Raw genomic sequence first — 57,671 nt, 5'->3', positions numbered from 1 at the left:
GAAATATGATATCGAAAAAAATTTGTCTTGTTGGTGATTTTGGTGTGGGAAAAACTAGCCTTATTCGTAAGTTTGTTGATCGACAATTTAGTGACCAATATCTTTCTACGGTAGGGGTAAAAATTTCTCGTAAAAAAGTTGATTTACCCAAAATAGAAGTAGAAAAAAATAATTTTTTGCAGCTATTAATTTGGGATTTAGAAGGTCATACTAAATTTAAGGCGATCGCTCCTAGTTATTTACAAGGAGCTAGTGGGGCAATAGTTGTAGCAGATGTCACTCGCCAAGAAACTATCGAAAATCTTTCGGAAAGATTAGATTTATTTTTATCAGTAAATCCTAAAAGTGTAGTTATATTGGCTTTAAATAAATCTGATTTAGTTGATGCAGAAATAATCAATAAACTATTATCAAAATTTGAGCATCAGGAAGACGAAAGAGTGATAGCGACATATTCTACATCAGCTAAAACTGGGGAAAATGTAGATGAAATATTCCAAAAATTATCATATAGAATGTTAGAAAAAATAGGATAAATAAAATTATCTATGTCAATATAAATAATGTAAAGTACCCATGATTAACCTATTGAAAAAACTTTTAGCATATCGTCAAATAGAGTATTTGATCATTAATTCAGAGTTAAAAATTTTAGAGGTATCTTATGGGTTAAACAGATTTGTCGCTCCTCCAAAATTAGCAGTTTTAGGTGAAGATATTCGCCATAGTTTTCCAGAATTAGCAGGAGTTGAAGAACTTCTGGAGGAAGTGACTAATGGGCAGAGAGAAAGTTTTGAATATGAAGGAGTTGCTAGGTCTTTAGAAAATAAATTTCCTCTGTATATCAATATATCTATATTTACAGATTTTAATGAAAATTTTCGAGAAAAAAACTTAATAGTATTAGTAGAAGATGTAACGGAAAAAATGGTAATACAGCAGCAGTTAGTTCAAAATTCAAATGAATCTAATCTTTTATTAAGTTCTTTAGCTGCTTCTGAGGATTATATCAATAAAATTATTACTTCTATGGCAGATGCTTTATTAGTAACAACAAATTCGGGGGTCATTAAAACTGTTAACCGTGCAGCAGAAATTTTGTTTGATTATACAAAAGAAGAATTGGTAGGTCAAAAGATTTCCATGGTTATTCCCAAGGAAGAATTACTACATAAAGCACGCCAAAAATATTTATTTTTAAAAGAACAAATTTCTCAAGATGTAGAATTAATTTGTCAGAATAAAACAGGAGATAAAATTATTGTTGAACTTTCTTGTTCAGTTATTCAAACAAATATAGAAGGAATACATAATTTTGTTTATATAGGTCGAGATATTACAGAACGCAAAAAAGAGGAAGAGGAAATACGTCAAGCTTTAGAACAAGAACGAGATTTAAGAGAACTAAGGGCTCGTTTTTTCTCCATGGTTGCTCACGAATTTGGTAATCCTCTAAATACAGTATTATTATCTACTCAATTACTAAGATCCTATAATGATGAAATTACTGAAGCTGAAAAAAATCAATACTTAGTATACATTGAAGAGTCTACACAAGAAATGCTTGAATTGCTAAATGATGTCCGATTTATTGGTAAAGCAGATGCTGGAAAATTGAAATATAAACCAGCACCTGTTGATTTGATTAAAGTCTGTTCTCATATTACTCAATCTATCAAAGTTACTGCTAGCGATAAACATATAATAAATTTCACAATTAACCAAAAATTTAAACAGAAATCTCAATCTAAGTCGAACAAGAATGATGCGATATTCTTCTTGATAGATGAGAAACTAATTCGGCATATCTTAAATAATTTATTATCAAATGCTATTAAGTATTCACCTACAGGAGGGAAGGTGAATTTTCAGTTAACTTTAAACGATCAAAAAGCTATTTTTCTGATTAAAGACGAAGGAATAGGTATTCCAGTTGAAAATCAAAAAAAATTGTTTGACTCTTTTTACAGAGCAAGTAATGTAGGTAAAATAGCAGGAACCGGATTAGGATTATCAATTGTTAAACAGTGTGTAGACCTTCATAGTGGAACAATAGATTTTGTCAGTGAAATAGGCAAAGGAACTACTTTTAGAGTAGAAATTCCATTGGAAAGAGTATCTTGAAGAAGGAGTCAGGAGACAGGAGACAGGAGTCAGGAGGAAGAGGGAAGGATGAAGGATGAAGGATGAAGGAAGAGGGAAGAAATAAGAAAGAAGAAATAAGAAAGAAGAAGGAAGAAAGAAGAAAGAAGGGGGAAGAAGGAAGAAGGAAGAAATAAGAAAGAAGAAGGAATAGCTTAGTACCTTAATTATCTCAAATATTTTTCGAGGAATAAGGAATCAGAAATAAAGAGATAAAATCTATAAATTACAGATAGAAAATATGATGGATATTGGTTTTTATCAAAAGAAATCTCTCGTAGATTTTTTGTGGCATTCATGGAGCAATAATTGGTATTAGAGATTTGTTGTAGTGAAAAAAATTTCAGTAGTTATCAAGATAACAATTGTCTAGTTTTGATTAAGTTGGTAAAAATATGGTATGGCAAGGAACCAGTTGGTGTTTGACTTATATTGATGATCAACCTTAGACAGAGAAATGCTTTTCCCACCTTTGTCTGTTGCCTGTTCCCTGCTATAGTTTTTCTTATCAAGAAAATTATACAGGAATAATTATGGCTTTAACCGCTTCTACAATGCTGACATTAGCAACTCCAGCTCCAAATTTTCAGTTGCTAGACGTAGTTTCCGAGCAAACCATTTCCCTATCAACATTTGAGGGAAAAAAAGCACTCTTAATCATGTTTATTTGTCGTCATTGTCCTTTTGTTAAGCACGTTCAATCAGAACTTGCTAAAATTGGAAAAGATTACCTTCCAAAAAATGTAGGAATTCTAGCTATTAGTTCCAATAATATTGAAGCTCACCCTGATGATGCTCCAGATAAACTAAAGGAAATGGCATTAGAATTAGGATTTAATTTTCCCTACTGTTTCGATGCAACTCAGGAAGTTGCAAAATCTTATACTGCTGCTTGTACTCCAGATTTTTTCCTCTTTGATGCTGATTTTAAATTAGTATATAGGGGACAATTAGATGATAGTCGTCCTAGTAATAATCAACCAGTTACAGGAAGTGATTTAAGAGCAGCTTTAGATGCAGTTTTAGCAGAAAAAGACATAGCCGAAGAACAAAAGCCAAGTATAGGTTGTAATATTAAATGGAAACTAGGTAATGAACCTTCTTATTTTGGTTAGAATTAAAAGGGATATTTGCAGATAGTTGAGTAGGTTGTTTTGTAGATTTTATGTACTAATATCAAATCTCAAAAGTCTTGCTACATCTTCTTGAGAGTAGGGACTAGGAGGTAAGGTTCTCAGGAATAAGATATCTTCGCTCTTGGTAGACGAATCGTTAAAAACATTGCCGTTCCTGACTTATTTATTAATAACTGAAGTCTTGAGCAAGGTCTTGCATTATTTTTGGAATTGGTAGTATAAGAACAACCCTAACAAAACTTGATATATAGTCATTCCAGTTAAGATTGAGACAAGGGTTCCTTGCCTTGAAAGAGTTTCAGCTGAAAAAGTGTTCCAGTCTTATTCAGAATGACTATATATTCCATTTACCATTAATTACTGGAGTTTAGACTAAATTTTGGAATCTTCAAATAATCTACCCAGAAGCAATGAAGACTTGGAACTCACAACCCAAGGTTAATATCAGGGATGCGAATGTTCTCGATACTCTTTATGATTTGTATTGTTGAGGGAGTTTGGGTCAGGAGTAGGTGATTCGCTCCTCTTCAAAAAGTCTTGCCATGGCACAATTAACCCATAGCACAAGCTCTGAAATCATTAACTTAAAAGTTGTTGCAATCCTGATAAAGAAATAGTTTCAGCCTAGGTTCGACTATCTGACTATTCTCCATCGGCAAGTTTTCGGCCCGCTGTAATTAGTCTAAACTCCAGTTAATTAAATATTATGAAAAAATATAAACTCGCAAACCATATATAGGAACCTTTATTTTTCAAACCTCAATCCTTGATATAATAAGATTTAGTCAATGTTTTAAAAAGGGTTTTTCAACACCGGATTTGGTATGATTAGCGGTCGTAAAATTCTTAGGTCGTAAGTGGTAGGTCGTAGGTGTAAATTCAAGATCGAAGGATGGAAACGGAGCATAAATTTGGCATATTGCTTCAAGATCGCTTTAATAGAACATTTTTATTATACTTAATCATCCGGATATGGTATTAGCTGCTCTAGAGAATTAGAGCAGTTTTATTTTTGTTAGACTAGAGTAGGGACTTTCCGTAAAATATCCCTACAAAAATTGTAATTATTATACTAAATCTGCCACTCAAATCCAGATTAATAATAGTTTGAAAAAAGAATGCTATCAACAGTGAATCTCGATCGGATATGCTTAAAAATCACTTCTCCAGTTAATTTTAGATGGTTATATTTATCGTTTTCCCCTTTTTTTTAATTTCTTCCTTCTTCCTTCTTGCTGATTCCTTCTTTCGTACGGACGTTGCATGCAACGTCTCTACTATTTGTAACAAACGTTGATAAAATTGGTATAACTCCATAGAAAAAAATTTAGCAAAATTTATCAATATTTGATTATGTCAAAAAAAAATCACGACTCCTCTCGTATTTTTGATGTAGGTTGCTTTGTAGAAATTCTAATCTTTTTGATGATTTTAGGAGTAAGTTATTAGTGGTTTATTGAGAGAAATAATATTAATTTTTCTCAAGTAAGATCCAATAATTCAGTAGTTTATTGACTCCACGATCGATTTCCTCATCTACCTATTCCCTTGTTAAAATCTGAGGAAAAATCAACAAAATTAACTCCAAATCAACCATTTAAACCAGAAATAATTAGGGTTTGCTGAAAAAGTCTTATGGGTGAGGGTAGGAGACAGGATGCAGGATACAGGAGACAACCCACCTCTAACCCCTCCCAGGAGGGGAAGACAAGAGAAATGGGAATGAGCGATGAGGTAGGAGCTAAGTTTTGTAAGAATGATTTTTCTACCCAACTATGCGCCTAAAATACACTCCTTTTTGAGCATGAATAGCTGAAAACTAGGCACTTTTGAAAGACCCCAAAAAGGCTAAAACCTTTATCTGTAAATACTTTTAGATTTAATCAGCAAGCCCTAATTAAAAATTTATCAAACTCTCTTCAAACAGAAAAACAATTATCAACTCCTTCTACAAAACAGACTTTCAATCCAGTTATACCTAATAATAATTTCCTCAAGGAAGAATCAGTCTTAACTCCTTGGGAAAAAAAGAAAATTAGAGGAATTTATTTAACTCGTTATCAAGTAACCAATAATGCCAAAGAAGAAACTATTCGCCAAAGAGTTGGTTACGATCAAATCAAGGATTTAATACCATAATTAATGGAGTTTTTGGCAATGAATGTACTATTTATAAAAGCGAAGTAATGCAAGAAATACTAGGAGCTAACAGTTGTCCTAATCAATTTAAAAAACAATGGTTAGTCTGGTTAATTTATGAAGCACATCAACAAGGAATGGAAGTTCATGCTGATTTTGAGAAAGGCATTAAAATCGATAAAAATAGTCCAATTTTTGATTTAGCGATCGCCAAAAAATGGAGAGTACCTGGAGTGGATAAAACCGGCAATGGAATTGAGCATTATGTCTTAGATTTAGAAGTGGAAGAAGTGGCTAATTTCTTTACCCAAATTTTAGTTGAATTTGTCAAAAAATACCCCAAAATTAATGTCCTTCAATGGGATGATTATCTGGAATATCATGCATAATTACCAGGAAAAGTAGACCGGACATCTAATTTAACAAATTTTACATCTTTTATACCAGTTAAAAAAAAGAATGCTACAAAAAGGTGAATCTGGAACAGGGATACTTAAAAAGAGCTTCTCCAATTTATTTTAGATATTTATATCTATATATTTTTACCTTTTTTTTCTTCCTTCTTCCTTACTTCTAGCATTTGTCACAAACATCGATCGCTCTTGGTATTAGCTTGTTAAAATTAAACTAAGAACTGCTGTTAAAAATTGAAGTGGGCCTCATTTCTAGGTCTTGTGACGTAAGCATTCAGCCGTCAGCCATCAGCTATCAGCTATTGCTTTTAGTTTAGGATCAAAGCTTTATTAATTGTCTTACTACAAAAGTTGCCTCTGTTACCCTTAAAGTCTTTTTTTAATTTAAACACTGTCCTACATTGAGATAGTCTTGTTGCTGAGAACTGACAGCTAATAGCTGTTTGCACAGCATTCCGTAGGAAATGCTTACCTTGTGACACATACATTGAAAAAAATAGTAGTTATTTCCATCCAACTTCATCCCACATTTATATATGAATTTAAGGCTCAATCAATCTAGGAAAATTACAATACAGCTAAATAACTTAATCATAGATTGATTATAAAAATCACCGAGAATAAGAGTTAAGATAGTAACAAGCTGAACATGATAAAATGAACAACTAAGAAAGTTTCTGAGGATAATAAAAATGGCTATAAAATTACAAAGACCAATATTAGCAGGAGGCATCGGATTATCTCTACTGTTATGGTTATTAGATAGTGTCCAGAATTCCGTAGCAGAGTTTGGCGGAGCTACCATGTTAGGAATTATGGTGGCGGGTTTAGGAGTTTTGTTGTTAAAAAAACCAAAGTCTAAAACACTCGATAAACCTACTATAATTGCACTACCAACAAAAGAAGCAGCAGAGAAAGCGATCGCTTTATCAGTTATTACTATAGATAATATTTTTCAGGAAATAAACAGCACTAACAAATCTGAAGAAATTAGTCAACTACGTCAACAAGCAACGACACTTACTAAGGAACTAGAAAGAAAAGAATTAAGTATAGTAGTGACTGGTTATCGAGGAGTAGGTAAAACTTCTGTAGCTGAAATCTTGAATTATCAATGGCTATCTACTAATTCTCAAAAGTTAGAAATTAGCGATTTAACATGGCAGGAAGAATGGATAACAACAGATGAAAATATTCAACTTAATCCTCTTTCACCTTACGACCTCATCTTATTTGTTATTACAGGTGACTTAACAGATTCAGAATATCAAGCATTATCAAAATTAACATCTCTCGGTCAAAGTTTTATCCTAGTTTGGAATAAACAAGACCAATATTTACCAGACCAAAAACCCCAGATATTACAGAAATTGAAAGAGACTTTATCTACTATTAACTCAGAAGAAAATTTAGTAGGAATTTCTGCTAAACCTAACTCTGTTAAAGTACGCAAACATCAGCAAGATGGGAGTATTCAAGAATCTACAGAACAACCATTACCAGAAATATCTGGATTGATAGAAAAATTGAATAAAACATTAGAAAAAGAAACAGAAAAATTAGTCTGGGCAACTACTAAAAGAAAAGCAGAAATAGTTACACTTGAAGCTAAAAGTATCTTAAATAAAGTCAGACGAGAACGTGCTATTCCGATAATTGAACAGTATCAATGGATCGCTGCAGCAACAGCATTTGCTAATCCAGTTCCAGCTTTAGATTTATTAGCAACAGCAGCGATCAATGCTCAATTAATAGTAGATTTAAGTGCTATATATGAGCAAAAATTTTCCCTCGAACAAGGCAAACAAGTAGCGGGAAATATCGCAGAGTTAATGCTAAAATTAGGCTTAGTAGAACTTTCGACAAAAACATTAACTACTATCCTGAAAAGTAATACTGTAACTTTTGTAGCAGGTGGTGCAGTTCAAGCTGTAAGTGCTGCTTATCTAACAAGAGTCGCAGGTATTAGTTTAGTAGAATATTTTCAAACTCAGACAAATAGTAATTCTCTGAATATAGAGAAATTAAGCAAAATTCTACAAAGTGTATTTAGCCAAACTCAACAAAATAATTTCTTAAAATCTTTTGTTCCTCAAGTAATAAATCATATTTTGCCACAACAGAAAAAAGTTGAACTTCTGCAAACTCAGACAGAATAAAGGAAGAAGTAAGAAGGAAGAAGTAAGAAGGAAGGAAGAAAAAGGAAAAAATGGGTGGAGAGTCAAACCACAACCAATTGTAAACACCATATAGACGGTGGGGTATTAAACCCAAAAGAAAAAGATCATCTAGCTTTCATAAATTTAGTAGTTTTCTTGAGTGTAAAATTATCTGTTGTAAGTTAAAAAGGCATAAAAAAGCTAAGTATATTCAACAATGAATAATGAATAATGAATAATGAATAATTACCTCTCTATGAATTGAAGAGGATTGACAAATTCATGAAAATTTTTCTTCACAGGAGTCGATTGGATATGGCGAGGAGACCTCGCCATCCCATCCTAACGGACTGCTCCGCAAACGACCGCTTATTATCCCCTTAAAAGGGGAGGCGCATACCCACAATTTTTCGGTAATTCTAAATGCTTTGTCAAAAAATGAAACTTTTTGCCCCCTTTCCCTTTTCCATAATTCCGAAATATTTTTTTCACAACTCAAATGGAATTGCTACATATAGCAGTCGCCATTAATGTATTTGACATATCAAAAGCTTATATGAAATACTAAAATTTTTGCTACAAATACTTAGGCTATTTCAAAGAATTAGGAGTCAGGAGTCAGGAGTCATTAGCAATAGTGGAACTTAAACAAAACAGAGTTATAAAATAGTCTCAAATATATATATACATAGGGTTTAACGTCAAAAAGGAATAAATTCTCAACTGTCAAGGGTTTTCCTAGGTCATGCTGCGCAAACAGCTATTTTTATTCCATCGACGTAATTCCCCTATATAGATTGAATTTAAGACATTTTTTCCACCATAAAATAATAGCCTATATCATTTATTAGAATAAAACTCTGTTTTTAGTCAAATTGACATTTCTAGGTAAAGTTTTTTAACCAGCTAAATTATTCCCAGCATTCTTGTTTATATTTTATATTAAAACTTAGACAATGCCATATTTTTCCTTCTCTCCTAGACAACTAAAGCTTTCTTCCTTCTTGTCTTTTCTGTCTTCCTTCTTCCTTCTGCCATATAATAAAAAGCCAAGTTACTCAAAAACCTGATTCCTTTCTTCCCTATTACTTTTTCCTTCTTCCTTCTGCTATATAAGTTACTCAAAAACCTGATTCCTTCCTGCCTTCTTCCTTCTTCCCTATTAAATCTAACCTTGACTAACTCAGATATTTACTCAGAAATAGTGACAGAATATTATCAATCCCCAGAAAATTACCAGAAACAAGGTCAACTACACTGGAAACGTGCTAGGGCAAGTTTACGAAAAGCTCTAAATAGATATTCTGGTTTGCAAAATACGGCACAAAAAACAACCGCTTCTGAATTTTCATCCTCCTTAAAAACTCAATTAGATTTATTAAAATCCAATATTGATAAGCTAGACCAAGGAGTAATTCAAATCGCAGTTTTTGGTCTTGTGAGTCGTGGTAAATCAGCAGTTTTAAATGCTTTATTAAGTGAAAAAATATTAGAAACAGGTCCTCTAAATGGCGTGACTCAATGGCCTCGTGCTATTAGATGGACACCTAATATTTTTATTAATTCTCATCAACAAGAGAAAGCAAAAATAGATTTAATAGATACTCCTGGATTAGATGAAGTAGCAGGTGAAGTTCGTGGAGAAATGGCTAAGGAAGTTACTAGGAAAGCAGATTTAATTCTATTTGTTGTTTCTGGGGATCTTACCCGCACTGAATATGATGCTTTGCGTGAATTAAGGAAGGCTAAAAAACCGCTAATTTTAGTATTTAATAAAATTGATTTATATCCAGAAACGGAACGAGAAGATATTTATCAAAATTTGCAAAATATTGTTGTGGATAAGTCAGAAGAATTAGAAGATATTTATTCTCCGACAGAAGTAGTAATGGTCTCAGCAGAACCAGCTCCTATACCTGTAAGAATTGAATGGCCTGATGGTAATGTTACTCACGAATGGGAAACTCCATCGCCTCAAATAGATTCTTTGAAACAAAAAATAATTACTATCTTAGAGCGGGAAGGGCGGTCGCTTTTAGCGTTAAATGCGTTAGTACAAGCAAGAGAAGCTGAGGTAACTATTGCTCATAAAACTGTTAAGATTAAACAAGATGAAGCTGATGATTTAATCTGGGATTTTGCTAAGTATAAGGCTTTAGCTGTTGCTATTAATCCTGTTGCTATTATTGATGTAATGGGAACTACTGTAATAGATTTAGCTTTAATTCGCTCTTTGTCTCGTCTCTATAATTTGCCAATGACTAGCTATGAAGCGGGTAAACTTTGGAAAGTAATTATATTCAGTGAAGGTGGTATGTTATTAGGGGAGTTGGGAAGTAGTTTATTATTAGGTTTAGGAAAGGTTGGTGTTACTTCTTATGCAGGAGTTGCTATTACTCAAGCTTCTATTGCAGCTTATGGAATTTATGCTATTGGTAGAGCTACTAAGGTTTATTTGGAAAAGGGTTGTACTTGGGGACCTTTGGGACAAGATATCGTTATTCAGGATATTTTAAATCAGGTTGAACAGGATACAATTATCTATCGTTTACAACAGGAATTATTTAATAAGGAAGGAAGAAGTTATTGAAGAAGGAAGAAGTAAGAAGTTATTGAAGAAGGAAGAAGGAAGAAGGAAGAAGTTAAGAAATTTTTATTAGTTATTTAATCAAGAGATAAGGAGCAAGAAGTAAGAAGGAATAGGTTAAGAAATTTTCTGGAGTTATTTAATCAGCAGGCAAGAAGGAAGAAGTAAAAAGGAAAAGGTTAAGAAATTTTCTGGATTTTCATTAGTATATTTATAGAGTTGATCGGGTTACTGGGTTACTGCTGTTTTTCTTCTTTTCTATTCCCTATTCCCTGTTCCCTGTTCCCTGTTCCCTGTTCCCTAACAATGACTAAACCATTCTTGAGAATTACGATAGTTTGATTAGTTATATTTTATATATTTTAAGTAAGCGATCGCCAATTTTTTTGAAGGAAGAGAAAAGGAAGAAGTAAGAAGGAAGAGGTTAATAAATTCTCTGGATTTTTTTTCATTAGTATATTTATAGAGTCGATCGGATTACTGAATTACAGCTGTTTTTCTTCTTTTCTATTCCCTGTTCCCTGTTACCTAAAAATTACTAATTTTGTACCTCACCATTTTTGGGAATAACTATAGTTAGATTTTGCATATTTTCGGTAAGCGATCGCCAATTTATTTTGAACGAAGATAAAAGGAATAAATTATACTAAGTTGATAAATTTTTCTACAAATACTTGGGTTATTTTTAGTAGTCAATATAAATAGCTATTATTACAGAAAATCCTATCTGGGTGAGGTATACTTATAGCGAGCAAGATGCTTGCACTACAAAAAATAGGTAGTTAATATCTGTACCTCATATATTTGGAATATCCTTTGTCATTTTTTTTGCCTGAACAATTCTATTCTCTTAAATTAAATAAATATAGTTTTTCTCAGGTTAATGGAGTTCACCTATCTTGATTTCTTTTCTATTCCCCGTTCCCTGTTCCTTATTCCCTAAAGCAAGAGATATTTATCAATCTACTTCTGATAAATTTTCCTCAGATTTATCTATTTCTGAAATAGCTTTATCGTAGCGATAGAACTCCGTTCCGCTGTCGCGATCGCGAAGTTCTGGAGATAAATCATCTGGTTCTATTATTGTCTCTTTAATTTTGGTTTTTTGTTGATTAGTTTCATAGTGAGGAGAACCAATTTTTGTCTTTGCTTCTCGCACAAATTTGATTTCTTCAGCTAAGTCAAAAGAGGAAACTTTTTGAGCTTCTCCTTCTCTCATCACTGCGCGACTTGCTGCTGCAATTACAACATTTAAAATATCACCTCCGGCAAGTTCTTCTGATTCATTTGCTAACCATTCTGGATTAACATCTTCTGTAATTGGTACTTCTTTTGGTAGTAGATATTCCCATAGTTTAATTCGACATTCTTTATCTGGTAATTCAAATTCAATATGTGCCAAAATTCGGCGCACAAATGCACCATCATAATTCTTAGCGAGGTTCGTGGCAAAAATTACAACTCCATCAAATTTGTCTAATTGAAGTAACATTACAGAGCGACTAACATTAACTCCATGGTCGGAACTTTGAGTGACATTAGTTAATCTTTTTCCCAAAATAGAGTCAGCTTCATCAAAGAATAAAACTGAGTCTGTTTCTTTCGCCTTGTTAAAAGCTGCCGTAATATTTTTTGGCGTTTCACCCACATATTTAGACTCAATTTCTGCATAGTTAACTTTGATAATTTTCTTGCCTAAAAAGTGAGCGATCGCTTCTGCACAAAAGGTTTTACCTGTACCTGGTAGTCCAAATAAGTTAATTGCGGTACGCTTACCACGGGGGTAGATACTTTTTAAGTTCCATTGGTGATATAAAGTATCGTGATATTTAATTCTATTCAGTGCTGTATTAATTCTATTTTTGACAGTTGAGGGAATTATTAGATTGTCTAAACTTTTCTGGGGTTCTTCTGGAATAAACATTTCCATTCTGTTTATTTCAGTTGTTTTGTCAGAGGAGTTATTAGTGGGAGTTTGTTCGGGAGGTTTGTTTGGAATTGTACTTTTTGTTTCTTCTCTATTTATTACTTTTTCCCATCCTGTAGGCATAAATTAATTCTCCTAAGTTAATCAAAAATATAAGTAGTAGATAGTTTCAAATAAAATGATGCAATAGAAAATTAGTTAGAGATTGCTTTCCGTTCCGGAATGCTTCGCAAACACTATCCTTCGCAACTACAATTATAGCAATTAGGAATCAGATGTGAGAATTGAGGTGTTCCTTTAAAGCATAAAATATAGCAGTTATCTTATTCTTATGTATTAGTTTCTCCCCTCCATACCTATTCCCTATTCCCTCCATACCTAAAACAAAAGTCTCCAATATCTCACAACTAAAATCATATTGCTATATAATACCAATTTGAAAAAAGAATGTTACGAATAGTAAGAGCAAGAAAAATACTTTATAGGAAATATCCCTTTGAAAAAAAAGATGATTTACACCCTAAAAAATGGTATTAAAGCAATTCATTCTGACTCCTGAGGACTGACTCCTGACTCCTAAGAAATATCCTAGCTATTTGTAGCAAATATTTATCAACTTGATATAACACACTAAATTAGTTGAAACAGTCCAGTAGGTGAATTTAATTAAGGTAAAATGTCATTGCGAGGAGGAACGACGAAGCAATCCTCATTACTTTACTAAATATGCTCTGCCAATTTTTATCTTCCCCGTTTTCTGTTACCTAAAACCTGGAAATTAATACCTGACTCTTTATGAGAATTGATACATAGGATTAATGAAATAATATTTATTGGTTATCCCAAGGAAAATACCACGGAAAACTCACAGTCTTACTATCACTTTTGATAAATTCAGATCTAATTGTTCCTGGTAATTCATCCCAGTTCCAGTTAGTAGCTACTGAGAAAGATTTACCATTAACGTAATCTACATTTAGACGAATCTCTACATCATCAATAGATTTTTCTCTTGTAAAAATTAACTTAGCAGAATCCATTATTTCACGAATTTTATCGGCAATTATCGGATTTGATGCACCTTGAAGTGTTACTAAAACTTCTTCAGTAGATTCGCCTAATTTTTCTGCTAATGAAATTGCCAATCTTTCCTCAAACCATCTATCAATATTGGCGCGAGTTTCTGTTTCATTCTGTTTGCTTAAAAAATAAAATGCTCCAGAACCTAAACCTATAATTCCAGAAATAGAAAGCAAAGCAATTTTTATATTATCCATTTCTTTTTACCAATAAACAGCCATAGTTTTTCCTCTGAAAAGTTCTACTTGACTAAGCAGATATATCCATTTCTTGACATCCTCCCGACGCTGCTATACGCGAGACAGCGCGGGATTCCCATCCATCACTCGAACAGACTAAGCTGGACGAACGACTCAGGGAGGGTTGACACCTCACTGGAAAATGCTGGCTTGCCAGTCTGACGCTTCCTCAGTGTCCGTTTAATTGTCTCCGAGTGCCCCTCGGCGACTTCATCAAAAAGTGATAGTTGAATTGGGTTTTCTGTTGTTTTAGTTTCAACCTTGGTTTTTGGTTGAAAGACTTCTAAAATATTAATGGCAGCATTTATATCACGATCGTGGAATGCACCACAATTCAAACAAGTCCATTGCCTAACATTGAGTTGCTTTTTACCACCTTTAAAACCACAATTAGAACATTTTTGATAAGTGGGTTCCCACCTAGAAATGACTCTAAATTCCCTACCATGTTTCTCGCATTTAGCCTCAGTTAAAGTCCTGAATTGCCTCCATCCTAAGTCGCTGATTGCTTTAGCTAACTTACGGTTTTTAACCATGGCAGAAACATTTAAGTCTTCTAAAACAATAGTGTCGTATTTTTGAACCAAATTAGTTGATAATTTGTGCAAGAAATCTGTTCTAATGTCTTGAATTTTGGCGTGAAGTTTAGCTATTTTTAGTCTACGTTTTTCACGGCGTTTACTACCTACTTCAGTTTGGGCAAATTTACGTTGAAACTTAGCTAATTTCTTGAGGTTGTTTTTGAGAGGTTTAGGAGCTTCAAACTTCTCACCATTACTCAAAGTTGCAAAAGTTGAAATACCTAGATCGATGCCTATTGAATTACCAAGCTTTGGTAAATGTTCTGGACAAGTTTCTACAACAAAACTAGCAAAATAACGATTTGCTGAATCTTTAATTATTGTCAAAGAAGTAGGCTCACTAGGCAACTCTCACGGGCGAAACTATTTTAATCTTGCCTACTTTTGGTAAGTAAATTTTATCTGGCCCAATCTTGTAGTTTTTTCCAACAAATCTTGCAGATTGCCTAGATTTTCTCAACTTGAATTTTGGTGGTTTAACTTTAATGCCTTTTCCTTTACCTTTGCAACTATCAAAGAAGTTTTTATATGCTTTGTCTAAATCTTTGAGAGATTGTTGTAATGGAGTAGATGCAACTTCCTTTAACCAAAGCAATTCCTGTTTAGCCTGAGTTATGAATTGTTTAGTTAAGTCCACATAACCAGGTTTTTTTTTGCCGTTAGAATATAGTTGGTTACAATGTGCTAATGTGCTATTCCAAACATATCTACAACAACCAAATAGTTGATTTAATTTGGTTATTTGGATATGATTTGGATAGATACGGTATTTGTATCTGGCTTTCAATTTTATCGATCTGTTACTAATATTAATTGCTATATTATAGCATGGGTTGGCATTCCCATCCCTCCGCTCCCCTACGGGAGAGCGCGGGTATAAATGCCAATATTAGATAAATTTCAGCCTTACTTTTCTCACGACGTCAAAACTTTGCACGGAAATCTGGAGGTATTTCATCTCAATCTACTTCTTTTTATGGGTAAACTTTTACCGGAACTTTTTGACCAGATTCAAAGATTTTGATTGCCGAAGATGTAATTTGCTTTATCCATCCACCTGATGATTGTATTTCTAGTTTTATTACTTGCTTTAGCAAATATTCATGCAACTTTTTATCCATTTTTTTCACCTCCAAATAGTCAGAATTTTTCCTCTGAAAAATTCTACTTAACTAAGCATACATTTCCATAATTTCCCGGTCGCGATACTCAGTTACATCAATTTCCGCCTTACTTTTCTCTCGTTTTAACCATTCTTCACGAACATCTTGAGGTATATCCTCCCAATCTACTACTTCTTCTATCTCCGTTTTTATCGTAACTTTTTTACCAGATTCAAGAATTTTAATTGTCCAAGATGTGACTTGCTTTATCCATTCACCTGATGATTGTCTTTCTAGTTTTATTACTTGCTTTAGCAAATATTCACGCAACTTTTTCCACGCTTTACGAATAATATTACGGGTAGTAACAACAACATTATCTACAGCACTAAATGCTTCTCTTACTTGAATTTCAATTGATGGAATATTAGTTTTAATCCAAGGAAAAAGACTCTCTTCTGCCCATTTTAGAATTTGCTTCCAAAATATTATTACTAAGGTTGCTCCAAGTGCCCCTAATCCTAATGCTATTGCTATACCTATTAGAAATGGTTCTGCCATAATTTTCTACTCTATTGGATAAAGTTTCAAAGTTGATATTTTTTGACCTTTAATTAAATAGCTTGAGCGGACATTACCAGGGAGTCTATCCCAATCTAATTCCTCTTCTACTTTTTTAACTGCTGGTTGATTTTTTTTCTGATAAAAAATTTCAGTTTTCCGGTTATATGTGAAATTTTTTAATAGCTCGTAATGCACTTTAATAGTCAAAATTAATTCTTTGGCATCCTCAGCAATTTTTTCTGCATCTCCAGTTTTTTCTCTTAATAATCTTGGGTCATCTTCTCCGCAAATAATATGGGTAGCATCCAGACATAAAGGTAGTTCTTCATTTAAGTTTTCTTGAAGAAATTTAGCAACTATTTCATAAACTTCTCGTTTGTTAATAAGTAAACTATCTACTTCAAGGTCTAAAAAATCAATACTTTCAACGACCTTTTTCAGTTCGGGAGGTAATTCATCATATTGTTGCTGTAAATATCTCAGAATCTCAGAAAAATTCTCTAGAATTAATTGAACTAGCTCTGATTCTTCAGTCATAAATCTAGTTACTTAATTTTTGCTATTCTTCAATTCCATCACAAATTTATTTTGTTGTCAGTAGGAAATAATCTGCAAAAGTAGGGAGTTTAATGATTGAAAAATCTTTCTTTCGTCATTAAATTTGATTAAAAAATTTATGGTGTAGGGTAATGTCGGACTAAAATACACAAAACTCTCCTACTTACCTTATCTATGGATATCCAAGAAATATTAAATTTAGCTGACCATCTCATATTTAACAAAACAGGAAAACATTTAGATGACCTACAACAAGTAATATTACGAGGTACTTTTCAAGGTAAAAAATATTCGGAAATTGCTCAAGAATTTCAATGCACTAATGGTCATGTTAGAGATGTCGCTTCAGAATTATGGAAAACTTTTTCAGAGACTTTCGGTGAACAAGTAAATAAGTCTAATCTACGCACTACATTTGATAGATGGCAGTTTTCTGTAGGTTCATCCACAAATATAGAAAAAGACTTTATAGGAATTAACAATATAAATTTTTGCCCTGAAACTTCCCCCTCCTCAGAAACTATAAACCCTGAAAATTTTCCCCAACCAAATATCAACAAACCCCAGACTATCCCTCGACCAAAAATAGACCTCTCAGACGCACCAGACTATAAAAAATTCTACGGTCGAACCCAGGAAATAAAAACCCTCAAAAAATGGATTCTCCAAGAACAAAAAAAAATAGTGATGCTCCACGGAATGAATGGCATTGGCAAAACAACATTAGCTCTTCAACTCATCAAAAATATTCAAAATAAATTCGACTATATAATTTGGCAAAGTCTGCGAGACTCCCCACTACTCAAAACAATTCAAACCCGCTTCATTCAATTTATCTCCAACCAAAATTCCACTCTCGAAACCTCCGAAAATTCCCATCTTTTAGAAAATTTGAGAAAGCACCGCTGCCTCATAATATTAGATGACATCCAAACAATATTTAGTAGTGGCAAACTAGCAAGTCATTACAGTCCAGAACATAAAAACTACAGCCAATTTTTCCAACTTATCGCCCAACTCTCCCATCAGAGTTCTTGCCTAATAATTAGTAGAGAAAAACTCAGAGAAATTAGTACAAGTAAAAATACATCCATTCGCTCATTACACCTCAAAGGTTTAGACGAAGAAGCAACTAAAAAAATTCTCAAAGACCAAGACTTACAAATAGACGAACAATGGCAAAAACTAATTGACTTTTATCAAGGCAACCCCACTTGGTTAAATATAATTGCCACAACCATTAATGACTTATTCAGTGGAAATATCTCAGAATTATTTCAATACGACCCTCTATTTTTAGACCCAGACATCAAAGAATTGTTGCATCAGCAACTTTCCCGTTTATCAGAAGTAGAAAAACAAGTAATCTCTCACCTAGCAACCACAACCCAACCAGTAACAATTTCAACCTTATTAGATAATTTACAAATACCAGCTTCAGACTTATTGAATATCATTAAATCATTGCAGCGACGCTCCCTAATAGAAAAACAAGAAAATAATTTTACCCTTTTACCCGTGCTGAAAAAGTATGTTGAAGTCAGAAGTTAGGAGTTAGGAGTTAGGAGTCAGGAGTCAGGAGTCAGGAGTCAGAATAATGGTAATTACCACCCAAATTTATTGTCTTAACCAAAAGACGTAGCGCTATAAATAAATAGGGTTTGCTGAATAAGTCTTTTAGTAGGTGTAGGAGACAGGAGACAGGAGACAGGAGACAGGAGAAATGGCTTGGGAGCGAGGAGGTAGAAGTAAGAATTGTAAGAATGATTTTTCTGCCCAACTATGCGCCTAAAATACTAACTTTTTGAGCATTTTAGACTGAAACAGGCGCACTTTTTAAAGGCCCTAAAAAACCTAAAGTCTTTATATGTTAATGCTTTTAGATTTAATCAGCAAGCCCTAAATTATAGATAAATAAAGAATATTCCATATTTATTGCCTCCTTATTACAGAAGGTACTGATAACTGATATAGCGTTTCTCAAATTAGTGAGATACAGTTATCTTTTTGTCTTTTTTATTCCCTTTCCCTGTTCCCTCAAACCTAAAATTTTGTACCTCACGCTTTTTGGGAATTGCTATAACTTAAATGGCACTCGCTGTTGCTAAAAATTCAATTTTAAAGAAGAAATAATGAATTAATTTTCCCTTTTGCGTCAATCCTATCCGTTTCCAAGGACAGGTAATTGTTAATAATTAATAATTAATAATTAATAATTAACAATTACCTAAAATCTCAACATTTAACTATCCTTAAACCTTCTCTGAAGTGAGCAACAGTCGTTACTACTGCTACTACAAAATAAAAAATTCTAATTACCCAAAAACACAAACTCATTGCCCACGAAACAACCCCTGGTGGAACCCCTATCAAACTCACAAACTTTGAATTAACACTCTTTTCCAACCTATCTAAATTATTCATCTGTACCTTTTTATCGGGGAGAATAGGAAACTGAGCAGTATATAAATAGAAACCATAGATACCATCATTACCTACCCTTTGATTTAAAAATGAATTAGCTAGTAATTCCGCTCCATCAAGAGATAAATTTTCATTATTTGCTACCTGTTCTACCCAAATATCATATCTTACCATTTGAGTCGTGATAAAAATTATTGGCACTAAAATTATTAATATAATTGCACTCACATAACGACCTAAATACTTAGGTAAAAAAATACTTGCTAAACCAAAACCCATTCCCACAACAGCAAAAGCAACAATATTAAAAAGTTCAACTATTTCTATCCCTCTTAAAAAATCGCCAAAGAGAATTAAACTATATAAAAATCGATCCGCTAATTTGACAGATATAATTTTGGCAGAAATTATTGTGCTAAAAATAAATGAAGTACAAAATATATAAATAGATAATTTAATCAAGAAAAGAAAAAATATACTAATTTTTCGGATGAACATGGCAATTTAATAGTTACAGCAAAAAAATCATCTATATCCTCAGATTATTGTGAGAGAATACTTTCAGGAGTAAGTAACTGTGGAAATTCTATATTTGAAGATTTAAAGTTAGGCGTTCGCCACCGATAACCTATATATTTAAAAATTTCTATGAAGAGGTACAGTTTAATACTAATTTATATTCCCTATTCACTAAACTCCAAAACTGTTGTAATACTTGAACTCTTTAAGGGGTGCATCTCAATTAAGCGATAAATAATTATACTTAAAAAGAGGGAATACTCAAACCACTTGGTAATTTACAGGTAAACTCAGACTATAGAGAATCCTGATTTTTGGGGTGCATCTCATATTTACAAAAATACTTTTTTTCTATTCCCTATTCCCTCAGAGCGATAAATTTTTGGCTTTCTTCAAAACTGAGATGCACCCTCTTTAAGATAAAAATAGAGCAAATATATGAGGATAAATTAATGAGTTATTAAAATGAAAGAGATTTTATTTTTTGCCAATTTAGCAGTTATAGTCATCACGGTTATTCACAACTCCAATACGCAAAGCAATGCGTTTATATTTAGTAGAATCGTAAGCTTTTCCAGTGTGCATAACTTGGGAGTTATCCCAAAATACAATATCTCCAGCTTGCCAAACATGACGATAAATAGGTGTAGAATTAAGAGCTTTCTCAAATAACTCTACCCAATATCGTTTTGCCAAATCAGGTTTATCCTCAAGTCCCTGTAGAATGGAAGTGTCTGAACCCAAATATAAACCTTTACATCCAGTTATTTGGTGAGTTGATACTAAAGGATGCAGTTTCCGGGGAAGCTCAACTCCTGGTTGTGGAGATACAGGAGAAAGATGATACATTGAAAGCTGTTCTAATTGCTGCTGATATTCAGATTCAAAGTTATCATAAGCTTTGATCATATCTAAAAAATCAGTAGTATGGGGCTGTCCATCAATGCCTTCTGAAGGGATAGTCACACCATATAGCATGACTACATAAGGAGTATTCATTCCTAACCCATCAGTTCTTGGGAGAAGGTCTTTGTCGTGATGCCATTGCCAGGCAATCTTATCTACCACATTATCAGATAATCCTTTAGGATTCCCTAAAATACCACACCCTGAACTTTGTAAGTATGCAGGAATTTCAGGGTCTAGGGGTTTTGGGGGGCGATGACCAAGACTTGAATCTCTAAAGGTCTGTCTGGCAAATTCTGTTAACTGAGATGCCGTAAGATTTTGGTTGCGGATGAAAATAACACCATTTTCCCAGAGATTTTCCTTCAATTCTTCTGCCTGTTTTGGACTTAAATTCACAAGATTACAGTCTGGAAAAATTTCTTTACCAAGCCGATAATTTTGATATTTTTCAATACTTATATTTTGCCTAATAGCATTCATAATTCATACAAATCACTTTTTTCATTTCACTGTAGCACTTATTTGAATTAAATACTATCCCCAGGATATTTGACTCTAGATATAAATTTTGTCTGAACCAGACTAAACAATAATTAACGGTTTATTTTTAATATTAAATAGTAAGAAGTGTGGCGATTTTAAAAGTTAAATTTTAATTACGAACTATGATTAAATTCTTGTTGAGCTAATTTTGTTACCTCAGCGATCGCTCTCAAATCTAGCGAAAGTTTACTCTCTATATTTAACCATAATAAATATTCTATATTACCAGCTGGACCTTGTATAGGAGACCAGGTTAAACCAGAATATCCCCATCCTAAATTCTGAGCGCTATTCCATACTTGAAAAATTGCTTCAGCTTGGTCAGTAGAAGAACGTACCACACCTTTTTTACCCACTCGTTTTTTCCCTACTTCAAACTGAGGTTTTACTAACAATATTGTCTCACGAGGTGGAATAAGTAATTGCCATAAAGCAGGTAAAACTTTAGTGACAGAAATAAAAGAAACATCAACTACCGCTAAATTAGGATATATTTCTGAATTTTCCTGTGCTTGAGAATTTAATATTAATTCCTCGCCATATAATTCTGTAGGAGTTAAATAACGTAGATTAGTTCTCTCTTTCAAAACAACTCTTTGGTCATTACGTAAACCCCAGTCAACTTGCCCATATCCCACATCAATACCGTAAACTAATTTAGCCCCTGCTTGTAATAAACAGTCTGTAAAACCACCTGTTGAAATACCTCCATCAAGACATATTCTGTCAGAAATAGGGATAGAAAAAGATTCTAATGCTTTGGCAAGTTTATAACCTCCCCTAGAAACATATAAAGATTTTTGCTTAACCTTTATATTCGCCTCATACTCTACTTCAGTTCCTGGTTTATCAATTATTTGCTGATTTACCATTACTTCTCCTGCTCTAATCAAAACTTGAGCTTTTTGTCGAGAAGTACATAAGTTTTGTTCTACTAATAAAATATCTAATCTTTGTTTAACCACAAATTTTAATGATTAACTAGCTATCAGCTTTTAGAATTTCCGTTTCGGAATGTTCCGCAAGTAGCTAGCATCTTGCAGAGGAACTTTGTTAACAGCTTTTTGAGTTGTAAAAATCCGCTTCGTTAATGTTAAAAAAAATCAAAATAATTAATTACTGAGTTCTGAAAAAAACTGTAGGGATTTGGAAACCAAATCCCATTTTTACGCTTGGTAATGAATAATTATTAAGTAAGTATTTCCTACGGAATGCTGCGCAAACAGCTATCAGCAATTAGTAATGAATAATTAGAGCTTGCTGATTAAAGATCAAAGTATTAACAGATAAAGGCTTTAACGTTTTTGGGTTAAAAAAAGTACCAGCTTTTCGGTGGCAAGAGCTGCATAAAGCTAGTATTTTGGAATTATTATGGCAGAAAAATTGAGGGACAATTTTTCCGACTACCTCCTCTAAATTCTCAGTTCTTCCTGTCTCCTGTCTACTGTCTACTGTCTACTACCCTTACTAAAAGACTTTTTCAGCAAACCTAATTACTTATAAGGTTTTTTCCAGGGACTGGCGGTAACTTTTTATTCTTTTTCAATTTCAAAGGTTGCTTTTACGCAAACCCAAAATTAATAGCTGATAGCTGACGGCTGAATACTTACATTATTAATTATTAATTATTCATTATTAATTAATTAAATGTCCTTTTCAGCTAACTCACTAATTAAATGGTCGAAGGGTGCTTCTAAGAAAGCACCAGTTTGAATACCTGCCGCTGCAACTTCAGATTTAACAAGTTCCTTAAGAATACCAATTCCAACCAAAGTAGGTCCAATAGGTACTTCTAGAGAATTGTAGGTTTCTCGAAGACCTTGTAAAACCCTTTCATCCAAAACATCCGTATTACCTGCAACCAAAGCATAAGTAGCATAGCGTAGATAATAATCCATATCCCGCAGACAAGCAGCATAACGACGGGTCGTATAAGCATTACCACCCGGACGAATTAATTCAGGTTGTTGTGCAAACAACGTAATCCCAGCTTGCTTGACCAAACTAGCAGCCATAGAATTAATTACAGTAGCAGCTTTTACTCGCGCAGTACCCGTTTCAAAATAAGACTTTAATTGATCGACAGCATCCCGGTCCAAATAACGACCTTTAGCGTCGTAATTATCTATTAAGCTAGTGATAGTGTCCCGCATATAATTATTCTCCCAAAAATTTCTTAAACTTTCTATCTTACCCTACTTTGACATCCTCCCGACGTTGCGCTTACGCGAAAACGTGGAATTCCCTAACATCACTGATAGGGATTTTCTGCTTCACAGCACCCGCCTCCAAGGTCTTCCCCTCTTTTTGGTCTTAAAGTCGTTCCACAGACTGACACTGCTAGCCCAGCAGCCTTATTCTAATTAAGAGTACTATGCTATGGCAAAAACCACAAGATTGATTGGTTTTTCCAGGGTCATGCTGCGCAAACATCCCGACGATCTGTTCCAGGAGAGTGCGGCTCTTCAACCAACGTTGAGTTAACGCGCGTCAGAAGTCAGAAGCGAGTGTGTAATTCTGAGGTTCCCTACGGGGCCTTTGAAGAAGGAGACAGGAGACAGGAGACAGGAGACAGGAGAAAAATTACATGGGGATTCTAACCCCAAGTAATGCGTGAACACCGTGTAGACGGTGGGGTATTAAACCCATAAAGAAAATGATAAGACTTTTTCAGCAAACTCTAGTTAGTTATTTCTGCCATCCTGCACTAGCAGAATTATTTGATTAAGGTCAGATTTTTTGTGTCTAAAGTTACAAAAACTCAAGGATTTTCATTCTTATTATCGGCTGGATGTATTCTGATTAGAACTTTGTTAAGAAAGCCAAAATTTAAGACTGATGTATTTATTCTTATTAAAGCTATTCTTCTTGTCAAAAAAGCCAAAATTTAAAACTTAGGAGCTAATATGGCACAAACAGCCCAAGATGTATTGAACTGGATTAACAATGATGACATTCAAGTGATTGATTTAAAATTCATTGACCTACCAGGTATTTGGCAACATTTAACAGTTCACAGAAGTCAAATTGATGAAAGTTCCTTTACAGATGGAGTTGCCTTCGACGGTTCTAGTATCCGTGGTTGGAAAAATATTAACGAGTCAGACATGATGATGGTACTCGATCCAACCACTGCTTGGATTGACCCTTTTATGGCTGAACCGACATTAAGCATTACTTGTAGTATTAAAGAGCCTCGAACTGGTGAATGGTATAGCCGTTGCCCCAGAGTAATATCTCAGAAAGCAGTTGACTATTTAAGATCGACAGGTATTGGGGATACTGCCTTCTTTGGTCCAGAAGCTGAATTTTTTGTATTTGAAGATGCTCGGTTTGACCAAACTGAAAATAAAGCTTATTACTATGTAGATAGTATAGAAGGTCGCTGGAATTCTGGTAGTGAAGAACCAGGTGGTAATAAAGCTTATAAACCAAACTATAAACAAGGTTACTTCCCTGTATCTCCCACCGATACAATGCAGGATTTGCGGACAGAAATGCTATTAACAATGGCCAAGTGTGGAGTTCCCATTGAAAAGCATCACCACGAAGTTGCTACAGGTGGTCAGAATGAATTGGGCTTTAAGTTTGGTACATTGGTTGAAGCTGCAGACAACTTGATGATTTATAAGTATGTCATCAAGAATGTGGGCAAAAAACATGGCAAAACTATTACTTTCATGCCTAAACCTATATTTAACGATAATGGTTCTGGTATGCACTGTCACCAGTCAATCTGGAAAGATGGACAACCTTTATTCTGGGGTGATGGTTATGCCAATTTGAGTAAGACAGCACTTAATTATATTGGTGGTATCCTCAAGCACGCTCCGGCAATCTTGGCATTCTCTAATCCTTCTACTAATTCTTATAAGCGATTAGTTCCTGGATTTGAAGCTCCGGTAAACTTAGCTTATTCTCAAGGTAACCGCTCTGCTTCTGTTCGGATTCCTTTAAGTGGTACAAATCCCAAGGCCAAACGATTAGAGTTTCGTTGTCCTGATGCTAGTTGTAATCCTTATCTGGCTTTTGCTGCAATGCTTTGTGCTGGTATTGATGGGATTAAGAATGAAATTGACCCTGGTGCATCTTTGGATGTAGATATTTATGACCTGAGTCCTGAAGAGTTAAGCAAGATTCCTTCTACTCCTGGGTCTTTAGAAGGTGCTTTGGAAGCTTTGGAAAAAGACCATGAGTTTTTGACTACTGGTGGGGTATTTACAGAGGATTTGATTCAAACTTGGATTGAGTACAAGTTGGATAATGAGGTGAACCCCATGCGTCTGCGTCCTCATCCTTATGAATTTTCTCTATACTACGATTGCTAAATCGATAAATTAAGTAGGTTTTGCTTATGGAAGTCTTTTGGTATAAATCAGGAGTCAGGAGTCAGAAGTCAGGAGGAATGGGAAATTTAGAGGAGGTCGTTGGATATTTTATCCGTTGATTTTTCTACAATTATTCTGCCTTTTATCCTAACTTTTTGGTCGCTCAAGCTTAAAAAGTTGTATTTTTTTGGCTGTAAAAAAGCTAAAATCTTTACCTGTTAATGCTTTTAGATTTTATCGGTAAGCCCTAAGTATAACTAAGGAGTTAGTAGGAAAGAAGTTTTTTTCAAAGCTTGAGGAATGAGTATTTTATTACTTAAGTAATTTAGACAGAGTAATGTTGTATATATTTAAGCTTTACTACTTCATAAAACAATAGCGACTTAGTTCTTATAGCCTCCTTTACTGGGGGCTATTTTTGTTTGAAGCAACAATATATATATTATGGTTTGCGTATGGAAAGTCTTTTAGTAGGGGGTAGGAGATAGGAGATAGGAGTTAGGGGAATGAGCGAGGAGGTAGGAGTAAGAATTGTAAGAATGATTTTTCTGCCCAACTATGCGCCTAAAATACTAACTTTTTGAGCGTTTTAGACGTGATACCAAGCACTTTTGAAATGCCCCAAAAAGGCAGTTGTCTTTATATGTCAATGCTTTTAGATTTAATCAGCAAGCCCTAGTTATAGCACTACGGATTAAGGTATTTTACATTCCTTTTTTTGCCTGTTGCTCTTTCATACCATAATGCTGCGCAAACAACTTATAAAATGCCAAATAGCTATAGCATTTTTATCTCGAATGTGGAAACAAAGTACTATTATAGCAGTTTTCATGTTTCATAAAATACAGAGATTTTTGCTTAAAGGCAGCGGGAGCTGAAGCAATGCAAGTCAACATGAGTGAAAACCGCTATAAATAAGGAATATTCAAGGATGGAAAACAGCTCTAAATATTAGCAAAAACCTGGATATTAGGTACTCAGAAAAAACCTCAATCTAGATTTACATCTCAAATCAAAATACTATCCTAAATCATTAGATATCTCAACCAAATGAGGGAGTAGGGACGTTGTATGCAACGTCCGTGCAGAGTAGACAGTAGGGGTAAAGAATTGATAATTTATTTGGGATAATTGATTTTATTTTTTATTCTTGGAGATGTCTATTTGTGATAATTTTATTGCTTCGGTGTTTCTCATTTCCTCCCAGATCCGGTGTTCCCTATTCCCTAAAATCTACAATATTTCACAAGTCAAATAAGATTGCTATATAGTCTTTTATTCAAAATAATAGCAACTGCCATTACTACTCTTGACTTATGGAATATCTAAAATAACAGAATATCAACTTTCTTCCTTCTTCCTTCTTCCTTCTTTTTTCTGCTATATGATAATTGCGTTACAATCCAGAACTAAAACTACAAAACTTGCAAAATCTATTTAGACTTATCATCATGTCAGATACTATTACAAAATTCACTCATCAAACATTTCAACAAGGTAAAATTTACTTTGCTTTAGCTCACAAACAAATTTCTACTAAACTGAGAAATTTTGTTTATCCAACTCTTAAGTTTAAAACTCAACCTTTGTCTCCTGCAATTATCCAAAAAATGCAGAAACGCATTGATAAAATTATGGAAAGAGATTTAGCAGATGGAGAAAATGGTATTTATCCAGTTAATATTATATTTGATAATCCCTGGTCGGATTTTTTCAGTTATTATCCTAATATTTGGCTAGATATGCCTACAGTTTGGAATAGAATTAAACAAAAGAAATATCAAGAATTTTCTCCACAAATAAATACTCAAAATTATCCTGCTTATTATTTACAAAATTTTCATTATCAAACAGATGGCTACTTAAGCGATACATCAGCTAATCTCTACGATTTGCAGGTAGAAATTTTATTTAATGGTACTGCCGATGCCATGCGACGACGAATTTTAGCTCCTTTAAAAATGGGATTAGAAAAGTTATTTTCTGGGAAAAATTTAGAGGCGATCGCTCCTAAAAATTTACGAGTTTTAGATATTGCTTGTGGTACTGGTAGAACTTTAAAGTTTATTCGCGCTACTTTACCAAAGGCTGCTCTTTATGGTGTTGATTTATCGTCGGCTTATTTAAAAAAAGCTCATCAATTATTATCTGAAGAGTTGGGAGATTTGCCTCAACTTTTACAAGGAAATGCTGAGGATTTACCTTTGAGAGATAATTTTTTTCAGGCAACAACTTGTGTTTTTATGTTCCATGAATTACCGCCGATGGTACGTCAAAAAGTAATAGAGGAAGCTTTTCGAGTTACTCAACCTGGGGGTGTTTTTGTGATTTGTGATTCGATTCAAGTTTCTGATGAACCTGATTTTTCGCCAATGTTAAAAAACTTCCCAGCAATGTTCCATGAACCTTATTATCAGAGTTATATTACAGATAATTTAGAGGAACGTTTGGAGAAAGTAGGTTTTATTAATATCGCCACTGAAGTTCATTTCGTTAGTAAGTATTGGGTGGGTTATAAACCTGTTGAATAGGAAATACTTACATTTTGACAATCAATTTTGTCGCATAATTAAGGTTTCAAGTCTCTCTTTTAAAGGAGAAAAAAGAAAAAAATTTCTTTTTAGTCAATCCTCTTCTTTTTTAGGAGAGGTAATTATTAATTAGGGCTTGCTGATTAAATCTCAAAGGATTGACATATAAAGACTTTAGCCTTTTTGGGGTCGAATTGCAGTGCCTGGTTTTCAGTCTAAAACGCTCAAAAAGTTAGTATTTTAGGTGCATAGTTGGGCACAAAAATCACTCTTACAATTTTTCCGAATACCTCCTCTAAATTCTCCTAACTCCTAACTCCTGTCTCCTGTCTCCTACTCCCACCAACCAATTTTTTCAGCAGACCCTAATTATTATTTGTTGAAAATAAATTTAGGATTGAGGAAGAATGCTTCAGAGCAAGGCTGTTTAATTCTCGGTTGAGGTTTTGAATCTTTGGTTTATTCTCCCGAATCTTCATTTCGTGAAGCACCAGAATTTGAGGTGTGTGATGAGCAAAAATATCTACTTCCCCTCTCTGTTGCGTATGTCGCAATAGCTATTTCATTTTGTGAAGCACCAGAATTTGAGATGTGTGATGGGAAAAATATCTACTCCTCCTCTCTGTTGCGGATGTCGCAATAGCTATTTCATTTTGTGAAGCACTAAAATTTGAGGTGTGTGATGAGCAAAAATATCTACTTCCCCTCTCTGTTGCGGATGTCGCAATAGCTATTTCATTTTGTGAAGCACTAAAAATTTGAGGTGTGTGATGAGCAAAAATATCTACTTCCCCTCTCTGTTGCGGATGTCGCAATAGTCATTTCATTTTGTGAAGCATCAGAATTTGAGGTGTGTGGTGGAGAAAATACCTACTTCCCCTCTCTGTTGCGGATGTCGCAATAGTCATTTCATTTTGTGAAGCATCAAAATTTGAGGTGTGTGATGAGCAAAAATATCTACTTCCCCTCTCTGTTGCGGATGTCGCAATAGTCATTTCATTTTGTGAAACACCAGAATTTGAGGTGTGTGGTGGAGAAAATACCTACTTCCCCTCTCTGTTGCGGATGTCGCAATAGTCATTTCATTTTCTTAAGCACACATCCAATAACAAAGAATGAGTTGGTTAAGACTTATGCTGATAATAAACCTGAGCTCGGGAAATATTTTTCCCACTGTTGCCTGTTGCCTGTTGCCTGTTGCCTGTTGCCTATTGCCTGTTGCCTATTGCCTGCTATCAGACCTCAATTGAAAATGGGAAAATTATTCCATGCTAGCTGACAAAATTAAATAACGTAGTAACCCCAACCGTTTGACATCCTCCCCGGCCTGAAGGCACGGGGATTCCTACCGAGCCGTAGCTCCTCGGCGAGTTGACGTTTCATTGACTGCTGCTGCCAGATGCGGTAGTCTTACGCTTGCCTCCACGTCCGTTTAGTGTCTCGGACTGCCCGCCCGCGACTAATATATTTATTGCTGCATTCTCGTCTCTATCATGTTTTGCACCACAGTTTAGGCACTCCCATTCTCGCACCTGAAGGTCTAGCTTCCCACCTTTAAAGCCACAATTTGAGCAAACTTGGGATGTTGGCTCAAGGGCGACTAATTATTCTGAAATCGCGACCATATTTTTCTGCTTTTCCTTCTAAAAAAGTCCTGAATGTTCTCCAACCTAAATCAGAAATTGTTCTGGATAATTTGCGATTTTTCATCATTCCAGAAACATTCAAATCTTCTAAAACTATTACTTGGTTTTCGTTAATAATTTCAGTAGATAATTTATGTAGAAAATCTGTTCTGGTATCTTTTAACTTGGCATGAAATTTAGCAACTCTCAATCTGGCTTTTTCATAACGATTTGTACCTGTAGTTTTCTTAGATAATGATTTGCTTAACTTTCGATACTTCTTAATTCGTTTTTTCAGTGGCTTAGGAGCATCAACCTTTGTACCGTCACTAAATGTAGCAAAGGTTTTGATACCTAAATCTATACCTACTGAATTATCAGTTTCAGGTAAGGTTTCTGGTTGTATTTCTACTACAAAACTTAAGAAATATCTATTAGCTGAATCTTTGATTACTGTTACTGATGATGGAGTAGCAGGTAACTGTCTTGACCAAACTATTTTTAGTTTCCCAATTTTAGCTAAATAAACTTTATGCTGACCAACTTTAAAACCACCTTTTCTAAACCTAGCAGTTTGCTTTGACTTTCTAGTTTTGAACTTAGGAGGCTTTATAGTTCTACCTTTGTGTTGACCTTTAGTTGATTTAAAAAAGTTTTGATAAGCTTGGTTTAAATCATTTAAAGATTGTTGTAGTGGTATATTAGAAACTTCCGATAACCACTCTCTATCTTCAGTCTTTTTGGCTTGAGTAATAAACAGTTTTTGTAGCTCGGAGTTAGTTGGCTTCTTCTGTCCTAATTTATACTTTTCTTGGCAGCAAGCTAGACTATCATTCCAAACAACACGAACACAGCCAAATAGCTTGGCTAATCGGTACTTTTGTCCTGATGTTGGATAGATACGATACTTAAATCTAGATTTCATAACCTGACTTTTGCTCCTAACAATAGGATAACATACTTATCAACAAAAATCAACTAAAAAGTCGCCCGCTTATGGGCGAGGCTTGAAACCCAATTTTTCGGTCAAAATAAGGAAAATTAATTTCTGCTTTGGACATAGCTATAGATTATTAATTGTGGATAGCATTATAACGGGACTTTAGCAAAAAATGCCTTAAAAATAGTTTTGAACCCTTGCGATGTAATACTTTAATGTCAAAATATCCGATTTCTTGATATATCTAGGTTTGAGCAATTTTTAGCCAGGTAACGTATTTTCCTTGCTACCGTTGAGTTTGAAGCCATTTTTAGCCGAAAAAATATCAGTGTCCCGATAGCTTTGTTAGTAATTAAGATAGGTTCAGGGCTTAAACTGGTGATAGATAATTTTTCTATAGGTACAAACTATGACTACTAGCAACCCTGACACTACTTCTGTGGATAATCCTTCTACCGAAGAAGATAATATTGAACTAACTGAAAATGAGACCAGTCTCAGCTACATAGAAGAGATTGAAACAATTATTGCCAATATGGCAGAAGAGCAAAAAGTAATGGTGGCCAAAAATGAAGCAGGCCATTTATGGAAGTTTCAATATGGCAGTGTGGAGGTATATGTCAGACTGACTGGAGAAACAGATGATGATACTTTTGATGTCTGGTCTTATGTACTGAAGTTACCAGCAAAAAATGAACCCCAGTTAATGCGTAGATTATTGGAAATGAATTGGTTATCGACGATGGAATCCCATTTTGCTATTGTGGATAATCAAATTGTAATTCTGGCGACTCGTACTGTAGCAGAATTATCTCCAGGAGAAATTTCTCGGGCAATTACCATTGTTGCGACTCTTGCTGATGATAATGATGACGTTTTAGTCGCAGAATTTGGGCAGTAAATGAAGAGAAAAATTATGGGGATATTTCAAAATATCGCAGTCGAAGGAAAGGTTAGGACAAGTCAAAAGCTTAAAATTCAAACAAAGCTAGATTTTTCGGTCTTTCGGTCTTTCTTTCTCTTTTAAGATAACTAAAGCCTTTTTAATATAGAATTAGGATAATTACTATAGCTAAGGAGCCATGTAAAAATAAGTGGTACAAATTTGATCTGGGATAAATTGTGAAATATAGCTTCCATTAAAAAAACTGTTCAGGTTATTTTTACCGAAAAATTGGGTTTAAAGCCTCGCCCTTGTAGGGCGACTTTTTATTTTATGGGCAAGTGAATTGAATATGTGGTACAGTGTTATTAGTTGCCGGGGGGCACTCGGAAACTCTAAACGGATGTGGAGGGAAGCGTTAGACTACCGCCAAGGAAGCAGCACCCTGTGTTAGCGGCAGCTATGCGAAGCAAAGCGTCAACCCGCCGAGGAGCTACGGCTCAGTAGGAATCCCCGTGCCTTTAGGCCGGGGAGGATGTCAAACGAGTCCTAAGTCCCAAGCTACTGAAACGGAGTAGAAAGAAGCAATATCAGAGGTTGCGCGAGATTGCTTTATGTTGTCGCAATGACCACTTTTCAACTGGGTTCTATATTACATCCATCATGTATGTTGGTTGGTATTGCTTGTGTAAACCTAAGCGTGAATACCTAGATTGACATCCTCCCGACGCTGCTCTCACGAGACAGGACGGGATTCCTAAACCTCGCGGTTCAGGACTTTCTGCTTAAATACGCAACTGCTGAGGAGGCCAAACCTCTTTCTGTTCTAAAGGCGCGCTCCACAGACTGAAGCTGCTAGCCCAGCAGCCCTTATCTATTTAGGATAGCATACCCTTGTAAGAACCGCTCTTATTGATTGGTTTTTCCTTCGGAATGCGCTCGCATTCATGCCCTAGCTCCCCTTCGGGAGAGCGCGGGTCTTCAACCAACGTTGAGATAAATTTAAGTTTTTTTCACGCTTTTAAGCCTTCCTCCCTCTTCCCTCTTCCCTTTTGCTTCTTTCCTCTTTGAAAAAAAAGAAAGGGGGTAATTCAAACCTCATTTATTACTTATTGTAGATTGAATTATAGGTTTGAGTTGTTCGACTAAGTCTTTTGAGCGCATTACTCTTCCTTCTGGTTTGAGATGGTAGTGAGTATCAGCAAATAAATTAACATCAGTCCACAAATTTAACTTTTTGTCAGAAATTAGAGGAGCAATTTTACCTAACTCTTCAGCAGTTTTCTCCACATTCTTCAAAGTTTTTTCATCTGTACTGGCATAAATAATAGGTAATGATATGACTAAACTTGCTTCTTTAGCTTCTAACTCTTCTCTAAATTGCTTAATTCGTGCAATTGAATGAGGAGTCACGGGTTTCTTAACTGTCATTTCCCACCATTTACTTTTACGTTCCCATGTTTTAGTCGGATCTCCCCAGTCTGTAATAGGATCGGCATAGTAAGCTGGAACTTCTACTTGCTTAACTATATCTATAGTAGATTTTGTCAATTGTCTAAGACTAGGTACGCCCAAACCAAAAGTATCTTGAGCAAACTGCTTGGGTGGTACCCCTCCTAACCTTGGTTTTCCGATAGCTACTCCAAAATAAGTAGAGCGATCGCCCAATCCATCTTCATCTAATAACATTAAATATTCAGGAATGATCAGCACAATATCTCCTGGACGAACTTGCTCCAAAATAGTAGGAAAAATTACATTTAGACCCAAATTTCCATCCAAGCCAAAATTAAATACAGGAAAACCAAGTTCTTCTTCCATTAGCTTAGAATTGACAGTATAGTGCGCTCCCGAACCACCAACAATTATCAGTCTTTTTGACCCTTCCACCTCCGCTGCTAATGCCACCTTATTGTAGTACATTCCTCGTAACGGACCAATTAAACCACCATAATAAACATTGTAAAAGAAACCAAGAGACCAAGCGAAGCCAGCCATAACTAACCAAGGGATAATTTTTATTGGGTTCTTCATAAAAATAAAAAATCAATCAATTTATCAAGTATATTCTAAAGCTATTTCCCTAATGATGTATCCAGTATAGCTAAATATATTACTTCTGTGGTAAGTATTTCTTGCGGAATGCTGCGCAAACAGTCGTCAGCTATTAGCTAGCCTCCTGGGGAGGAACTACGTTAACAGCCATTAATTTTGGGGAAGGTCAAAGCAATTGAAAAATGGAGAAAGAATAAAAAGTTACTGCTAAAGTCCCCTTCTCAAAACTGATAAGTAATTATTCATTACTAATTGCTGTTTGCGTAGCATCCCCCAGGGCAGCGCTGACTGCTAATAGCTGAATGCTTACCCTCTGTGCCATCCCTAATATTTCATAAAGTTAAGAATTTTCACCAATTATAAAATCTTTGAGACAATTATCAGTAGTTTTAGATAAATGAAGAGAATTATTATGCTATGATGACTATAATTATACTCCTTTTTTTCTTCATCTAGGTGTTATATCAATCGCTGGGTACGGAGAGAAAGTAGTAACAACAATGTTATCTTTCCTTCAAATAAATTATTCAGTTTGTTTACTTAAGAGGAATACAAATAATGTTAAAAGAACCATTGTTAAAGACTAAAAATTTTTTGAGAAATGTGAGGAATTTCCAGAAGATACCTAATTGGTATTGGGTAGATAAAATTCCTGAGTTAAATATGAGTTTTAATGATGTAGAAGTTGAGCGTGGTTCAGATAAATTATTTCTCAAACCACTGGATATATATGTTGAAAAGGAAAAATATGATTTTCTACTTCAAAAAAAAGCATTGAATCAAGCAAAATTTCTCAAGAAAAAGTTAAATGCCAAGTTTACTATAGATAAAAATGATGAGTTAATTGTAGAAATAGAAGGAATAAAAGTAAATGTTCAAACAGCAGAAGAGCTTTCTATTCTTTGGGAAATTTTTTGGTTAGGAATTTATACTCTTATTTATGACCGCCCTGTAGTTATGCTAGATATTGGCATGAATGTAGGGTTAGCTAGTCTATATTTTGCTAATCAAGAAAACGTGAAATCAATCTGGAGTTACGAACCATTTAACGTCACCTATAAACAGGCACTACATAATTTTGATTTAAACCCAGATATTTCCCAGAAAATTAAACCATTTAGTTATGGAATTGCTGCTGAAGAAAAAAAAGTAACAGTCGAATTTGATTATGAACTAAGAGGAAGTATTGGAGTTTCAGAAGACCGAACAAACAATAAGCAAAATAAATCTCTCCCGAAAGAAGAGCTGACTTTAAAGCCTATTAGCGAGGAGTTGAATTCAATAATTTCTCAGCACCCAGATATGGATATTGTTGCCAAGATTGACTGTGAAGGGTCTGAGTATGAAATCTTTGATTCTTTGGCGGCAAAAGGGCAATTAAATCAGATAAAAATAATTATGATGGAATGGCATAGTAAAGGACCAGAGCAATTAGCTGAATATTTGCGTCAAGAAGGCTTTGCAATTTTTTCTCGTCTACCTCGTAGTAGTAATATTGGAGCAATATACGCTGTTAGAGCTTAATTTAGTCTTGTAGAAAAACTATCTGTTATCGTTAGGTAGGGTAGGCTCACTTTTAACCATCCTACCCAGTTGATAAAAATGTAAGAGGCACTCAAGACAAGGACAAATGATTCATCATGCTGATGTACGCGCATATCGAAAGCTCACAAATCAGTAGAGATGAATTTTGGTATGAATGTCCAAAAAAACAGGAATCACTGGCAGTCGAATTAACTGAGGGCAGGTGATTGTTGGATTGGGATGACTCAAGCATCCTCAAGTGAATTGATTCTCACAGTGAGAGTTGGTAAACCTAAAAAATAACGGGAGGAAGTACGCAGCGCTCGTTTTAACGGCTGGTTGAATAACGACACGCGGGTAATAAAGCGTAGTAAAAATCTGCTATACTTAGAGGAATAAGGAACAAGGTTTGTCGCCATGACATGGGCGCTAGTGCGGTGAGATTCCGGTGGACAGGAGACGGGGAATTGATTTCCTACGACGGCTGTTTGCGCAGCATTCGGCACCGAAAAGCAAGTAGGCAGCTAGAGCAGCGAGAAGATTGCTCCAACCAGCGCGAGTAAAACCACTCGTGAAAGCTATAAAAAAGTAAGCTCACAGCTAAATCTTTGATTTACGCCGAGGAGTTTAGAAGTCTGCCCTTCAGGCTTTAAGCAAATGTGGATTTATCCCAAATGGGGGTGGACTAACCACAGAATCCAGGGTGTTTCAACCCCTGGAGATGTCAAATACTGACCAATTTATGTAGTGTATCTGCTCTGATGTCAGCTACTGCTTGGTGCGCGTTCCCTTTCTTGGTGGGTTGGATATGGCGAGGAGACTCAAAGAGTGCACACCCGCTCCGAATTGCACCATCCCACCCTACGGGAAGCTCCGAAGATCGACCGCTTGTGACTGTGGTCGTCGCGGGGTCGCATCAGCTTTTTTGTGTACTTTGTCTAGTTTCTTTACTGCTTTGAGCTTGTTGTGAGAACCTTTAACTTCTTTTTGCTAATTGCACGTTGATGACGAATTATTCGTTTTTTGCCTTTCCTTTAGGCTATAACGTTGGCAAATTTAGCTAAATCGCCGAGAAACCTCACGCCATAATCGCGAGATTTGGCGTGAGGTTTCTCGGCGGTAAATTGAATAGGTTCGATGCCCCATTAATTTACAAATATTATCCTCAAGTTTTGGTATGTAAAAAAACACTCGTGCTATTGTGTTTTATAACCAGGGAAATTTGCCGTTATGCGGACTGCCTATCAATACAAGCTTAAACCCAACAAAGACCAAACTGCCACAATAGAGTTGTGGCTTGAATTGTTGCGTCGGCAGTACAACTATCGTTTGGGCGAGAGGTTTTCATGGTGGGAAGAGAACCGCTGTCCGGTTAATGCTTGCCCGTTAATAACATCAATTCCTCAGCTAAAAGATAACCCAGATTATTTTTCTCAGAAAAGAGATTTAGTCAATACCAAAGACAAGTTTCCTGAGTATAAGCTAATTCATTCTCAGGTATTGCAAGATTGCATTAAGCGAGTCAAGGTAGCTTTTGATAGGTGGTTAAAAGCAGATAAAAACGGGCAAAAATTAGGAAAACCCAGATTTAAAAATAAAAGCCGTTATCGTAGTTTCACTTATCCTCAAATAAAACAGGATTGCGTTGTTAATCAAAGAATTAATCTCCCCAAAATTGGTAATGTAAAGTTAATTCAACATCGGCCTTTGCCAGAGGGTTTTCAAATTAAAACAGTCACAATTAGCCGTAAAGTGGATGGGTATTATGTAACTTTATCCATGGAGGATAAATCGGTTCCCTCTATTATTTCTGAAATCAAACCTACATCAGAAAATACTCTGGGAATAGATATGGGGCTGAAGGAATTCTTAACCACGAGCGAAGGGGAATTAGTTCCAATTCCTCAATATTATCGAAAATCTCAGCAGCGATTAAAGACTCTACAAAAACGTTTATCTAAGAAGAAAAAAGGTAGTAAAAGATGGTTAAAAGCAGTCAAAGCATTACCCAAACAACATAAAAAGGCGGATGCGACCCCGCGACGACGACAGCTCGCTTGCGGAACGCGCACCAAGCAGTAGCCGACAAGCGTAAAGATTTTCATTTTAAAACAGCCAATGAATTACTATCAAAAGCCAATGTTATTGCTTACGTAGACGCGGAGCGGCGTGCCGGAGGCAAACTTAAATATCAAAGGGCTGGCGAAAACCAGATTGAGTAAATCAATTAATGATGCTGCATGGGGACAATTTCTAACTATTTTAAATGTCAAAGCCGGAAACGCTGGGCAGAAAACTATAGCTGTGAACCCTAAAAATACTAGCCAAGATTGCTCAAATTGTGGTGAAAAAGTCCCTAAAGAATTATCCCAAAGAATTCATTCTTGCCCGCATTGCGGCATCGTAATAGATCGGGATGTAAATGCGGCGATAAATATCAAAAATAGGGCGGTAGGGCATTCCGTCCTTAAAGCTCGTGGAGCTCGACGGGATACCGGAGCTACGAAACGAGAAGCCCACACTATAGGGTCAGCGAGCGTGTGGGAGATGTCACTAACTGTTCAAAATCGTACTTAAAACTTATGTCGCAATCTGCACGTTTGGATATTGTGACATTTTTAACTGATACAAAAGGTAAGATTTCATAAGTTTTTACTACTCCTATCCGTGGTAATTGTATATAGTTTCCTTGGGTAATCTTAATACTACCTTCTAAATAAAAACTGTCTTTTCTCCCTTTTTTCTTAAATTTAGGGAATCCACGCTTGGGAATAGTTTAAAAGTTTTTAAATGCCCTCTCTAAATCTCTTAATACTTGTTGTGGTGCGCCTGATGGATACCTCATAGTACCAAGGATTAATTGATTTAACCTCAGCAACTAAACGTTTATGTAAGTTAATTGCACTAGGGCGTTTTTTGTTTATTCATACTCAGTAATACAAGTTGCTAATCCCCAGTTATAAAGAATATGACGAGCTACACCCGCGTTTTTAGCAAGCAGTGTTTTTTGTTTGTTATTGACTTTGAGTTTAGTCTTAAACAATTTCATTTTAACTGGTTAGCTATTTCTTTCAATTGCTTAACAATTTGCTGGTTTTTATGGCTTCTTGAACCATAGAGTCTAGCAGAGAAAACTGTAATTATTTCTATCACATCTTGTGCTAAAACTTCCTCAAAGGTAGAGTCTTCAGAGCGATTAATCATAACTACTTCTGTACCAAATATTTCACACAAAGTAAATATTAAGTCACTACCAAATCTCAGTAATCTGTCTTTATGAGTTAAGACTAATCGTTCTACTTGGTCTGAGCAAATCAGTTTGATTAACTTAATCAGTCCTTTTTTGCGATAGTTTAAGCCACTACCCAAGTCTGATATGACTTCAAAAGACCAACCCTGTTGAGCGCAATATGCTTCTAAAACTATTTTTTGGCGCTCTAAGTCATCTTTTTGGTCTAGGCTACTGACTCTGGCATAGGCAACGGTCAAAGAATTATCTTGTTTGTTACCGATTAAGTTAGAGACAGTAAATCGTCGATGACCGCCTTCGGTACGGATTGACTTGATCCGTCCTTCAGTTTCCCATCGTCTAATTGTTTTTGTTGACACTCCTAGCAGTTCTGCTGCTTGAGATACCGTTAATAAGTTAGACATAAATCTAGTATATCACAATAAATATCTAGTTATATCTAACTTTGTTTAATTATTTTAATATTGTTGATTACCCTACTGAAATTATTTATGCTTTTTCCAAGGGTGCCATTGTTAACCCGGCCCGACTCAACTGCTGATGATACAATTCTGCCTGTTCTAGAGGGCCAACCCAAACTGTGGCTTGACCTTCATTGTGAACCTGGTGAGTTAGCTCCCAAGCAAGATCACTTGTCATACCTGGAATATATTTTTGCAAACATTCAGCGACGTGCTTAAATGTATTGACATCATCATTTAAAACAATAACCTTGTAGTTGGGATATGGTTTGTTAACAACTTGACTAGACTGTCTAGGAGCAACAGTTGTAGAGGAGCTACCCCCTACTCCCACTATTATATTATCTGCAATTGCGATGATGGAAATTCCAAGATCCATGCTACTATTTTCCTGTATATCCATACAATTATATTGGGATGATTTATACATAATTGTAACTGCTTGAGGAATTATCATAAGTATATTAAAGACCTATTTAGATTTTATCTTTTCTTCACCCTATGTTGGTCAATTTAGATATGGTGAGAAATTTTGCTATTTTTACTGCTTGTGTCTTTGTCATACGGGGGGTAAATAACAGCTTGACAAAATCTATGATTATCTACTATAATATCTGATTATCTAGATTTGATTTTATGCTACTAGGATTCAAAACTGAGTTACACCCCAATCAGAGGCAAAAAACGTTACTGGTTAAACACGCTGGTGTAGCTCGTAATGCAAATAAATTGGGGACTATGGTTGACTAGGAATATCCTTAATCACAATTTCAATAATCCTTCAGGTAAACTTAAATTTCCTACTGCAATTGACCTGCATAAACTTTTAGTAGCAATGGTTAAACCTAAAAACTATTGGTACTACGAGGTTTCTAAATGTGCGCCTCAATATGCTTTGAAGTATTTATCAGAGGCTTGGAAACGCTGCTTTACCAAAGTGTCTGGTCAACCTAAATTCAAGAAAAAAGGTAGGGATGATAGTTTTACTCTAGATGGCTCAATATCGGTAAGGTTTAATCACATAAAATTACCAAGAATTGGATGGGTTAAAACTTATGAAATATTACCAGATAATGTTATCCCTAAATCTGTAACTATTAGCAGAAAAGCCGACCGTTGGTTTATCAGTTTCAAAGTAGAGAAAGCAACCATAATTACTGAGAAATCAGCAGATGTAGTTGGTGTAGATTTAGGTGTAAAAACTTTAGCTACACTCTCAACTGGCGAGATATTTGAAGGGGCTAAATCTTACAAAAAGTTAGAATCTAAATTATCCCGACTGCAATACCTTAACAGACATAAAACCAAGTTTTCCAATAACTGGAAGAAAGCACAACTCAAAATAGCTCAATTACACAACACAATAGCAAACATCAGAAAAGATACATTGCATAAACTGACTACTTATTTAGCTAAAAACCACAGTCAAATAGTAATAGAAGACCTTAATGTGTCAGGAATGATGGCCGAGCCAAAACTAGCTAAGGCAGTTGCTGACATGGGTTTTTATGAGTTTCGCAGACAGTTAGATTACAAGTGTTAGTTATACGGTTCTGAGCTAATTATTGTTGATAGATGGTTCCCTAGTTCTAAGACTTGCAGTAGGTGTGGAACTGCTAAAGAGTCTCTGTCTTTGTCAGAGAGAGTATTTAATTGCGAACACTGCAATTTCAGTTGTGATTGCTCCGCAACGCTAGCGCGAACGAGACTTGAATGCAGCGTTAAATTTAGCTATGGCGGTCAGTTTGCTCCGCAACGCTAACGCGTTTCGCGCCAGCGTTGCGTTACGCCAGTTTTGCGAAGCAAAAGCAAACGACCGTGACAGCCTGTGGACTGGATAACGCCGACGTTGCCAGTTTGAAGCAGGAATAGAACAGATTATTTAGAGAAAATCAGAGATTTATATAGATAATCATAGGTTTCTAAGAACGGTAATTCAGTTAGGGGAGATGGGGAGTGGAAAAAACTGTGAGTAGGAAAGAAACCGAAATACATCCTCTCTCTTGGTCGATTGGATATGGCGAGTAGACCCGAAGAGTGACAGAGGAGCTTTCCTATCGGAATGCTGCGCAAACGCTAACGCTAACGCCATCCCACACTACGGGAAACTCCCAAGAGCGACCAATTGGAGCTGAGGTAATAACAGCTAACATCATTAGGTAATTTGCCCCAAGTTCAATCAATACCATTACCCTTGCAGGACTGCCAAAAATTATTCAATCCAATTTTTTGCTCTACTAACAGCTTTTTGCCAAACCATAAAACTTTTTTGCACTTTTGCAGCATTTTCACTGGGTTCAAACACCTGCCCAACTGTACTATTATTCACCAATTTGTGATAGTCATCCCATAGACCTACTGTCAAACCAGCAGCAAAAGCAGCTCCTTGAGCAGTAGCATCAATAAACGCAGGTCGTTCAACAGGAATACCCAACAAATCTGCCTGAAATTGCATTAAAAAATTATTTTGCGAACCTCCACCATCAACTTTTAGATTAGTCATTAGAGTTCCGCTATCTTTATTCAGAGCATCCACAACTTCTTTAACTTGAAAAGCAACTGACTCTAAAACTGCTCTTACCATGTTTTCCCGCTTCACACCTCCAGTAATTCCGAGAAAAGCACCGCGAGCATTCATATCCCAGTGAGGGGTACCGAGACCACTTAAAGCAGGTACAAAATAAACACCGTTAGTATCTTCCACTTCCATTGCCAGATGTTCAGTTTCTGCTGCGGAGTCTATGAGCTTCAACCCATCCCTTAACCACTGAATACAAGCTCCCGTGGTAAACATTGCCCCCTCTAGAGCGTAAGCTGTTTTCAAATTACCGTTTATTTTTTGAGTCCATCCAATAGTTGATAATAGTTGATTTTGAGATTTAGTAAGACTATCTCCAGTATTAGCAATCAAAAAACTACCTGTACCATAAGTGCATTTTAACATTCCGGGGCGATCGCAACCATGGGCAAATAAGGCAGCTTGTTGGTCTCCTAAAATTGTAGCTATGGGAATTGATACTCCTAATAAGTCTGCTTTTGTTTTGCCGAATATGCTGAAACTTGGTTTTATTTCCGGCATTATTTCTCTAGGTATTTGAAACAAGTCTAATAATTCTCTATCCCAACTTAGGGATTCAATATTCATTAACATTGTGCGACTGGCGTTACTATGGTCGGTGGCGTGAATTTGCCCACCAGTTAGTTTCCACAAAATCCAAGTATCGATGGTACCTGCCAACACATTACTGAGGTTAATTTTTGGTTGGTCTCGCTTTACCCACTCTAGCATCCAGGATAATTTTGTTGCTGAGAAGTAAGCATCTAAAACTAATCCGGTACAGTTTTGAATTTTTTCTGCTTTGCCTTTTGCTACTAATTCTCGAATCATGGGTGCGGTACGACGGTCTTGCCAAACTATTGCTTTGTGCAGTGGTTTACCTGTGGTTTTGTCCCAGAGGAGACAGGTTTCTCGTTGTACTGTTAAACCGATAGCTTTTACATTTGAGGAGGAAATATTAGTATTTCGGAACACTTGTTCCATCATGGCATAAGTGTCTTCCCATATTTCTTCTGGGTCGTGTTCTAACCAACCGGGATGAGGGTAATATTGAGTAAGTTCTTTGTAAGCTTGACCGATACTAGCGCCTTGAGAATTGAATAATATTGCTCGGTTGCCTGTTGTACCGAGGTCGAGAGCTAGGATGTATTTTTCGGTGTCTGTAGTCATAAAAAATGATTTTTTTAACCGCAATAGTCGGTTCGGGATTTTTGTTTGTTTACCATTATTGATGCTATTTTGGCTAGAGATTTTAATTTTTCTTATTATTTTCCTTTTTTTAGTTTATATTCTATTTATTGATTTCTGAATTCTTTTTTTGTTCAATAGATATCTCCAATAATCAAAAATAAAATTAATTATCATACAGAAATCATTAGATATCTGGTGAAAAAGATATAGATTTTTTGCAGGAGTAGGCAACAGGCAACAGGTAAGATATTTTCACGAAAAAGTTGCTAAAAAATCTTTTTTAGGGTTAATTTTTCTTTCCTTAACCAATCTAATTAGGGTTTGCTGAAAAAGTCTTATGGGTAAGGGTAGGAGATAGGAGAAATGGGAATTATAGAGGAGGTAGGAGGAAGAGTAATCCCTTGATTATTCTGGGCAACTATGAGCCTAAAATGCTAATTTTTTGAACCATTATGACCTAAAAACTTAGATTTTTTTTTACTAAAAAATGCTAAAACCTTTATATATCAGTGCTTTTATATTTAATCAACAAACCCTAATTAAAAGGTTGATTTATTTTTTGGAGATATCTATTAATTATTAATTATTCCCTAGATAGGAGACAGGATAAATGGGAATTATAGAGGAGGTAGGAGGAAGAATAATCAAGGGATTATTCTGGGCAACTATGAGTCTAAAATGCTAATTTTTTGAACTATTATGACCTAAAAGCTTAGATTTTTTTTACTAAAAAATGCTAAAGCCTTTATATATCAGTGCTTTTCGATTTAATCAGCAAACCCTAATTAAAAGGTTGATTTATTTTTCGGAGATATCTATTAATTATTAATTATTCCCTAAAAGTGATAATTTTTTGGCTTTATTCAAAATTTAAATGCACCCTTCGATATAATCTAACATTTTGAATTGTGGTTTCTAGAAAGTATTTTTTTTCTAAATATTGATTAAGATGATTTCTATATTCTGGACTAATATTATCTTTTTCTGCTAGTAAAATATAACTAGGATTTTTCGCCATAATTTTATCTAATTCTTGGAGAGCATCCGTAGGTAAAATCTGAGACATGGCTGTTAAATGGCTAGAAAAAGCATATTTTGTCGGAATTTTTGTGGGAACTAGGTAATAAATTATTGGTTCATAATTGACGATATATATATAATCTGTCGATCTAATTCTCTGCTGTAGATATTTAGCAATCAAAGCTTCTCTGTCATCCCATGTATCTATTATTTTTATATATCGATAATAGATAAATTCCCAATTTTTATTTAATTTGTTATAACCTGCTTGGGCAAAAGGATATATTAAGATTAGGAATAAAAGTATATTTGGCAAGGCAGAAGGCAAGTCAATAGAAAAATTTCGGGAATTTATCATAACTGTTTTTTTCTGTTTCTTGGCTTCTTCATATAAATCTTGACTTCTAGATTTTCTTTGAGGTAAATGAACGGATTTAATAATTAAATAGCTACTAATTAAACATAAAGGAGGTAATAATTGTAAAAAGTAATGATTATAAAATCGCTTTGATAATAAAACTGCTAAAAAAGCACAGCTAAACCACAAAAATAAATAGATTAAATTTCGTTCTTGCTTTAATTTACCTCTAGCAAAGACAAACAAATAAACCGGACTCCAAAATAAACATAACCACAATAAAATATTTCCTAATACCTGTTTTCTGAGTCTACTGAAAAGGTCTGACCAGGAAAAATTGAGCATTGCTACATATTTACTATTTGCAGTGATAGTTGCATAAATATATTCATCAAAATAGCCCGAAAATTGATAAATAACTGCGATGATAATGGCAGGTAAAATTAAGCCTGCACCTAAAATAATATAAAACTTAAATAGGGAAAAAGAAAGATTTTTGAATATGTCTATAGTCTGAAAATTATTTCCAGGTTTTCTTTTCTCCTTCCTACTTTCTTCTTCTTCCTTCTTCCTCTCTTGGTGAGCATTCCCTTGCGCCTTTCGGCGACGCGGGGTCTCACCGCTTCTTCCTTCTTCCTTCCGAAATAAACTTCCCAATAAAATTAATCCCAAAACATCCATAACTACCAAGTATTTGATTTGCATTCCTATCCCTAAAATTAGGCCGCTCAAAAATACTTGAATATTTGACGGTTCCCTATTGTGAAATAATAATAAAAATGCTCCAGTCACTAAAGGAGCAAACAAGATTTCTGCATTCGCAGCAGCACCATCATTATGTAGGGAAAAAATAGCGTATAAAGCACCTGCTAATAATCCAATTTTATCTCCTTGTTTTTTGTCAATAGTTACACCAATGCTATATAAGAAATAACTGGTAAAAGTTGTGGCGATAATAGATAAGATTCTGATGGATACTATGGATTTTCCAAAAATTAGCATTGTTAGGGAAAATAAGATAAAAATACCTGGAGGTTTGTTATCCCAAATTTCTATATAAGGAAGGTTGCCGTTTAATAGACTATCTGCTCCTAATATATAGATGCTTTCGTCTTTGTCTAATACAGATACAAATAAAGTCCAAAATCTGAGGAAGAATGATAATAGTAGAAATGCTAGAAAAATTATTAGTTTTTGATTGATGTTTTTGGTCATGTGCAGAAGGAAGAAGGAAGAAGGAAGAAGGAAGAAGAAAAATATTGCGTTGTCTGAGTTTTAAGCTTTTGATCTTTTTTAACCTTTCCTTCAACTGGTATAATATAGGTCAATCGAGCTACTCCCTAGCTAAGTCAAAGATTATCACAATTTTTTTCTAAATCTCTTGCTTGAGTTTTGGCAGATCCTAGCAGTAGCTACATCACTTCTATAGTATGTATATATCTCTGAGTAGCGAAATACTTTTTTTTGTTGAATAAATAATCATAGGCAGGGCAGAGTAGCTGCAAATAGTTACATACTATCACGATGATTTTCCATCTAGTTTGGATTTCCAACTCTACCTCATCATTACAGGATTGATTCAGGTCGTTAGTAGCAATATATTCTGTTCTTTTTGTGAAAATAGTAACCCAGAATAATTTGACTGTCTTGAGTGCGTATTACATTCTGAGCAGACCTCGCTAATTAGCGATCGCTTTTTTTTTATCTCTAGGAAAACCTTTAATTTTAATGATTTTTCCTGATACTAATTCTCACTCATTCCATCCTAATTATTCCAGTTTTTGATATTTTTTTATACATCCGGTATCGTCTACCTGCGCGATTCCTTTTTAATCGTGGCTAACTTCTTCCAGATGGTCAGGAAGATTTGTCAGAGTATAATTTTTATGGCTACTTAATTAAATACTGAAATTATTTTAAATAATTAAAATTCATCTTAAATATGTTGACAAATAATTGTTTTTATACTCAAAAAGTATACCAAATAATATCAAGTAACTTGAGTTAAGCTTTGAAATTTTTGATATAGCAATCCTAAATAGGTTGCGGGTAATCAAAAAGTAGATAAAAAAACCGAAACTCTTACCTGTTCCCTGTTCCCTGTTCCCTGTTCCCTAAAAGCGGTAAGATTTTCATACACAAATAAAATAGGATTGCTATATTTTGTTTTCAAGCGATCGCCAAATGGATCAACCTTTGTGGGTAAACACTATATTATAGTGTCTTTGCGTAAGTCCTGAGTATGTTTACCAACTCTCCCTGTGAGAATCAATCCACTTGAGAATGCTTGATTCATCCCAATCCCACAATCACCTGCCCTCAGTTCATTCGACTGGCAGTGATGCCTGTTTTTTTGGACATTCATACCAAAATTCATCTCCACTGATTTGTGAGGTTTCGATATGCGCGTACATGAGCATGATGAATCATTTGTCCTTGTCTTGAGTGCCTCTTACATTCTGGGGTCTCCCCAGAATTAGCCACTCGCTTTTTGAGAGGCAGCTCTCACCAAACTCACTACCGTATTATAGGACAGATTTACTGTACGACTAATTCCTCTTAAACTACTACCCTCAATATGACCTTGCAGAACCATAGGCATTGTTTCTGGTTCAATTTGCCGACGATACTGTAGGGTATAGAAAGTAGAGCGTGTTTGCGCAGCATCCCATAGGAAAAGTTTGTAGACATTCGGGACAATAGTACCGTTGGCTTACTTTACTGGTTTTTTCCGTGCTTATGGGCAATGCCCATGACCACACAAAGCACATTCCATAATGGTTTGAACTATTTAGGGACTATGTTCATATTACCATTCCCACACTTTCTTGATGCACTACCAATTCAAGTATTAAATTGATAAACATGATAAAATTTTCCCTGAGATGACTATATAAAAATACTATGCAGTTAACACCCCAAGAAAAAGATAAACTGTTAATTTTTACTGCTGCTTTATTAGCAGAACGTCGTAAAGAAAAAGGCTTAAAATTAAATTATCCTGAAGCAGTTGCCTATATTTCCGCGGCAATTTTAGAAGGTGCTAGAGAAGGTCAAACGGTGTCTGAATTAATGAGTTTTGGTACAACTTTATTAACAAGAAATGATGTAATGGAAGGTATCCCAGAAATGGTACAAGAAGTTCAGGTAGAAGGGACTTTTCCTGATGGGACAAAATTGGTAACTGTTCATAATCCCATTCGTTAGAAATTAGAATTGTTGAAAGACAGAATAAATAGGAAAAAGATAACTATTATGATTCCAGGTGAAATGATTATTCAAGAGGGAGAAATCGAATTAAACCCAGGTCGCCCCACAGTAAAATTATTAATAGCAAATACAGGCGATCGCCCAATTCAAGTTGGTTCCCATTACCACTTTTATGAAGCAAATAATGCTTTGAGTTTTGACCGCGAACTCGCCAAAGGAATGCGTCTAGATATTCCGGCAGGTACTGCTATTAGATTTGAACCGGGAGATGAACGGGAAGTAATTTTAGTACCATTTGTTGGAAGACGAGAAGTTTATGGTTTTAATGGCATAATTAATGGTAAATTAGATAAATAGTAGGTTGATTTATCCCTCTAGCAACCTCCTCAATTAAAAAACCATCTGCTTGAGAGATTCAATTTCAGTTTGATTGAGGTCTCGCCACTCACCAGGTTGAAGTTCATTCATGTACAGGTCTGCGATCGCTACTCTAACTAACCGTAGTGTGGGAAAACCAACTGCTGCTGTCATTCTTCGCACTTGACGATTTCGACCTTCTGTGAGAATGATTTCTAACCATGCGGTGGGTACAGTTTTACGAAATCGAATTGGTGGATAGCGGGGTGGAAAATTGGGTTCTACAGATAACAATCTTACTTTTGCAGGTCGAGTCTGATAATTTTTGATCGTTACACCTTGTTTTAGTTGTCTTAATGCTGCATCATCTGGTATTCGTTCCACTTGCACCCAATAAGTACGAGGATGAGCAAATTTAGGGTCAGTTAGTCGGTGTTGGAGTTGTCCATGATTTGTGAGTAGCAAAACTCCTTCACTATCTCGGTCTAATCTACCCACAGGATAAACTGAAGAAACGGGAATATAATCCTTAAGGGTTTGGCGTTGGTTGGACTCATCAATGTTGTCAGTGAATTGACTTAAGACATTGTAGGGTTTATTAAATAAAATATACCTGTAATTCATCAGATTATATCAAGTAACGATAATTGTGCACTAGCTAACAACCGTTCGCTAAATTGAAGTGAAGTTGTTCAAGCAAATTTGATATTATTAACACTATTTCCTATGATCTAATTATCAGGACTTACGCACGGACACCCTTATCGAGTGAGGGCGCAATTCGGATCTTGGCGGAACGCCAATGCCATTTGCATTCCCCAAACCTCCGAATGGCACCCCGACAGAGGGCGTTTTCAAGGTTAATTTGCGAACATCCTGATGATATTACTTCTTTCTTCTTCCTTCTTCCTTCTGCTATAGCAGTTTAAACAATCCTCACAATTGTCATATTTCGCCCTTCTTGCTTAGCTTGATAGAGAGCTTCATCTGCTGTTTTAATCAACTTTTCTAAGGGAAACTCTGGTAAAGGAATAGCGCTAGCTACACCGAGACTCAAGGTAACAAATGGCGATACTTTAGAAGCAGTATTAACTAAGTTTAAATTCATAACTCGCCTACGGATCGATTCAGCCACATAATATCCACCTTTAGCATCTGTTCGAGGTAATACAACTACAAATTCCTCGCCACCGTAACGTGCTACTAAATCTCCCGGTCGCTTTACTTTTGCTTTGATAGCTTTAGCAATTTTTTGCAGACACTTATCTCCTGCTGGATGACCATAAGTATCATTGTAAAGTTTGAAATAGTCAACATCACAGAAAATTAAAGATATTGGTGCTTTTTCCCTTGCCATACGTCGCCACTCCCTGTGGATATATTGGTCAAATAGACGACGGTTAGCAATCTTAGTTAAACCATCTAGGGTAGCAAATTGAAATAACTTTTCATTTGCAGTTTCTAATTGTTGATATAATTCTGACTGTTGTAAGGCGATCGCTAATTGTCTAGCTAAATGTTCAATAGATTCAATTTCTGAAGATTGCCATTTTCTTAGTTTTGAACAGTGGTGGGCAATTAATAATCCCCATAATTCTTCTCTAGAATAGTCAAAATCTTGATCAGAAAATTGTTCTTTATTTATCTTTGATATTGGTACTACTAAGTTAGATTTTACTTTAAACCGAGTCAGAAATTCAATATGATATGGAATTAAATTAGCAATAGCTATATTTTTAGTAAGATTTGTTGGCTGTAGATTATCATTGTTATAATATGAATTTATACTCATATTTTCTATAACGGATTGTAGACCAGAAGCAATAGATTCCATCAATACTTCACCAGTTCCATCTGGATTAAATTTATATATCAATACCCTGTCAGTTTTAAGAAAATTTCTGACTTCATCTACTGTATTTTTGAGAATATCATTAAGGTTTAATGACTGACGTATTCGTTCTTGAACGAGGCTCATTAATCTCGATCTTTCTGTTTGCTTTCTTAACTCTTTAACAAGTTGATTAATTTGCAAAATTCGACGGACTCGCTGACGTAAAACTGCGAATTTAACAGGTTTAGTAATATAATCTAGGGCACCAACAGCGAAGGCAAGATCGATAGATTCTTGATCTTCAAGAGTAGTAATCATTAACACTGGAGTCCGATAGAGTAAAGGATTGCTATCTAGTTTTTGATCTAGAGACAAATTATTTGATAAATCCTTACTAAAAAGTTCTTGTAATTTGATACAGCAATTAAAGCCATTCATTTCTGGCATCATTGCATCTAGTAGAATTAGGTCTGGTATCTGAATACTACACATTTCTAGACATTGCTTACCATTTTTTGCTTCTATTATTTGATATCCTTCTTTTTGTAATGCTTGATGAAGTAAATAACGGGTCAATTTTTCATCATCGACTATCATAATTACAGTAGCATTATTCTGTGACTGCTTTGAATTCATAAAAATCTTATTAAAAAATACTAAGAGTTAATTGTAATTTGACTAAATATTTTCTGCAATATATTTTGCAGTTGTGATTGCTTAATGGGTTTATTTAATAAAGCTGCTAAATTTAGTTTTTGGAGCTGATTTTTTTCTGGAGATTTACCAATAGGAGTTAACATCACTAATGGTAAAGATTGATATTTAGGTAGCTCCCTAATAGCAGTAGCAGTTGCCACTCCATTCATTTCTGGCATTTGCATATCAATAATTATTAGGTCAAAAACTTGATTTTGGTTAACATTTTCATGTTGAAGGAGATCTATTGCTTCGACACCTGATGCGACGCCATGAGCTAAAATCCCCCACTGACCTAACTGCTTAGTTAAAATTTGTAAGCAAGAAAGATTATCATCTACAATTAATAATCGTTTTTTACCTAATTTAGGTATAGAATTAAGTTGACTTTTCACATTCTCATCAACTTTTACAATTAGGGTAAAATAGAAGGTAGATCCTATTCCTTCTTGACTTTCAAACCACATTTTACCACCCATCATCTCGCAGAGACGTTTACTAATGACTAATCCTAATCCTGTTCCTCCATATTCCCTAGTTGTTGAACTATCTACTTGACTAAATGGTTGAAATAATTTGTGCATTTTATCTCGGGGAACCCCAATTCCAGTATCTTTAACAAATATTTTTATTTCATACAGATCATTATCTATATTTTGTTGATTATTGCTTTTTTTTGAATCTATTATTTTGTGAGCTGAAACATTAACTAAGACCTCTCCCTTTTGTGTAAATTTAATTGCATTAGAGATAAGATTAACTAATATTTGGCCTACTCTTATTTCATCTCCTGAAATTATACTTGGAGTATCATCTTCAAGTAAATAAGCTAATTCAATATTTTTGTTAACTGCCTTAATAGCTAGTAAATCAATACACTTCTCCACACATAATCTTAAATTAAAAGGTCTTTGCTCCAAATCTATTTTATTAGACTCAATTTTGGAAAAGTCAAGAATATCATTAATAATTCCGAGTAAAGCTATACTACAGTCATGGACATCATTCAAATATTCTTGCTGTTCTAAATTTAAGTCACTATCAAATAACAAAGAAGTCATCCCAATTATTCCATTCATTGGAGTCCGAATTTCATGGCTGATAGTAGCCAAAAATTCACTTTTAGCTTTATTAGCCACTTCTGCCGCTTGTCTTGCTTGTTGAAGAGCAATATTTTGTTCAGCAAGTTGTTGACTTTGGCTAGTTTCTTGCTCCAATAAATGAGCATGGGCCAGGGCAATTCCCACTTGTTTGGCAACATCTTCTAGTAGTTCAATTTCATCTTTTGTCCAAGTACGGTAACGATCGCATTGATGCAAGCAAATAATCCCATTGGGTTCATCCTGATAAGAGGTGCGAACTATTAACATAGATTTTAATCCTATGGAAATACATATTGATATAGAAATATTTGTTTGTAACACTGGTGCTGTATAAACATTGCTATAAGCGATCGCTCTATCTTGCTCTAAAAGCTTCTCCATGTAGGGATTATCTACTATCGGCATTTCTAAATCCATGATTGATTGATATCCTTCCTCCAAATACTCAGCTACAAATGGCACTTTTGGTACTGTTCCTGCTTGATAGGAATGAATGATGCAACGGTTAACGAGAAAAGCTTGACCTATTTGTTTTGAAGTAGTATCAAATATTCTCTGTGCATCTAAACTTTGGCGAATATCTTGAGTAATTTGTCCTAATAGAAGACTACGTTGTAATTGTTGTTGTAGCGCTAAGTGAGTTAAATTTTGTTCAATTGCACTAGCGAGAACATTCGTCACTGACTGTAAAAAGTGAATATCATCAAGAGTAAAAGTATATTTTTTACTGGCATAAACTGCTAATATTCCTGCTGGTTGATAATTTCCCGGAATTATTAAACTCATACCACTCAAAATGCCTTGGTTTAACAATTGTTTTAAGTCTGGATACTCTGAAATTCTAGCACTGAGGTCTTCAATAATGAGTGGTTTTTGAGCAGCTAAAGTGTGAGCAATAATAGAATCAAAAGCCTTAGTAACCAATGGTTGAGTGATTAAAGCTTTTGCTTTACTCACACTAGCTTTAATTTGCCAAGTTTGAGTATCTGATGGGTATTCCCAAATTTGACAATAGTCTAGTTGTAGGGTCTGACAAACTAGGTACACTGCTTCTGACATTAACTGAAATAAAGAAATATTTTGTAAAGCACGTTGACCTAATTTTGCTACTGCTGCTGCTGCTGAAGCTTGAATAGCTAATTTTTGTTCTGCTTGTTTGCGTTCATAAAGCGCAGCTTGCTGTTCGCTAATATCTCGCAAAATTATCGTAAATACAGTTTCATCTTTTAATTCTAATTGTGAAATTGATGCCTCTGCTGGAAATTCTGTATGATCTTTTCGCCTAGCAATAACTACAGCTAGTCTATGTTTTGTTTGATGATTTTTTACTTCTAGAGAGTTGTTGAATTTTGACTCTTGCCAAACAATTAATTTACCAAGTGATTGCCCCACAGCTTCCTGATTTGTATAACCAAATATTTTTTCTGCTCCTTGGTTAAACATTTGAATAATTCTATTTCTATCTACTGAAATAATTGCATCTTCCGCCATATCTAAAATACCTGCTAAGCGAGCCTCAGAATTTTTTAAAGCTTCAGAAAATGCTATACGTTCATTGATTTCATTTTCTAGCTTTTGATTTAAATCTTTTAAATCTGCTGTTCGCTTGTGTACTCTAGCTTCCAAATTTGCATTTAGGAGGCATATTTTTTCTTCAGCTAAAATACGTTCTCTGATTTGCTTTTCTAGTTCCTCATTAGTTGCTTCTAGTTGTATCAAATCAGGTATTTTTAAAAGTTTTCGAGCTAAACGAATTAAAAATATTATTGTGACGATAGCAACTATTACTGTAGTACCTTTAACTAACCCTAATAGACCATGATGAGGATACCGTAGAGTCCAAATTTTTTGACTGTAAGAAATACCACTAAAAATCATCAAAATTGCAAACATCCAAAAAGTTACATTGAATGGCATACTTGGTCGTTTAATCAAACAGTAGGTAAGTATTAGTGCGATAAAATAATAGGCCAGTGCTATCAATAAATCTGATGTTAAATCAAATAACATTAACCTTGATTGTAGTAGGTAATAAATTACATTCATCAGCAAGATACTTGAGCTAGTAGTTGTTAGAAATAACCCTGACATATAATACCCCTCCTGATATACTAGATATTATTATTTAATCAAATCCTAAGCTGTATTTGCAATTATAACTTTCTAGGTCATGCTGCGTAAAGCGACAGCCGAAACGCAAATAGCCATCAGTTAACAGCTTTTTTATTTCCCTGATTTAAGTCTTTCTTTTAAGGCTAATTACTGTACTTCAGTCAACCAAGAAACACTATATAATTTTGATGACTGTCTAGAAAAACATCTAAAATTAAGTCAAAATGCTCAATTCTCCAATCCAAGTAGCAATTACTTTAGGAACTCGCCCGGAAGCTATAAAATTAGCACCAGTTATCCAACTTTTTCAAAATTATCCAGATTTTAATACTCAGGTAATTTTAACTGGACAACATCGAGAAATGGTAACACAGGTAATGAAATTATTTGAAATTAGTCCAGATCGGGATTTAGCAATTATGCAAACTCGGCAAACATTGACAGATATTATGTGTCGAAGTTTGCAAGGATTAGAAGCGTTATTTCTGCAACTGCAGCCTCAATTAGTATTAGTCCAGGGAGATACTAGCACCGCTTTAGCGGCTGCCCTAGCTGCATTTTATCAAAAAATTCCTGTTGGTCACGTCGAAGCAGGTTTACGAACTAATGATTTATTTAATCCTTATCCTGAAGAAGCAAACCGCCGTTTAATTTCTCAGATAGCTCAATTGCATTTCGCTCCTACCAATTTAGCTGTAGAAAACTTGCACAAATCTGGAGTAGTAGGGAAAATTCATCAAACAGGAAATACGGTCATTGATGCTTTGTTAAAAGTAGCAAAAACTCAACCTCAATGTTATATTTATGGTTTAGATTGGCACAAATACCGAGTAATATTAGCAACTGTTCATCGGCGCGAAAATTGGGGAGAACCTTTGACAGAAATTGCTCAAGGATTTATCAAGATTTTAGACAAATTTCCTGATACAGCTTTAGTTTTACCTCTTCATAAAAACCCTACAGTTAGAGAACCTTTAAAAACTATTTTAGAAAGTCATCCCAGAGTATTTTTAGAAGAACCTTTTGATTATAGTCAATTAGTAGGAGCAATTCATAACTGTTATTTAGTATTAACTGATTCTGGTGGTTTACAAGAAGAAGCTCCGAGCTTAGGAAAGCCTGTTTTAGTATTACGAGAAACTACAGAAAGGCCGGAAGCAATCATGGCAGGAACTGCTAAACTTGTAGGTACTGATTCAACTAATATTATGGCTGCTACTGCGGAATTGTTGAGTGATGCTGCTAAGTATAAAAAAATGGCAATGGCAATTAATCCTTTCGGTGACGGTCATGCCTCAGAAAGAATTATGAAGATTGTGAAAAGTTATTTTGGTTAAGCTGTTTTTGCTCGGTTATATGTCTCTATAACATTCTTTATTTGGCGTTGCGGAATAAATTTATGATTTCACAGGAGTTAGGAGTTAGTAAGTATAGAACCAATTTGGGATCTATTTAAAAATATAGACGGAGTGTGGGGAGGGTGGGTTCCCTGTTGCCTTCCGGAGCTGTTGCCAGATGAGCTGCGCACAGCGCTATATTTCTCTAGATACTGATTTTGGCAGCCAAAAACCCCTACCGCGTGCAAAGATACCAAATGGGTTCTATAAAGGAGTTTTTCGGTAACTAAATAGGAAGAAATAGGTATAATTTGTATTATTGTTTTGACTGAAAATTTACCCAAAGTTGAATTTTATACCTCAAATCAGCAACGCCCTTTATTTTTATAGGGGGTGTAAATATTGAGTGAGTCAGACTCATCCCACATTAAGTAGTATTTTTTACCGAAAAATTGTGGGTATGCGCCTCCCCTTGGATAGGGGATAATAAGCGGTCGTTTGCGCAGCATTCCGTAGGATGGGATAGCGAGGAAACCTGCGCCATATCCAATCGACTCCTGTGAAGAAAAATTTTCATGAATTTGTCAATCCTCTTCAATTTATTTTCAAGGAGAGGTAATTATTCATTATTCATTATTCATTGTTGAAAGCACTTTTGCTGGAATTGCCCTGTAAGCATGAATTGTATGTGGGAAAACGAGTCAAACGTGGTTTGTTTAGAAGTTCAACAGGTAAAGCGATCAATGCTGACATCAATGGCAGTATTCAGATAATCAGAAAGAAATTCCCAGAGGCATTTACTGGCGAGGGAATAGTGAGCTGCGCCGTACAGCCAATGTTGGTTAATCCAATATCAAGATAAAGGCTGTTTCATTTTTCTACAGTTTTTTTCGTACGGTGGTGAGGTACAGTAACAGCAATGAGTGAACCAATTCCTGATATCAGTTAGAGTCACTTGCTCAATTGCTTCAATTAATGCTATTTCTAAAACTTCTCTAGGCTGTAATATTGTAATATTTTTCTTAATAATGCTTAACTATAACTCCATTCTCAGCAAAGCATTTGCATCCTTAGTTTTATCTCAACGTTGGTTGAAGACCCGCGCTCTCCCGAAGGGGAGCGTCGCATGGGAAAACCAATCAATAAGAGCGGTTTTTACACATAGTATGCCATACTAAACAAATCTAGGCTGCTGGGCTAGCAGTGTCAGTCTGTGGAGCGACCGTAAGACCAGAAAGAGGTTTGGCCTCGGAGGCAGGTGCTACGTTAGCGCAGCTCCTCTGTCAAGAGGAAGCAGAAAGTCCTGAGCCGTGAGGTTTAGGAATCCCGCGTTGTCGCGCCATGCGCAACGTCGGGAGGATGTCAATGTAGTTAGCGATCGCCTGTTGAAATTCAGTTATAACAGTAGTATGTCTAACTTTCTCAGTATGGATGAACTTTATAATATCTTTGCTTCGACTGCTATACAGACTTTTCCCCCTAGAAAGTTAGAAGGTTAGGTCTTTTCAGGACTTACGCATATTGACCTTTAAACCACCATATGTAGGGGAGAATGGCATTCGCCCTCACCATAAGTAGAGTCTCTGCGTAAGTCCTGTCTTTTTTACTAATCATTTTGGCTCAGAGACTCTAGTAGAGACTTTCCACATATTTACATTATTTTGCGGATATCACCCATTTGAGCTTATGTTAAAAATGAGATGGGGAGGTAAGGAGATAGGGAATATTTTTCATCAAAATAATATGGGTCGCGCAACCCCACCTTTTCAGGCGATCGGGTTTTTGGAGAGTTGCTCAAATACCCGTTACTTAATAATTAATAATTAATTATTAATTATTAAATAATTCTGGTATTAAGCCTTCCCTTTTAAGGGGAAAAAAAGCGGTCGTTTTGCTGGCGCACAACTTTCCTATCGGAATGAAGGGCGCAAAAGTTAACGGCTGTCGCCGACATGTTTGCGTAGCATTCCGCAGGAAAAAGCGGAGCTTCCCGAAGGGTGGGATGGCGAGTTCTCCTCGCTGGCCAACCATCGACCAAGAGAAGAAATAATATTTCCTTATATTCAATTCCGTAACGGTTTGAACCAGAGATAATTATCAATTATACCAATTCCTAAAAGTAATTTTATACTTAAGTAACACTTCAGCCATTAAGTAATTAACACAGGTAAAATATTTTTTTTGTTAATTTGAGTAAAGTTAATGTTAATTATTCTTATGTTTACTTCTCCTCCACTCCCCTACTTCCCTACTCCTCTACTCAATAAAATGTAGAAAAATTTTTGAGAAATAGTATTATCCATCATCAATTATCAATTAATGAAAAAAATAACTTCTGACTTCTGACTTCTGACTTCTGACTTCATTAAACCTTCTGTCCATCTCCTGACTCCTGATTCAGCCCTCCTGACTCCCAGCAAAAAAACGCGGGTCGCTGACAAAGATACCAAATGGGTTCTATGTGATTGCCAGTGGAACCTTTGTGGAGAATTCCAAAAATTTCCTCATCTCTAGTAATAGTAACTTATGGACATGGCATTGCATATGGCCTTATTACCTAAATATTGTCTATACAACCCAAATAAGAAGCCATATAACCAAAGGTTTACGAAACAATCTATATAATTCTACAGATAAATTCATTATCCGGAAAAATTTTATAAAAATTGATTCATAACCAAAAATTTGGAAAATGATCTTTATTATTCTAGGAATATACTCATTATCCGGAAAGTTTTTACAATTTTCCTAAAATTTGGCATAAAAATTTATTAATTACTGATTTTTGATTACTGATTTTCTTTGAAATAAGTCCAGATTATTATAAAGATATATTTATTTTATAGATTTATAATGTATTTGCATTAAAGCAATCTATACATTTCTAGCGGTATATTAAATATCCGGAAAAAAAATACTAACTTTACATAAATTTTAAAAAAAAACTCTTGAAACCCCAGAAAAACTTAGTATTTTGTGAAGAGTCTGTGAAGCAGCGTAAAAATACTAGCGGTGTTTTCATAGATATTGATATATTCATGTACAGATACAAACAGATACAAAAAGATACAAAGGAAAGGAAATAAATCCTGATTTCCACCGAGAAATATCTACAACACGAAAGATTGTTAGACAACAGTTTTATCGGTTTAATTTGTATGAATAAAACTGTTCTACTAACAGAAAATACTGACATTAATCATCAAATATAAAAAACCAGGAGTCAAAAATGATCGCTAAGTCCCTAAAACAAATTGCACTCGCTACTATTGGAAC

46 protein-coding genes are annotated in these 57,671 nt (G+C 35.1%); 23 read left to right on the top strand and 23 right to left on the bottom strand.

Annotated features, from left to right (window positions below; genetic code table 11):
* The first annotated feature begins 5 nt into the window (after nucleotides 1–5).
* The 5 genes from F6K23_RS05630 to F6K23_RS05610 all read left to right on the top strand — a co-directional run bounded on the left by F6K23_RS05630 (nucleotide 6) and on the right by F6K23_RS05610 (nucleotide 7,989).
* Nucleotides 6–536: a Rab family GTPase gene (locus F6K23_RS05630; protein WP_293151780.1), complete on the top strand. Its 531-nt coding sequence runs from the start codon at nucleotides 6–8 to the stop codon at nucleotides 534–536.
* Nucleotides 537–576: 40 nt separating this feature from the next.
* Nucleotides 577–2,124: an ATP-binding protein gene (locus tag F6K23_RS05625; protein WP_293151777.1), complete on the top strand. Its 1,548-nt coding sequence runs from the start codon at nucleotides 577–579 to the stop codon at nucleotides 2,122–2,124.
* 551 nt (nucleotides 2,125–2,675) lie between these two features.
* On the top strand, nucleotides 2,676–3,257 hold the full coding sequence (locus F6K23_RS05620; RefSeq protein ID WP_293151774.1) for a thioredoxin family protein: 582 nt from the start codon (nucleotides 2,676–2,678) through the stop codon (nucleotides 3,255–3,257).
* Between the two features lie 2,156 nt (nucleotides 3,258–5,413).
* The gene (locus F6K23_RS05615) at nucleotides 5,414–5,806 is read left to right on the top strand and encodes a family 10 glycosylhydrolase (protein WP_367267636.1); all 393 of its coding nucleotides are present in this window, start codon (nucleotides 5,414–5,416) and stop codon (nucleotides 5,804–5,806) included.
* Nucleotides 5,807–6,522: 716 nt separating this feature from the next.
* Nucleotides 6,523–7,989 carry a DUF697 domain-containing protein gene (locus F6K23_RS05610; protein ID WP_293151771.1) on the top strand — a complete coding sequence of 489 codons (1,467 nt, stop codon included), beginning with the start codon at nucleotides 6,523–6,525 and terminating at the stop codon, nucleotides 7,987–7,989.
* 978 nt (nucleotides 7,990–8,967) lie between these two features.
* On the opposite strand, the gene F6K23_RS05605 is transcribed toward F6K23_RS05610, so the two are convergent.
* Nucleotides 8,968–9,114 (bottom strand): hypothetical protein, encoded by a 147-nt coding sequence (locus F6K23_RS05605; RefSeq protein ID WP_293151769.1) that lies wholly within the window; start codon nucleotides 9,112–9,114, stop codon nucleotides 8,968–8,970.
* A 79-nt stretch (nucleotides 9,115–9,193) separates the two neighbouring features.
* Here F6K23_RS05605 and F6K23_RS05600 point away from each other — a divergent pair, with 79 nt between their 5' ends.
* Entirely contained in the window at nucleotides 9,194–10,579 is a 1,386-nt protein-coding gene (locus F6K23_RS05600; RefSeq protein ID WP_293152013.1) for a GTP-binding protein, read from the top strand.
* A 955-nt stretch (nucleotides 10,580–11,534) separates the two neighbouring features.
* Here F6K23_RS05600 and F6K23_RS05595 read toward each other — a convergent pair.
* The 7 genes from F6K23_RS05595 to F6K23_RS05565 form a co-directional block, all read right to left on the bottom strand.
* Entirely contained in the window at nucleotides 11,535–12,626 is a 1,092-nt protein-coding gene (locus tag F6K23_RS05595) for an ATP-binding protein (RefSeq protein WP_293151767.1), read from the bottom strand.
* A gap of 707 nt (nucleotides 12,627–13,333) precedes the next feature.
* Nucleotides 13,334–13,780, bottom strand: coding sequence for a hypothetical protein (locus F6K23_RS05590; RefSeq protein ID WP_293151764.1), 447 nt, complete (start codon nucleotides 13,778–13,780; stop codon nucleotides 13,334–13,336).
* Nucleotides 13,781–13,905: 125 nt separating this feature from the next.
* Complete coding sequence (locus tag F6K23_RS05585; protein WP_293151761.1) at nucleotides 13,906–14,751, bottom strand: RNA-guided endonuclease TnpB family protein; 846 nt, start codon at nucleotides 14,749–14,751, stop codon at nucleotides 13,906–13,908.
* The gene (locus F6K23_RS05580; RefSeq protein ID WP_293151759.1) at nucleotides 14,744–15,190 is read right to left on the bottom strand and encodes an RNA-guided endonuclease TnpB family protein; all 447 of its coding nucleotides are present in this window, start codon (nucleotides 15,188–15,190) and stop codon (nucleotides 14,744–14,746) included. The genes F6K23_RS05585 and F6K23_RS05580 overlap by 8 nt, the downstream gene beginning before the upstream one ends.
* A 187-nt stretch (nucleotides 15,191–15,377) precedes the next feature.
* Nucleotides 15,378–15,524 (bottom strand): hypothetical protein, encoded by a 147-nt coding sequence (locus tag F6K23_RS05575; RefSeq protein ID WP_293151756.1) that lies wholly within the window; start codon nucleotides 15,522–15,524, stop codon nucleotides 15,378–15,380.
* A 51-nt stretch (nucleotides 15,525–15,575) separates the two neighbouring features.
* Nucleotides 15,576–16,067: a hypothetical protein gene (locus F6K23_RS05570; RefSeq protein ID WP_293151753.1), complete on the bottom strand. Its 492-nt coding sequence runs from the start codon at nucleotides 16,065–16,067 to the stop codon at nucleotides 15,576–15,578.
* A 6-nt stretch (nucleotides 16,068–16,073) separates the two neighbouring features.
* The gene (locus tag F6K23_RS05565) at nucleotides 16,074–16,607 is read right to left on the bottom strand and encodes a hypothetical protein (protein ID WP_293151748.1); all 534 of its coding nucleotides are present in this window, start codon (nucleotides 16,605–16,607) and stop codon (nucleotides 16,074–16,076) included.
* 195 nt (nucleotides 16,608–16,802) lie between these two features.
* Here F6K23_RS05565 and F6K23_RS05560 point away from each other — a divergent pair, with 195 nt between their 5' ends.
* Nucleotides 16,803–18,179 carry an NB-ARC domain-containing protein gene (locus F6K23_RS05560; protein ID WP_293151745.1) on the top strand — a complete coding sequence of 459 codons (1,377 nt, stop codon included), beginning with the start codon at nucleotides 16,803–16,805 and terminating at the stop codon, nucleotides 18,177–18,179.
* Between the two features lie 684 nt (nucleotides 18,180–18,863).
* Here the strand turns inward: F6K23_RS05560 and F6K23_RS05555 are convergent.
* From F6K23_RS05555 to apcB, 4 genes are all read right to left on the bottom strand, one after another.
* On the bottom strand, nucleotides 18,864–19,550 hold the full coding sequence (locus F6K23_RS05555; protein ID WP_293151742.1) for a hypothetical protein: 687 nt from the start codon (nucleotides 19,548–19,550) through the stop codon (nucleotides 18,864–18,866).
* 513 nt (nucleotides 19,551–20,063) lie between these two features.
* The gene (locus F6K23_RS05550; protein WP_293151739.1) at nucleotides 20,064–20,960 is read right to left on the bottom strand and encodes a TauD/TfdA family dioxygenase; all 897 of its coding nucleotides are present in this window, start codon (nucleotides 20,958–20,960) and stop codon (nucleotides 20,064–20,066) included.
* 176 nt (nucleotides 20,961–21,136) lie between these two features.
* Entirely contained in the window at nucleotides 21,137–21,988 is an 852-nt protein-coding gene (locus tag F6K23_RS05545; protein ID WP_293151736.1) for a TlyA family RNA methyltransferase, read from the bottom strand.
* Between the two features lie 678 nt (nucleotides 21,989–22,666).
* The gene (gene apcB / locus F6K23_RS05540) at nucleotides 22,667–23,176 is read right to left on the bottom strand and encodes an allophycocyanin subunit beta (protein WP_293151733.1); all 510 of its coding nucleotides are present in this window, start codon (nucleotides 23,174–23,176) and stop codon (nucleotides 22,667–22,669) included.
* A 753-nt stretch (nucleotides 23,177–23,929) separates the two neighbouring features.
* Between apcB and glnA the strand changes: the two genes are divergently transcribed.
* From glnA to F6K23_RS05520, 4 genes are all read left to right on the top strand, one after another.
* The gene (gene glnA, locus F6K23_RS05535) at nucleotides 23,930–25,351 is read left to right on the top strand and encodes a type I glutamate--ammonia ligase (RefSeq protein WP_293151730.1); all 1,422 of its coding nucleotides are present in this window, start codon (nucleotides 23,930–23,932) and stop codon (nucleotides 25,349–25,351) included.
* Between the two features lie 1,451 nt (nucleotides 25,352–26,802).
* On the top strand, nucleotides 26,803–27,882 hold the full coding sequence (locus F6K23_RS05530; RefSeq protein WP_293151727.1) for a class I SAM-dependent methyltransferase: 1,080 nt from the start codon (nucleotides 26,803–26,805) through the stop codon (nucleotides 27,880–27,882).
* 454 nt (nucleotides 27,883–28,336) lie between these two features.
* Nucleotides 28,337–28,525 carry a hypothetical protein gene (locus tag F6K23_RS05525; protein ID WP_293151724.1) on the top strand — a complete coding sequence of 63 codons (189 nt, stop codon included), beginning with the start codon at nucleotides 28,337–28,339 and terminating at the stop codon, nucleotides 28,523–28,525.
* Nucleotides 28,526–28,734: 209 nt separating this feature from the next.
* Entirely contained in the window at nucleotides 28,735–28,959 is a 225-nt protein-coding gene (locus F6K23_RS05520) for a hypothetical protein (protein ID WP_293151721.1), read from the top strand.
* Between the two features lie 302 nt (nucleotides 28,960–29,261).
* Here the strand turns inward: F6K23_RS05520 and F6K23_RS41515 are convergent, their stop codons facing one another.
* Nucleotides 29,262–29,414, bottom strand: a complete 153-nt coding sequence (locus F6K23_RS41515) for a zinc ribbon domain-containing protein (protein ID WP_367267632.1) — start codon at nucleotides 29,412–29,414, stop codon at nucleotides 29,262–29,264.
* 58 nt (nucleotides 29,415–29,472) lie between these two features.
* The gene (locus F6K23_RS05515; protein ID WP_367267631.1) at nucleotides 29,473–30,432 is read right to left on the bottom strand and encodes an RNA-guided endonuclease InsQ/TnpB family protein; all 960 of its coding nucleotides are present in this window, start codon (nucleotides 30,430–30,432) and stop codon (nucleotides 29,473–29,475) included.
* Nucleotides 30,433–30,856: 424 nt separating this feature from the next.
* Between F6K23_RS05515 and F6K23_RS05510 the strand changes: the two genes are divergently transcribed.
* Nucleotides 30,857–31,348 (top strand): YbjN domain-containing protein, encoded by a 492-nt coding sequence (locus tag F6K23_RS05510; RefSeq protein ID WP_293151717.1) that lies wholly within the window; start codon nucleotides 30,857–30,859, stop codon nucleotides 31,346–31,348.
* A gap of 1,080 nt (nucleotides 31,349–32,428) precedes the next feature.
* Here the strand turns inward: F6K23_RS05510 and F6K23_RS05505 are convergent.
* Entirely contained in the window at nucleotides 32,429–33,364 is a 936-nt protein-coding gene (locus F6K23_RS05505) for a hypothetical protein (RefSeq protein WP_293151714.1), read from the bottom strand.
* 579 nt (nucleotides 33,365–33,943) lie between these two features.
* On the opposite strand from F6K23_RS05505, the gene F6K23_RS05500 reads away from it, so the two are divergent.
* The 3 genes from F6K23_RS05500 (at nucleotide 33,944) to F6K23_RS41505 (ending at nucleotide 37,486) form a co-directional block, all read left to right on the top strand.
* The gene (locus F6K23_RS05500) at nucleotides 33,944–34,909 is read left to right on the top strand and encodes an FkbM family methyltransferase (RefSeq protein ID WP_293151711.1); all 966 of its coding nucleotides are present in this window, start codon (nucleotides 33,944–33,946) and stop codon (nucleotides 34,907–34,909) included.
* Nucleotides 34,910–36,139: 1,230 nt separating this feature from the next.
* Nucleotides 36,140–36,991 carry an RNA-guided endonuclease InsQ/TnpB family protein gene (locus F6K23_RS41510; RefSeq protein WP_367267630.1) on the top strand — a complete coding sequence of 284 codons (852 nt, stop codon included), beginning with the start codon at nucleotides 36,140–36,142 and terminating at the stop codon, nucleotides 36,989–36,991.
* 87 nt (nucleotides 36,992–37,078) lie between these two features.
* Nucleotides 37,079–37,486 (top strand): RNA-guided endonuclease InsQ/TnpB family protein, encoded by a 408-nt coding sequence (locus F6K23_RS41505; protein ID WP_367267629.1) that lies wholly within the window; start codon nucleotides 37,079–37,081, stop codon nucleotides 37,484–37,486.
* A gap of 343 nt (nucleotides 37,487–37,829) precedes the next feature.
* Here the strand turns inward: F6K23_RS41505 and F6K23_RS05490 are convergent, their stop codons facing one another.
* From F6K23_RS05490 to clpS, 3 genes are all read right to left on the bottom strand, one after another.
* A complete protein-coding gene (locus F6K23_RS05490) occupies nucleotides 37,830–37,958 on the bottom strand; it encodes a helix-turn-helix domain-containing protein (RefSeq protein ID WP_293151708.1) in 129 nt (42 codons plus the stop codon).
* Nucleotides 37,955–38,563: an IS607 family transposase gene (locus F6K23_RS05485; RefSeq protein ID WP_293151705.1), complete on the bottom strand. Its 609-nt coding sequence runs from the start codon at nucleotides 38,561–38,563 to the stop codon at nucleotides 37,955–37,957. The genes F6K23_RS05490 and F6K23_RS05485 overlap by 4 nt, the downstream gene beginning before the upstream one ends.
* An 85-nt stretch (nucleotides 38,564–38,648) precedes the next feature.
* Nucleotides 38,649–38,999 carry an ATP-dependent Clp protease adapter ClpS gene (gene clpS / locus F6K23_RS05480; protein WP_293151702.1) on the bottom strand — a complete coding sequence of 117 codons (351 nt, stop codon included), beginning with the start codon at nucleotides 38,997–38,999 and terminating at the stop codon, nucleotides 38,649–38,651.
* Nucleotides 39,000–39,256: 257 nt separating this feature from the next.
* On the opposite strand from clpS, the gene F6K23_RS05475 reads away from it, so the two are divergent.
* The 3 genes from F6K23_RS05475 to F6K23_RS05465 are packed head-to-tail and all read left to right on the top strand — an operon-like array spanning nucleotide 39,257 to nucleotide 40,382.
* Nucleotides 39,257–39,370, top strand: coding sequence for a helix-turn-helix domain-containing protein (locus F6K23_RS05475; RefSeq protein WP_293151699.1), 114 nt, complete (start codon nucleotides 39,257–39,259; stop codon nucleotides 39,368–39,370).
* Entirely contained in the window at nucleotides 39,339–40,163 is an 825-nt protein-coding gene (locus F6K23_RS05470; protein WP_293151696.1) for a transposase, read from the top strand. The genes F6K23_RS05475 and F6K23_RS05470 overlap by 32 nt, the downstream gene beginning before the upstream one ends.
* A gap of 18 nt (nucleotides 40,164–40,181) precedes the next feature.
* Complete coding sequence (locus tag F6K23_RS05465; RefSeq protein WP_367267635.1) at nucleotides 40,182–40,382, top strand: zinc ribbon domain-containing protein; 201 nt, start codon at nucleotides 40,182–40,184, stop codon at nucleotides 40,380–40,382.
* Nucleotides 40,383–40,832: 450 nt separating this feature from the next.
* On the opposite strand, the gene glpK is transcribed toward F6K23_RS05465, so the two are convergent.
* Both glpK and F6K23_RS05455 read right to left on the bottom strand, forming a co-directional pair.
* A complete protein-coding gene (glpK, locus tag F6K23_RS05460; protein ID WP_293151693.1) occupies nucleotides 40,833–42,347 on the bottom strand; it encodes a glycerol kinase GlpK in 1,515 nt (504 codons plus the stop codon).
* Between the two features lie 880 nt (nucleotides 42,348–43,227).
* On the bottom strand, nucleotides 43,228–44,961 hold the full coding sequence (locus tag F6K23_RS05455; RefSeq protein WP_293151690.1) for a glycosyltransferase family 39 protein: 1,734 nt from the start codon (nucleotides 44,959–44,961) through the stop codon (nucleotides 43,228–43,230).
* Nucleotides 44,962–46,650: 1,689 nt separating this feature from the next.
* Between F6K23_RS05455 and ureA the strand changes: the two genes are divergently transcribed.
* Nucleotides 46,651–46,953: an urease subunit gamma gene (ureA, locus tag F6K23_RS05445; RefSeq protein WP_124142719.1), complete on the top strand. Its 303-nt coding sequence runs from the start codon at nucleotides 46,651–46,653 to the stop codon at nucleotides 46,951–46,953.
* 48 nt (nucleotides 46,954–47,001) lie between these two features.
* Entirely contained in the window at nucleotides 47,002–47,313 is a 312-nt protein-coding gene (locus tag F6K23_RS05440) for an urease subunit beta (RefSeq protein WP_293151686.1), read from the top strand.
* 33 nt (nucleotides 47,314–47,346) lie between these two features.
* On the opposite strand, the gene F6K23_RS05435 is transcribed toward F6K23_RS05440, so the two are convergent.
* The 3 genes from F6K23_RS05435 to F6K23_RS05425 all read right to left on the bottom strand — a co-directional run bounded on the left by F6K23_RS05435 (nucleotide 47,347) and on the right by F6K23_RS05425 (nucleotide 53,037).
* Complete coding sequence (locus tag F6K23_RS05435; RefSeq protein WP_293151683.1) at nucleotides 47,347–47,937, bottom strand: pseudouridine synthase; 591 nt, start codon at nucleotides 47,935–47,937, stop codon at nucleotides 47,347–47,349.
* A 301-nt stretch (nucleotides 47,938–48,238) separates the two neighbouring features.
* Nucleotides 48,239–49,783: a diguanylate cyclase domain-containing protein gene (locus tag F6K23_RS05430; protein WP_293151680.1), complete on the bottom strand. Its 1,545-nt coding sequence runs from the start codon at nucleotides 49,781–49,783 to the stop codon at nucleotides 48,239–48,241.
* A gap of 20 nt (nucleotides 49,784–49,803) precedes the next feature.
* Nucleotides 49,804–53,037, bottom strand: coding sequence for an ATP-binding protein (locus F6K23_RS05425; RefSeq protein WP_293151677.1), 3,234 nt, complete (start codon nucleotides 53,035–53,037; stop codon nucleotides 49,804–49,806).
* A 245-nt stretch (nucleotides 53,038–53,282) separates the two neighbouring features.
* On the opposite strand from F6K23_RS05425, the gene wecB reads away from it, so the two are divergent.
* The 3 genes from wecB to F6K23_RS05410 all read left to right on the top strand — a co-directional run bounded on the left by wecB (nucleotide 53,283) and on the right by F6K23_RS05410 (nucleotide 55,894).
* A complete protein-coding gene (wecB, locus tag F6K23_RS05420; protein WP_293151675.1) occupies nucleotides 53,283–54,395 on the top strand; it encodes a non-hydrolyzing UDP-N-acetylglucosamine 2-epimerase in 1,113 nt (370 codons plus the stop codon).
* A gap of 655 nt (nucleotides 54,396–55,050) precedes the next feature.
* Nucleotides 55,051–55,257, top strand: a complete 207-nt coding sequence (locus F6K23_RS05415; protein ID WP_293151672.1) for a hypothetical protein — start codon at nucleotides 55,051–55,053, stop codon at nucleotides 55,255–55,257.
* A gap of 469 nt (nucleotides 55,258–55,726) precedes the next feature.
* Nucleotides 55,727–55,894, top strand: coding sequence for a hypothetical protein (locus F6K23_RS05410; protein WP_293151669.1), 168 nt, complete (start codon nucleotides 55,727–55,729; stop codon nucleotides 55,892–55,894).
* Nucleotides 55,895–57,671 lie beyond the last annotated feature (1,777 nt).

The organism is Okeania sp. SIO2C9, assembly GCF_010672455.1.
Lineage (GTDB): Bacteria > Cyanobacteriota > Cyanobacteriia > Cyanobacteriales > Microcoleaceae > Okeania.
The sequence above is the reverse complement of the archived record's forward strand: the minus strand, read 5'-3'. Positions and strand labels throughout refer to the sequence as shown.

Excerpts from the sequence above, each read along its gene's own strand:
- F6K23_RS05575 (WP_293151756.1), bottom strand. The coding sequence starts at position 15,524 with ATGGATAAAAAGTTGCATGAATATTTGCTAAAGCAAGTAATAAAACTA.
- F6K23_RS05515 (WP_367267631.1), bottom strand. The coding sequence starts at position 30,432 with ATGAAATCTAGATTTAAGTATCGTATCTATCCAACATCAGGACAAAAG.
- F6K23_RS41510 (WP_367267630.1), top strand. The coding sequence starts at position 36,140 with ATGCGGACTGCCTATCAATACAAGCTTAAACCCAACAAAGACCAAACT.
- F6K23_RS05555 (WP_293151742.1), bottom strand. The coding sequence starts at position 19,550 with ATGTTCATCCGAAAAATTAGTATATTTTTTCTTTTCTTGATTAAATTA.
- wecB (WP_293151675.1), top strand. The coding sequence starts at position 53,283 with ATGCTCAATTCTCCAATCCAAGTAGCAATTACTTTAGGAACTCGCCCG.
- F6K23_RS05490 (WP_293151708.1), bottom strand. The coding sequence starts at position 37,958 with ATGAAATTGTTTAAGACTAAACTCAAAGTCAATAACAAACAAAAAACA.
- F6K23_RS05620 (WP_293151774.1), top strand. The coding sequence starts at position 2,676 with ATGGCTTTAACCGCTTCTACAATGCTGACATTAGCAACTCCAGCTCCA.
- F6K23_RS05530 (WP_293151727.1), top strand. The coding sequence starts at position 26,803 with ATGTCAGATACTATTACAAAATTCACTCATCAAACATTTCAACAAGGT.
- F6K23_RS05500 (WP_293151711.1), top strand. The coding sequence starts at position 33,944 with ATGTTAAAAGAACCATTGTTAAAGACTAAAAATTTTTTGAGAAATGTG.
- F6K23_RS05430 (WP_293151680.1), bottom strand. The coding sequence starts at position 49,783 with ATGAATTCAAAGCAGTCACAGAATAATGCTACTGTAATTATGATAGTC.
- F6K23_RS05485 (WP_293151705.1), bottom strand. The coding sequence starts at position 38,563 with ATGTCTAACTTATTAACGGTATCTCAAGCAGCAGAACTGCTAGGAGTG.
- glpK (WP_293151693.1), bottom strand. The coding sequence starts at position 42,347 with ATGACTACAGACACCGAAAAATACATCCTAGCTCTCGACCTCGGTACA.
- F6K23_RS05595 (WP_293151767.1), bottom strand. The coding sequence starts at position 12,626 with ATGCCTACAGGATGGGAAAAAGTAATAAATAGAGAAGAAACAAAAAGT.
- F6K23_RS05625 (WP_293151777.1), top strand. The coding sequence starts at position 577 with ATGATTAACCTATTGAAAAAACTTTTAGCATATCGTCAAATAGAGTAT.
- F6K23_RS05475 (WP_293151699.1), top strand. The coding sequence starts at position 39,257 with ATGCTACTAGGATTCAAAACTGAGTTACACCCCAATCAGAGGCAAAAA.
- apcB (WP_293151733.1), bottom strand. The coding sequence starts at position 23,176 with ATGCGGGACACTATCACTAGCTTAATAGATAATTACGACGCTAAAGGT.
- F6K23_RS05505 (WP_293151714.1), bottom strand. The coding sequence starts at position 33,364 with ATGAAGAACCCAATAAAAATTATCCCTTGGTTAGTTATGGCTGGCTTC.
- F6K23_RS05550 (WP_293151739.1), bottom strand. The coding sequence starts at position 20,960 with ATGAATGCTATTAGGCAAAATATAAGTATTGAAAAATATCAAAATTAT.
- F6K23_RS05560 (WP_293151745.1), top strand. The coding sequence starts at position 16,803 with ATGGATATCCAAGAAATATTAAATTTAGCTGACCATCTCATATTTAAC.
- F6K23_RS05455 (WP_293151690.1), bottom strand. The coding sequence starts at position 44,961 with ATGACCAAAAACATCAATCAAAAACTAATAATTTTTCTAGCATTTCTA.
- F6K23_RS05510 (WP_293151717.1), top strand. The coding sequence starts at position 30,857 with ATGACTACTAGCAACCCTGACACTACTTCTGTGGATAATCCTTCTACC.
- F6K23_RS05435 (WP_293151683.1), bottom strand. The coding sequence starts at position 47,937 with ATGAATTACAGGTATATTTTATTTAATAAACCCTACAATGTCTTAAGT.
- F6K23_RS05610 (WP_293151771.1), top strand. The coding sequence starts at position 6,523 with ATGGCTATAAAATTACAAAGACCAATATTAGCAGGAGGCATCGGATTA.
- ureA (WP_124142719.1), top strand. The coding sequence starts at position 46,651 with ATGCAGTTAACACCCCAAGAAAAAGATAAACTGTTAATTTTTACTGCT.
- glnA (WP_293151730.1), top strand. The coding sequence starts at position 23,930 with ATGGCACAAACAGCCCAAGATGTATTGAACTGGATTAACAATGATGAC.
- F6K23_RS05440 (WP_293151686.1), top strand. The coding sequence starts at position 47,002 with ATGATTCCAGGTGAAATGATTATTCAAGAGGGAGAAATCGAATTAAAC.
- F6K23_RS05590 (WP_293151764.1), bottom strand. The coding sequence starts at position 13,780 with ATGGATAATATAAAAATTGCTTTGCTTTCTATTTCTGGAATTATAGGT.
- F6K23_RS05425 (WP_293151677.1), bottom strand. The coding sequence starts at position 53,037 with ATGTCAGGGTTATTTCTAACAACTACTAGCTCAAGTATCTTGCTGATG.
- F6K23_RS05570 (WP_293151753.1), bottom strand. The coding sequence starts at position 16,067 with ATGGCAGAACCATTTCTAATAGGTATAGCAATAGCATTAGGATTAGGG.
- clpS (WP_293151702.1), bottom strand. The coding sequence starts at position 38,999 with ATGGATCTTGGAATTTCCATCATCGCAATTGCAGATAATATAATAGTG.
- F6K23_RS05470 (WP_293151696.1), top strand. The coding sequence starts at position 39,339 with ATGCAAATAAATTGGGGACTATGGTTGACTAGGAATATCCTTAATCAC.
- F6K23_RS05630 (WP_293151780.1), top strand. The coding sequence starts at position 6 with ATGATATCGAAAAAAATTTGTCTTGTTGGTGATTTTGGTGTGGGAAAA.
- F6K23_RS05565 (WP_293151748.1), bottom strand. The coding sequence starts at position 16,607 with ATGACTGAAGAATCAGAGCTAGTTCAATTAATTCTAGAGAATTTTTCT.